The sequence below is a fragment of the Acetobacter sicerae genome, assembly GCF_011516765.1.
GTDB lineage: Bacteria > Pseudomonadota > Alphaproteobacteria > Acetobacterales > Acetobacteraceae > Acetobacter > Acetobacter sicerae.
On sequence record NZ_JAAABN010000002.1, the window covers coordinates 230686 to 288356 of the forward strand.

The following is a 57671-nucleotide window of genomic DNA, read 5'->3' on the forward strand; positions in this document are numbered from 1 at the left end:
GCCAGTTCTTCGGCCTGCTTCATCGGACCGGTAAAGACAGTCTTTTTCAGCATGTCTTCCGGATTGGCCGGGAGTTCCAGTTCCTTCAGCTTCTCTGGTGTCTCGGCTGCGAACGCGGTTGAAGTTGATGATCCATAGCCGTTGTTTTCAATCAGGTGTTTCCCTGAAGAGGCTTCAAGACGACTGTTGATGAAGTCATAAGCAAGGTCTTTGTTCTTCATGCCCTTGATGAACACAAAGCCACAGGCCCATGTCAGCATACCTTCCTTGGGGTGCATGAATGCGACCGGCACGCCCTGTTTCTTCAGCGTCACGGCGGATGCATTCCATGTCATGGCGGCCACGAAAGCGCCGCTGGCCAATGACTGCTCGACAGACGTCATATCCGTTGTGTAGGCCGCCATCAGAGGACGCTGTTCACGCAGTTTGTCGGCGACCTTGTCGAGATCGGCAGGGCTGAGGTCGAATGGATTGACCCCTGCCACAAGCGCTGCGACGACGGGTGTGTCATGGACAGCGTCGATCGTGGCCATGCGACCTGCGTAGCGTTTATCCCACAGCAGATTCCAGCTCTGTTCAGCGTCAGGTAGCAGATCGGTGCGATAGAGAATGGACGTGTTGCCCCAGTCCCACGGGACCATCCAGACTTTTCCATCTCCGGCCTGAATGTCGGGAAGATTTCGGAAAATGGGAAAGATATTGTCCCAGTTTTTGATTTTTGTCGTATCGATCGGCTCGATCATTCCGGCTTTCTGCCAGCGGGCGATCTTGTCATAACAGGGGTGAGCCAGATCAGGCCGGAAGCCCGCTTTCAGTTTTGTAAAAGCATCGTCATCATCACCAAAGACTGAAATAGTGACCGCGTCCGGATGCGCTTTCAGATAGGCTTCATCATATTCCGGCAGTTCATATCCCGACCATGTCAGGTAACTCAGCTTTCCATCCTCAGCCTGCGCGAGAGAAGGAAGCGCAAGGGAAAGTGCGAGAGCAGAACAGGCAAGAGTCTTTGCAACCATGGAAAAACGGTCAGTCTTCATGATGTCTTCTCCCTTTTGATACCTTTGGATGATTACGCGTTCTGCCCTCTTCGCCGTATCAGCTCGGAAAGGGCGGCTACAACAACACTCACCGCCAGAATGACGCTGCCCAGTGCCATGACGATTGGAAGCGACCTCGGGAAACGGAGCTGCCCCCAGATATAGACTGGCAGTGTGGGCTGTGATCCGGTGAGGAAAAAAGCGATGATGAATTCATCAAAGCTGGTCAGAAAGGCCAGCATGAACGCAGATCCCATAGCGGGCGCCGCCATGGGCAGCAGAATACGCCGCATCAACGTCCATTCCCGCGCGCCGAGATCTTCCGCCGCTTCAGGGATCGAGCGGGAAATACCGGCGAATCTCGCATGCATGACCATGACGGTTGCGGGCATGGCCAGCAGAATATGGCCGCAGATGATGGCGCCTGCGGAAGGGCCGATCCCGACAAGATTAGCCACGATCAGCATGGCGATACCGATAATGACGCCCGGTATCAGAATGGGAAGTTTGACCAGAAACGAAAGGAGTCTGGAAAATCTGTTTCGGACGAATACATCGGCATAGGCGATCGTGATCCCACAAACCGTGGCGAGAGCGGCCGATGTCAGTCCGACTTTCAGGCTTGTGAAAAGAGCATTTCTTACGCCCTCATTGTGCAGAAGGGTACGATACCAGGCAAAAGTGAACCCCTTCAGCGGAAAAGCCGCCTGAATGGAATCATTGAAAGAAAACAGTGGTATCAGACAGATCGGCAGGTAAAGAAAGACAAGATAGCAGAACACATACGCCCACAGGAGCATCCCGGAAGACGAGGACTGACGGACGGGAATAACAGGCAATCTCATAACCTGCTCTCTTTTCCGGCTTCGGTTTTTCTGAGAAGAGCGATCAGGCCTGCAATGACCAGCATGACAGCGACGGACAGTGCGGCTCCGAACGGCCAGTCATTCGCCCGACCGAACTGCATTTCGATCAGAGAGCCGATCATCACACTCTGTGGTCCACCCACGAGAGCCGGTGTCACGTAATCGCCCACTGTAGGGATGAAAACCACCATGATGGCGGTCAGAACGCCCGGAAATGAATACGGCAGAACGATACGTCGGAAGGCCGTCAGTGGGCGGGCTCCGAGATCGGCAGCCGCTTCCAGCAGAGAACCGGGCATGCTTTCCAGCGCGGTGTAGATCGGCAGGATGGCGAAGGGCGCATAGGCGTGCGCCAGCGTCACGACAACGGCCGCTGGTGTATTCAGAAAGGCCAGCGAGGGTTCGTGGAGCAGCCCTGTTCCGACCAGAAACGAATTCAGAACGCCGTTATAAGCAAGCACGATCTTCCATGCGAAAACACGCAGGAGATAACTGGTCCAGAATGGAAGAGTGACAAGAAACAGAACTAGTTTTCGGTAACGTCCGCCATGAACTGCAATGCAGTAAGCCACCGGGTAAGCGGCGATGACCGTCGCCAGCGTTGCAAGCCCCGCCAGAATCACAGACCGCAGAGCAATCCTGACATAGAGCGGATCTGTAAGGATGGTCAGAAAGTTCGAACCCGTCCAACCTCTCCCAAGCAACGACCCATCATTGTGTCGAAATGCAAAGAACGTGACGAGGCTCAATGAAAAGACAACCAGCCCGAGCCCGAGCACTGTGCCGGGAAGGAAAATGCCACAACGGAAAAGAACGCTTCCCGCTCCGGACGTTTTATCGGGCTTGGTGAATATCACTCAGGCGATCTCTCAAATATGAAATCATGACGCAGAGTTTCATATAAGAAGAAATGCGGTCAATATGTTTTTATATCAAAACGAAAAATAAACAGTGAAAATAAAAAATATCTTTTTAAATCATAGCGTTAATATGTATTCTGCCTTATATAAACAGGTTCTGACCATACAATCGTTTGTTTTTATATCCGAATTCACAACTCCACTCCCAAGAGCCAAAAACACTCACCTTGAACGGATGGCTGACCATCGTAATAACCAGTCGCCGTAACTCCCATCGCCTGATTTACTGCAAAGAGTTGGTTTAACACCCCCCTGTTCGCTGAAATGCTTTTTCTGCACAGTCTGAGAGTGCCCGAGTGTCATTTGGCAAAAAGCCATCATGGCTCCTTGGCATAGAAGACAACAGGTCCAGAGGCAGAAGCCGGATAGCAGTAAATAGAAATGCCAGCACTCATGACCAAAGGACAATTCCGCTGTAGGAAAACCTAAGATCAAGGCTTTCCTACAACGAAATCTTAAAATCAGAAATCGGCTTTGATAGAACCGAAAGTGGTCCTTGGCATACCAAGGATCATGGACTGAAAGCTGTAGCCACTTGCTGAATCGAGTGGGTTTCCATTTTCACCCATCGTGGCCACGTAATACTGATTGGTAATGTTGTTGAGATTGAACGCCACGGTCAGACCTTTAACAAAACCGCCCAGGCGCGACCCATCACCCGACGGCTTCTTGACGTGCCATTGCAGTCCGAGATTGGCGAGCCAGTAACTGGGAGCGTGAATCTGCCCGGAATAATCGTAATTTCTACGGCCGATATAGTTGCCCTCGATATAAAAGCTCAGGCTACGCCAGTCATAGGCGAGGTTGGCCTTGTACATGAAACGCGGATAATTCACGACCTGCTGATTCTTGGTGTGATAGGCCACACCCTGCTGTATGATATTCTGATCGTAAACTGCGTGATTGTAACTGACACTGTTGGATATAGAAAGATTGCGGATTGGCCGGATGACAAATTGCGCGTCCACGCCGTTCATGGTTATGCCGCCGACATTCTCGACCGCTGACACCGGGTTAAGCAGCGATCCAGAAGTAATCTGCTGAAGGCGGTTGAAATAATTGGTCCGATAAGCATAGACCGAAGCATCCATCAGACGATCCGAGTAACGATAACCGATGGCATATGTCCAGTCTTTTTCAGGACGTATTGAATTACGGCTCAAATCGTACGCCGCTTGCGTGACCGCGAAAGGCGAAGCTGAAAGCTTGAATCCCGATTCCATGTAGGTTCGGGCATTCTCAGAAATATCTATGAATATCTCGTTATTTTTCAAAAATCTATAATCGACGCCAATATGTGGAAGAAAGGCCTTCGCCGTGGTCAGACTTTCGCCGGAAGTAATGCCTCCGCTCGAAGCGCCGTAATAAGCGCTACTCAGATATCCATCGCCGACCCTTTGTGTCGAGAGGATGGATTTGAAACCAAAATGCAGGGCAAGATTCTGTATCGGCCGGTAAGTATCGTTTACAAATGCCGTGAAGGTGTTGGAATTATAGTTCTGGTTAAATATTTCTGCAAAAGGCTTGCCATAGTGCCCGAGATTGTTCGGAAGCCCGCCGACGATCTGACCATTGACGACATTGGGCTGCTCATATGCCCACATTGAGGACTGGTAGGCATTGTTCTCATACCAGACGCCAAGACCAATATGGTTTCGCGCAATGTCATAGGACATCTTGGACAGGATACCGAACCGCCGGAAAGAAGGCTCCTTGACAATTTCACTGAGCGGCGAACCGTTAGGCGAAGCGAAATAGGGAGAATTCCAGCCGGTCTTCTGCATATCAGCGTGACCATAGGCCGTGGTCACCCATTTCAGTTGATCAGTCAGTGTCAGATCCGATTTCAGGTATCCCATGAAGCCGTGTTCGTTGGTCGGCCCGTCATAATAGGACGCGTCCAGAGGGTCGGACAGCTTCTCAAATCCCTTGGGATAGATCCCCTTGCTGGCATTCACCGCCGCCAGATATCCACTGGCCTTGCCGTTATAATAGTTATCCACCTTGTAACCCAGTTTCTGGATAACTTCCGGTGACAAGTCCTGATACTCGTATGAATGCATATCATAATAATTGAAATAGGCTGACAAGGCGCTCTGCTGTGCGATCGGCTGGATCAGCTTGGCGGTAGCCTGCTGCGAAAACTGTTCACCAGCGCCTTTCCATTTCTGCTGGTCATTCCGCAGGTAAGAAACGTAGAACCGCGTTCCCGTCGGGTTCAGGTCACCGCTGTCTATCCGGGTGTAGGTATGGTACATCGAATAGCTGCCAAAGCCCTGCTGAAGGGATGCCCCCAGCTTGTGGGCAGGATCAATGGACCGATAGGCAAGTGAACCGCCCAGATTGTTGCTCGCCGCGACCTCTTCCGCGCCCGCCGACTGAGACACATCGATTCCGGCTACATTTTCCGGTGCGATCGCAAGAGTTGGATTGACACCATTGTAGTTACGATAAGTCATTTCCCCGAGAGGCATGTCATCCAGAGTGACGCCAACATCCTTCTGGGCAAAGCCATGCATGTAGATCTGTGTCCCCCATGTGGACGACCCCAGCGCATCAGCGGACTGGAAATTGATCCCCGGTGACTGGTTCAGGGCCGCCATCGGGTTCATGCCCGGAGACAGACGTGCGATTGCGGCCCGGGAGACCAGAACATGCCCAGCGGCCGCACGGCGACGGATGGAAACCTTGATCGCCTCTCCTTCGCCAGAAGCCTCCATGGAGGTTGGCGTCTTGTGTTTCCGGCCTGCCACCACTGGTTTTGACGCGACTTTGGGCGAACCGGGCGACTGATGGCCATGCGTGCTGGCGGCAAGGGCGTCATCATGGAACAAGGGATAAGAGGACAAAATCGTTGTCATACAGAGTGCAGATAAAAAGACCGTTTTTCTTTGTATCGTGAACAATCTCTTCACAGACATGACGCTCCTCTCATTGAGCTCACAGGCTCGTTAGGATGCGTATTCGATAGCTTTTACGTTTCGATATCGGAATAAAAAAACCGACGGTTTTCATGCGCATTGCGACACGATTGTTTCTTTTAAAGAATGACTTTTCTGATCAATGGCAAGCCTGCTCAATGCGACTAACGACGCTTTCGACCGATAACCCAGCCTGTCTATCCAGCGTGATCCCGACACTCCCGTAGAGCATTTATTCAGACCGGATCACGGATACCATTCTAACTCATTGTTTATTGATACACTTGATCCGGGCACTCCATCTGGAGTTGCCTCAATGATCCTGAACTGATAGCCGGCAGTCATACCAACCAGCCACCAGAAATCACCCGATATTATTTGCTATACAGTTGATCGAACACTCCGTTTTCACTGAAATGCTTTTTCTGTACAGCCTGCCAGCCACCAAGACTTGCGATATCAAACGTCTCGATCGTCTGGAAAACGCCTTTGGTTTCGGCAAGGACCGCAGGATCAACCGGCCGATAATAATGCTTTGCTCCCAGTTTCTGGGCCTCTGGAGCGAAGAGGAACTCTGCATAAGCTGTTGTGACAGCCTCCGTGCCATGCGCCTTGACGTTTTTGTCAACGACGGCGACAGGGGGTTCGGCAAGAACGCTGACAGACGGCACAACGATATCAAACTGGTCCGGTCCGACATCACGCGCAGCAAGGAGCGCTTCATTTTCCCATGCAATCAGCACGTCACCCAGATGACGCTGCACGAACGAATTTGTTGCTCCTCTTGCTCCCGTATCGAGAACGGGCACGTGCTTGAAGAGAGCTTTCAGGTAGTCCTTTGCGGCATCTTCTGACTGACCGTGCGTGCGGAGCGCCCAGCCCCAAGCGGCAAGATAGTTCCAGCGTGCCCCGCCCGATGTCTTCGGGTTGGGCGTGATCACCGACACATCGTCACGGATCAGGTCGGGCCAATCATGAATATTCTTCGGATTGCCCTTGCGCACCAGAAACACGATTGTGCTGGTAAAGGGCGTGGAATTGTGCGGCAGACGCTTCTGCCAGTCGGTCGCAAGCAATCCGTGCTGCGCCAGAATGTCGATATCGTAGGCCAGTCCCAGAGTGACGATATCGGCAGGAGCGCCTTCCAGAACCGAGCGTGACTGCGCCCCGGAACCTCCATGGGATGTCTTGACCAGAACACGGTCGTCCGGATGGTCCTTTGACCAGAATGCCGAAAACGCCTTGTTGATATCGGCGTAAAGTTCGCGGGTCGGATCGTAGGAAACATTCAGAAGCGACCAGCTTGCCGCCTGTGCTGAATGCATACCCCCGACAAGACCGGCCACACCAGCAGCAACGCCTCCCTTGAGAAGAGAACGGCGGCTGAAAGCAAGAGTATTCTTCATCACGTGTATTTCCAGTCTTTCTGCTCAGAATGCCGCTTGCGCTCTGGCGACGATGGCATTGCCATCACGTCCAAGAACATTGACACCGCCGCTGACACCTTTCGAGCGGGATACGATATAGTGTGCATAATCCAGCATGAATTTTATATGCTGGTTGGGATACCAGTTGAATCCTGCCTGCCAGACGGTCTGCTGGTTTCCGTTGACCCCAGTCCCTCCCTGGCTGGGAACATCGCCAAGGTCGGTTACGCTCCAGCGACCGCTGAACTCCAGCGCTCCCCAGTGATTGTGAGCCGGATCGAAATCATATTCGATACCGGGCGTCGTGAACGCTGCAATCTTCGGATTGTAGGCGCGTGGATGGCCAAAGATCGTGTAGTTGGCCGCCACGTACCAGCCGTCAAAACCCAGAGAAGGCAGGTTGGTGCCGGCAGGCTGATTCCCGCGGGAAACGCCGATATGGTAATATTCGCTTTTCAGCAGAAGGTTTTTCCAGCGGAAGGCCAGCTGCGGTCCTGCCGCCCATATCTGCGACACATCCTTGAGCGCACCGGATGTCAGCAGAGAGGTCTCCCCAAGAGGAACTTCCATGTTATCGCTGAACGTATAGTTGCGACCAGAAGAATTTTCATTGAGTTTGAAGGCCGCAGTCGCGCCTGCGCCGACATGGACGTCAATGTCCTTGCTCACATAAGGACGACCGGCGATACGGGCGACACCACCGGTCTGACTGTCGGTGATGGTCGTATCCTTGTTCCGGTCACCAAATTTCTGCCCCGTGAAATAGGCTGCCGCCAGCCAGCGTTTTTCCCAATGCTCGCCACCCACGCTGAAGCGCGCCACGCCACCCGCAATGTTACGGACCAGATCGACGATGGTCGGACGTTCAAGGAATTCAAATGCGCTGGATCGCTCCGCGCTTTCCTCTTCCATACGCGGTTGAAAATAGCCCACTGTCAAAATGGTGTTTCTCAGATCAGTGTAATTTAGATTCGCTTCAAACAGACCAACGGTGCCGTCAACGGAACTAGAACCAAAGTTAGGTGTCACTTTGACGACCCAATCCTTGTAACGCCAGAGAAAATAAAGCCACAAACGACGGGCATTCTGGGTGAAATTGTTAAAATTTCCCTTGGCTTCGTTGCCCCTCGGACCTGCGTCGAGAAAGCCACCGAAATCTTCCTGAGCGAGCAGGCCAACTGAAAAGGCGTATGAACCATCTTCAGAAGCAATGGTTGGTCGTCCGTTCGGGAAGCCGATCTGCATGCCGCCAATCTGCAGGATTTCGCTTTTGGCGCTAGCGGCCTTGAAATCGGCCCAGGACTGCACGGGTCCTTCCGGCAGGGCGATCCGGCTTTCAGACGGAGATCGTGGACCAGTGGGACGCGCCGCAGCCTGGGAAAAAACCGGCTTTACTTCCTCGGAATCGGCAGTCGCCAGATGCGAGTCATGATGTCGGAATTTTGCCGCAGCATCATGGACTGCGTTGGTGCGACTGTGATTGGTCTGCACCCTGAAATCATGACGCATTTCCGCCATTTCCTGCCGCATGGCGGCGAGTTCACGGCGCAGTTCCAGCACTTCAGGGTCGGTGGAGCGTGCATTGGCGTTATGTGGGAGCGTTGACGCGAGAAAAGGTGAAGCCAGAAGCAATGTCCGGCGGAAGGTCGTGTTCATTGAAAGCCCGGTCACTTGAGAAAAACAGTCGCTTTTGCGGAAAGGGGTCAGGAAAAGCAGATCATCCGATCATTCAGATCACATAATCCATAACGGGTAGAGACTGATCCATTGTCAGAGAAGGTAATTCGGTATGCCTCTTCCCCACGGGACGGGCTGGATTACCGACAACAGTCGTATAGGGTTCAACAGATTTTAAAACGATTGCTCCCGCGCCTATTTTTGCGCCTTCACCAATCTCGATATTGCCCAGCACTTTTGCGCCGGTTCCAATCAGTGCGCCACGACGCACTTTCGGATGTCGATCTCCTCCTTCCTTACCTGTTCCGCCCAGCGTGACATTCTGCAGAAGGGCGACATCATCCTCCACCACAGCACTTTCACCCACCACAATGCCAGTACCATGATCGAACATGATTCTTTTTCCCAGTTTCGCCGCGGGATGGATATCGACAGCAAAGAGTTCTGACGCCCTGCCCTGAATATAGCGCGCGAGAAACTTCCGGTTCTCCTGCCATAGCCAGTGCGCGACACGATGCGCCTGAACGGCCTGAAAACCTTTAAAAAAGAGGAAAGGCGTAATGTGGTCGACAGCAGCAGGGTCTCTTTCCCGAATGGAGCGCAGATCTGCCGCCGCTGTTTCAACGGCGTCCGGCCATGTCAGGAAGAAGTCTCGCATCAGGGCTTCAAGGACCTGCGCAGGCACCATCTCCCCCACGAACTTGGAGGAGAGGAGACGCGCCAGCCCTCCCGCCAGATCCTGCTGATCCAGAATGCAGCTTCGGATCAGCCCTATCAGAACCATATCGGCGTTGAGGCGCGCTTCCTTGCGCATCATCTGCCAGAGTTCGGCCGAGTTCTCTTTCGGTGTGTGAGCAAACAGACTGTGGGCGCTGTCCGGAAGTGGCGGCTCATGCTCCCCCTGAACCGGAGCCTCAACGTCGAGGCCCTCAGACCGGGCGATAAGCATGAGGGCCTCCATCTCGTGCGGAGCCCCGGAACTGTGCGGCGGCGCGACGCACCAGTTCTCTTCTTTCGTTCAGAATCTGATTGTGCAGAACGCGGACGCTATCGTGTGTCGCGTAGAAGCGATGCGACGTCCGGTTGGTATCCAGAATGATGGTGCCTAGAAAAACGCCATCGATTTCAACAGTATGAGACTCATACATGGCAATCTGCCTTCCTGACCAAAATGGCTGGCCGACAGATCGCTGTCGGCTATCGGGGGTAAGTGACGCCCTGCATGGCGTCGACGCAGTCGACCCGACATCGGGCCGTGCGACACATTCGATCTGACATCGCGTGCATGACTCTCATCTTTCTCAAAACACCCTTTGTGGTGTGGAAGCATTAGAGACACACTCACATCACAGGGTCAACAAACAACGAATACGAAAACGGGTATAACAATACGACAAAATCATATAACTATTTTAAATAGTTTAAATGTTATATATTTATATCAATAACTTAAATTAATTCAGCCTCTGGGAATCTTTTCATCAAAAAACTTTCTCATCCGTGATTTTCTTTCCCGAACAGAATCGAAAAAGCTGAGAAAAGCTGACGCAACCATATTACAATTTAAATTAGTGCATTGTGCGCGCCGTTGTCACAAATATTTTTCACAACCGCTTCCAGGACAGGATGCTCTGCGAAAAACCAGCGACACAGTCTCATCAGGCGAAATTTTCCAGAGGCTTCAGGACTGCTGCTTTTGGCAGGTTTCCTTACAAGAAGCGTTTGCCCTCTGATAAAACCGTCAGTAAGTCAGAGACCGGAAAAACATCGACAGCATCGGAAGCGGGAAACTTTCACCATAGTTTACCGTAATTTCATGTTGGGCGTGGGTACGTACGAACACAGAACGCACCCTAAAAAGTAATTTACTGGCACCCTGCCGTGCCTGCTGTCACAGAGGACCGTATGAACATTACATCCAGCTCAGAGCAGACCGGAAACGGATCGGCATGAATGAGATCGTTCTGGTCGCGCTGAAGCGCCCTTATACTTTCGTCGTTCTGTCGATCCTGATTCTGGTTTTTGGTCTTCGTGCTATTGTATCGACGCCGACAGACGTCTTTCCAAGCATTCGCATTCCTGTAGTCGCCGTCGTCTGGACCTATACGGGGCTTATGCCGGAAGATATGTCCGGCCGTGTCATTTATTACTATGAACGCGCCCTGACCGCTACGGTCAATAACATCGAACACATCGAAAGCCAGTCCTATTACGGACGTGGGATCGTCAAGGTGTTCTTCCAGCCCGGCACGGACCCCTCCGCCGCGCAGACGCAGATCACCGCCGTTTCCCAGACCGTTCTGAAACAGATGCCGACGGGGTCCACCCCCCCACTGGTCCTCACCTACAACGCTTCTTCCGTTCCGGTTCTGACGCTTCAGGTGTCTTCAACACATCTGACGGCCTCCGAAATCTACGACATGTCGTCGAACCTGATCCGACCGGCTCTGGTGTCGGTGGCAGGAGCGGCCATTCCCAATCCGTATGGTGGCCAGCCGGGCAACGTCATGGTGGATCTTGATCCGACCAAGCTGCTTGCGCACGGGCTGTCGCCAGTAGATGTGTCCACGGCGCTCGGAAAGCAGAACATCGTGCTTCCCGCCGGTGACCAGAAGATCGGCACCTTTGACTGGATGGTGCAGACCAATGCTTCACCACGGGAAATCGACTCACTGAATGAGTTGCCGATCAAACAGGTCGGGAACTCCGTCGTCTATATGCGTGACGTCGCCTGGGTGCATCAGGGCGGCCCTCCACAGACCAATCTTGTGCTGGTCAAAGGGCAGCAGGGTGTTCTGATCGTCATCATGAAGAGTGGTGACGCCTCGACACTGGATGTCGTGGCGGGAGTCAAGAAACTCCTGCCGGGCATTCAGAAAACCCTCCCTTCCGGCGTTGATATTCACGTCATCAACGACGCTTCCACGTTCGTGAAGGAATCCGTTCGGGACGTGGTGCAGGAGATGCTGACCGCCGCGTGTCTGACCGGGCTGGTCGTGCTGCTGTTCCTCGGCTCGTGGCGATCGACCGTCATCATCGCGACCTCCATCCCGCTCGCCATGCTGTGTTCGATCATCGCTCTGGGCTGGGCCGGTCAGACCATCAACGTCATGACGCTGGGCGGTCTGGCGCTGGCCGTGGGTATTCTGGTCGATGACGCGACGGTCATGATCGAAAATATCGACGCGCATCTGGCCATGGACAAGGATCTGGAAACAGCCATCATTGACGCCGCCAACCAGATCGTCATCGCCACCTTCGTCTCCACGCTCTGCATCTGCATCGTCTGGATGCCGCTCTTCCAGCTCAGCGGTGTGGCCGGATGGCTGTTCATGCCGATGGCCGAAGCCATCATCTTCGCGATGATCGCCTCCTTCATCCTGTCCAGAACGCTCGTTCCGACCATGGCCAAATACATGCTGGCGGCGCAGGTCGCCGCCGGACACGGACATGGCGCAGGGGAGCCGAAATCCTTCTTCGGCCGGTTCCAGCGCGGGTTTGAAGCGAAGTTCGAACGGTTCCGCCACGCCTATCGTGACATGCTGGCGGGCCTCCAGAACATTCGCGGCTCCTTTATCGGCGGCTTCCTCGTCGCTGCGCTCTCATCACTCGGTCTGCTGTTTTTCGTGGGGCAGGATTTCTTCCCCGAGATCAAATCGAACTCGCTCGCCATGCATATGCGAGCCCCCCTCGGCACGCGCATTGAAGAAGCCGGCAAGATCTCGCAGCTCATCAATGACGAGATCAGCCGTCTGCTGCCGGGACAGGTTGAGACGATTGTCGATAACTGCGGCCTGCCGTTCAGCGCCCTCAATCAGGCCTTCATTCCTACGCCAACCGTCGGGACGCAGGATTGCGATCTAACGATCACGCTCAGGAATGAGGAATCACCGGTCGCGGAATACCGTCATATTCTACGCAACGGACTTGCGCGCACCTTCCCGGGCACGCAGATCACGTTCCAGCCTGCCGACCTGACCGCAAAGATCCTTAACTTTGGCGCGCCTGCTCCGCTGGATGTGCAGATTGTGGGTCGAAACCTGAAAGACAATTTCGCCTTCGCCAACCGGCTTGCCGCCCGTCTGAGACATGTGCCGGGCCTGACGGACATTTCCGTTCAGCAGCCGATGACCACGCCGACATTGCTGGTCAACGCACGACGCAGCTTCGCGCTGGGAACCGGTATTACGGAAGCGAATGTCACCAACAACATGCTGGTCTCACTGTCGGGCAGTTCACAGGTCGGACAGGTCTACTGGCTCGACCCGAAGACCGGCGTCTCCCATCTGATCGACATCCAGACCCCGGCTCACTTCCTTCAGACCCTGAATGATCTGGAACTGACCCCGATCGACAAGGGCGATGGCAATCCGACAGGCGTGCCTCCACAGATTCTGGGGGGTCTGAGTGAAATTGCCCCGACCGGCACGCCCGGCGAAATCGCGCACTACAACATCATGCCGGTCTTTGACATCTACGCCTCCAATGAGGGGCTTGATCTCGGTCGCGTGGCGAAACAGGTGGACCGCATTGTCGAGCAGGAGCAGGAACGTCTTCCGCATGGCTCCTCCATGACCGTGAACGGTCAGGGCGTGACAATGAACGCGGCCTATATCCAGCTGATCGGCGGTCTCGCCATGTCGATCCTGCTGGTCTATCTGGTGATTGTCGTCAACTTCCAGTCCTGGCTTGATCCGTTCATCATCATCACCGCCCTCCCCGGCGCGCTGGCCGGTATCGCCTGGTCACTGTTCCTGACCCACACGGCTCTGTCCGTTCCGGCTCTGACGGGTGCGATCATGTGCATGGGCACGGCGACGGCGAACTCCATTCTGGTGGTGTCCTTTGCCCGTGACGAGTTGATGCGCCACGGCGACGCCGTGAAAGCGGCGGTCGACGCCGGGTTCGAGCGTATCCGCCCCGTGCTGATGACGGCATCCGCCATGATCGTGGGCATGCTGCCCATGGCCATGAGCAACTCCCAGAATGCTCCACTCGGACGGGCTGTCATGGGAGGGCTGATTGTCGCGACAATCTCGACGCTGATCTTCGTACCGTGTGTCTTCGCCGCCATTCATTCACGCCGTCATGGAAAACAGATGCCACACCCGGAAGGAGAAACCGCATGAGCGCCCAGACTTCACGCGGACGCCTCGTGCTGATCCTTGTCGTCATTCTCGCCATCGTTCTGGCGGCATGGGGCATTTTCCAGCGCAACATGAACTATGGCCATCTCGCACGGGAGACGACGGAAAACGCTCTCCCGCAGGTGCAGGTCATCACGGCCCAGCCAGGGCCGGATCATATGAACCTTGATCTACCCGCCAATATCTCGGCCTGGTATCTGGCTCCGATCTACGCACAGGTCTCCGGCTACGTGAAGATGTGGTACAAGGACATCGGCGCGCATGTGAAGACCGGTGACGTGCTGGCGGAAATCGACACACCGGGCCTCGATGCCCAGTATGCTGCGGCCAAGGCCAATCTGGACGTGGCGGTCGCCCGCTACAAGCTCGCCCAGATCACCTCCAGACGGTGGAAGGCGCTGGAAGGCACGCAGGCTGTTTCCCAGCAGGAAGTCGATGTGCAGGCCGCCAATGCTGAAGCTGAAAAGGCTCAGGTTGAAGCCGCCCGTCATGAGATGGAGCGCTATCAGGCCCTCGAAGGGTTCAAGAAGATCGTGGCGCCTTTCGACGGTGTTGTGACAGCGCGTCTGGCGGATGTCGGTGACTATGTGAATGCCGGACGGGGCGATGTCGGCGCACGCGGCAATGCGACGGAACTGTTCAGTGTGGCCGATATCCACGCCATGCGTATCTTCGTCTCCGTGCCGCAGGATTACGCCTACATCATCAGCCCTGCCCTTACCGCCACGCTGAGTGTTCCGCAGTTTCCCGGCCGGACCTTCAAGGCGCGTTATGTCGCCACGGCCGCCGCCTTCAACCCCAACACCCGTACAGTCAACACGGAGCTGATGGTTGATAATCCTCTGGGCGAACTGTGGCCTGACTCATTCGCCACAGCGCACTTCGAAGCGCCGGGTGACGCAAACATTCTGATCCTGCCGCAGGGCGCTCTGATTTTCCGAGCCGAAGGCATGCAGGTGGCCGTGGTTGATCCGACAGACCATGTGCATCTGGTCCCGGTGAAGGTCGGCACCGTACTCGGCACCACCGTGCAGGTTCTGGCTGGTGTCAATCGCTCCGATCGGATCATAAACAATCCGTCCGCAGGGCTGCTGGACGGCGACAAGGTCCGTATTGTGCCAGGAACACGCGGATACAACATGCCGTCCACACCACCTAAAAAACCTGCCGCGCCGTCTCAGAATGACGATGTACGGGCCATGCCGATGGACAATTCCGCTCCGGCGGCAGAGACAAGCGACCACGAATGAGACGTTCTTTTTCCCGTCACTTCGCTCTCGTTTTTTTGGCGTCTTCGGCTCTTGCGGGCTGTGACATGGCGCCACGCTACGCCCCCACAAAACTGGTATATCCGGCCCAATGGGAAGGTCAGGGCGTGATGCGTTACGGGCAGCCGGATGACGGCGCGCCCCGGTCAGACTGGTGGCGTGATTTCGGCGACCCGGAACTCGATCGACTGGAAGAGCGGATGCTGGCCGCCAATCCGGACCTTCAGGCCGCAGCCGAAAACTTCACCCAGTCCCGTGACGTGGCAGCGCAGGTGGCCTCTCATCTGTATCCGCAACTCATAGGCGGGGCGAGCGGCGACAAAAACAAGAGCTCGCGTAAAAGGCTATGGCGTGGTGGCGGTGCGACCGGTCCGGTCTACATGTCCTCCGAGCAGTATCAGGCGGCGGCGACCTGGGAGCCGGACTTCTGGAACGCCATCAGAAACCGGACGCTGATCGCCAAGCAGTCGGCACAGGAAAATGCCGCCGAATATGCTGTCGCACGTCTCAGTCTGACGACGGAACTGGCCTCCGATTACATCGCATTGCGTGGTCTTGATGCGCAGGACGCCGTGTATCAGGATTCCATCCGCTATTATCAGCTGGCTGTGCAGATCACCCACATGCGTCTGGCAGGCGCCATCGCGGCCGGTCTGGATGTATCACGTGCTGAAGCCCAACTGGCTTCCACTCAGGCAGAAGAGACGGACATCAGGGCGCGCCGGGACGTGATGGAACATGCCATCGCCGTTCTGGTGAACATGGCTCCGGCCTCCTTTCATATAGCGCCACGTGACACCATCGCCCTCGCCGATGTCCATCCGGCGGCGGGCCTGCCCTCGACACTGCTTGAGCGCCGCCCTGACATCGCCGCCTCCGAGCGGGCCATGGCGCAGGCCAATCGCGCCATCGGTGTATCGCGCGCCGCTTTTTACCCACACGTCACGTTCAACGCGATGACCGGCTTCATGGATAACGGCTTCGACCTCGCGTCGCTGTCGAACTCCATGTACCAGTTCGGTGCACAGGCCATCCTGCCCCTGTTTCAGGGTGGTGTGCGCCGTGCCGAATTACAGCGTTCCTGGTCGCAATATCGCCAGTCCGAAGAAAACTATCGCTCGACGGTCCTGTCCGCCTTTCAGGAGGTGGAAGATGGTCTGACCAACACGAATCGTCTCCGCACGGAAACTGACCAGCAGACCAGGGCAGTGGATGCGGCTCTCCGCACCCAGACGATGACCATGCAGCTTTATACTGGCGGTCTGACCAATTATCTTGATGTCGTCGTGGCGCAGCAGGCTGCACTGGTCGCCCGTGTCAGCCTCGTTGGTGTGCAGACACGGCAACGGCAGTCGGTCGTGGCTCTGGTCGGCGCTCTTGGCGGCGGCTGGTCGGCGAAGGATCTCCCTGCACTCAAGCAGATCCGGCCTTTCAAGCCTTTGCAGTATGAAGGTCTGCATACGCCGAAGCCGGTTGGCGACGTTCCCGTGGCGACACACAGCAGCGATGCTGATCTGACAAGCCCGGTTCAGGCTTCAGTTCCGGCAGGAACAGCACCGTAAGAACCTGCTCGGAGCCAATACTGTCATGGCCCGGTCGAAAGGGAGATGTTCTGCATCCCTTTCGATGGCATGACTTTTTCTGAATATGCAGTGGCTTTAAAGCTACCCCGGTTTATCAGGAAAACTCCAATAAGAAGCAGAGAATATCGCCTTTATGAAAAAAGGTGACGATCAGAGGCCTTTACGGCTGTTATCAGATACAGCCTTCTGATCCGGTCAATACTGCTTCCCAGCCCTGCATTTCACAGCATTCATCACTTTCAAATACTTCCTGTATAGAAAGGAAATTCTCTGTCGATGCTGGTCGGCATTATCTGACACCCTGCCCTTTTTCGCGAATGAACAGGACAGGCTCAACAAGGGCGTATCCTCATGCATCGCTGTGCCGTTTCATGTCTTGCCATCATGGCCACCGCGATGTCATTCGTCCCTTCCTCCCTGCACGCCGCCTCCATTGCTCCCATATCCGAAACGCAGACAACACTTGCTGGACATCACACAGCTTTTTCGGAACAACTCTTCCACCTTCCGACAAGAGACGGCACAATTCTTGAAGCAACCCTGCTGTTGCCTCACACAGCCGGCCCCCTTCCTCTCGCCATCGTCAGTGGCGGCGCTTCGCATATTTCCAGTTCCAATCATGGAGCACGCGACCGCTACACCTATCTCTCGGGATATTTTCTTGCTCGCGGCTATGCCGTTTTACGTCCCATGCCAAGGGGATTTGCCGGTTCGGAAGGCAAGCTGATTTCTGACGGGTGCGAACTCGCCACGACAGCCAGACGCAACGCTGACGACATACGGGATATCTCTGCTGCTATCGCACAGCTTCCAGACATCGACGCCACGCGGATCGTCACGGCGGGCCTCAGTTTCGGCGGCTGGGTGCAGATGGCCATGGGAACGATGCCTCTTCCCGGAACACGCGCCCAGTTTCTGTTCTTTCCTCTGATGCATGTTTCAAGCTGCCACGATGATGCTGACCGGCTGCTGGCAGGAGCGAGTGAGTTTGGCGCCGAAACCCACCTGCCGACCTTATGGGTACAGGGCGAGAATGATTCTCTGGCTCCGACAGAATCCTGGAAGGCGATGTATGCCGCCTACAAGGAAAAGAACCCCAGGGCAGAACTGATCGATGTTCCACCCTTTCTCAATGACTCCCATTCCCTCCTGAATGATCCCGACGGTCTCAGACCGTGGATGTCAGAGGCGGATGCGATGCTTGAGCGGGCGGGGCTCCCCCACAGGGTTGTCGTGGCTGATTATCTCCCAATCCTTCCTCCTCCGGCTTCCGGCTATGCGGACCTGAACGACTTCAGCAGACTTCCCGCTCAGAACGACATGATGCGCAAGGCCTACCAGACTTTTCTGGCGCAGGAGACACCGAGAGCCTTTGTCGTGGGTGATGATGCCGAAAGCGTGGGAAGCCACTCTTTCGACGCCATCACCTCCGCTCTGTCAGCCTGCAGCAAGGCCACGCAAAACTGCCATCTCTACGCATACGATAATCGTGTCGTCTGGCAGGGACACGCGGCTTCGCTGGTAAGGCAGCAGACTATCGCCGCTCCTGCGGGGAAAGTCGTCTCGGTGTTCTATTCGACCCTCAACACGGACTGCACTCCGCGCTATGTTCCCGTGATCAATCTGGTCAAAGGTCCTGTTCATGGCGCATTACGCATGAGCACGTCCGCGACCGGAGTGACTCACCACACCACTGGCCCTCTGACCAAGTGCAACACTGTTCCCGTCAAGGGATCTGTCCTGCAATATCGTTCCAATCCCGATTTCCATGGGACAGACAGTGTGACCATTACCAAACAGGTTAGCGCCGATCCCAGTGATCCGCGGGTTACCCTGACCTATCTGTTCACGATAAACTGAGAGTTCCGATTTTCCGATCAGTGCGGAAGCTTTTCCGTGCGCACCCGCAGTGGCTGCATAAATAACATTTTTATATCGTATATAATATCATTACCGCTCCAGCTTGCTTAAATGGACACAACCTCTTATGTGTAAAATCATATTACAACGATCCAGTGCCGTAATATAGAACGACCGAGTGCCTGCCATGCTGCCAGACGTCCATTCCGCTCTCTCCCGGCGCGCCCTTCTTCTGGGGGGACTGGCCTGTGCGGGATCAGCCACATTTCTGCGGGGAACGTCCGCTCTTGCAGCCACAACCCTGCTCAATGTTTCCTATGATCCCACACGTGAGCTTTATCGTGGGATCAACGCGGCTTTTTCTGAAAACTGGAAGGACAGCAGCGGGTCGTCTGTAACGGTCCGCACCTCCAACGGCGGTTCCGGCGCACAGGCCCGCTCCGTGCTGGAAGGTGCGCCCGCTGACGTCGTGTCACTCGGTCTGGCCCGCGATATCGACATGCTGGCGCAGAAGGGTCTCGTGGCGGCGGACTGGCAGAAACGCCTGCCTCACAATTCCACGCCATTCACCAGCACAATCGTGTTCCTTGTCAGAAAGGGAAACCCCAAAGCCATCCACGACTGGACGGATCTGGTGCGCGGCGATGTTCAGGTCGTCACGCCCAACCCGAAAACGTCCGGCGGCGCACGATGGAACTATCTCGCGGCATGGGGGTGGGCGCTCCACCAGAAAGGCGGCACGGACGCGTCGGCCCGCGCCTATCTTCAGGCGCTTTTCCAGCATGTGCCGGTGCTGGACGCCGGAGCGCGGGGCGCCACCAACAGCTTCGTGCAGCGTGGTCTGGGTGACGTTCTGATTGCATGGGAAAATGAAGCCCTGCTCGCCGCCCATGAACTGGGACCAGACCGCTTCGACATCATTGTGCCGTCTCTCTCGGTTCTGGCGGAACCTCCGGTCGCGCTGGTGGATCACAATGCCCGCACGCACGGCACAACCACCGTCGCGCAGAACTATCTCGAATTTCTCTACACACCCAGGGCACAGGACATCGCAGCGACACATTATTTCCGTCCAACCGACAGCACGGTGGCGCGTGTCCATGCCGCATTGTTCCCGAAGGTAAAAACATTCGACATCGCCAGTCTTGGCGGGTGGGCGGCGGTTCAGAAAAGACATTTCGCGGCGGGAGGGATCTTCGACCAGATCTATACGCAGCATGGCTGAGGCGATCCTGTCCGTGCGTCCCCGCACCAGCGACCCGCTGCCCGGCTTCCGTCTGGCGCTGTTTTCAACCCTGTTGTGGGTCGGACTGATTGTCGCCCTGCCGCTGACCGCGCTTGTCGTCCGCCCCTGGCAGGAAGGGCTCGGCGCGATGACGATGGCCCTGCATGATGGCCGCATGTTCGCGGCGTTGCGGGTCAGTTTTGTCACTGCCTTCATTGCAGCCCTGATCAATGTGCCAGTCGGCCTGCTGCTGACATGGACGCTCGTGCGGGTGCGCCTGCCCGGACGTCGGATTGTGGACGCGCTGATTGATCTGCCGTTCGCCATTCCGACGGCCGTGACAGGCATCACGCTGGCCACGCTGTATGGGCCGCAGGGGTGGCTCGGCAAGCCGCTGGCGCATCTCGGCATCAACATCGCCTACTCAACCGCAGGGATTGTCGTAGCGCTGATGTTTGTCGGCCTGCCGTTCATCGTCCGCAGCGTTGAGCCGGTCCTGCGCGGCCTGCCTCCGGAACAGGAAGAAGCGGCCGGACTGCTCGGCGCAAGCTCATGGCAGACGGTGTGGCGGGTGGTGCTGCCCTCGCTGCTTCCGGCCACAGTCAGCGGCTTCGGACTCGCCTTCGCACGAGGCATCGGTGAATATGGTTCCGTCATTTTCATCGCCGGCAATCAGCCTTTCAGAACCGAAATCGCTCCCCTGCTGGTGGTCGTTCGCCTTCAGGAGTTCGATTATGCGGGCGCGACTTCCATCGCTTTCCTCCTGCTTGTCGCCTCCATGCTTTGCCTTGCAGGCGTCGCCATGCTGCGTCGGCGCGTGGCGCGCGGCCTGATCTCGGGAGTGAACTGATGAGCGCTTTCACCCGATGGTCACTGGTCATCGCCACATGGCTCATTGTGGCTGTCGTTCTGATCCTGCCGCCGCTTCTGGTGCTGTCGGAAGCCCTGCGTGACGGACTTCCCACGGCGCTGCAATCGCTTGCAGATCCGGACGCCATCTCGGCGATCAGACTGACAGTGGAGATGACAGTCCTGTCGGTGGTCATCAACACCGTCTTTGGCGTTCTGGCGGCGTGGCTGATCTCGAAATACCGGTTTCCCTTCCGCGGCGTTCTGGTCGCTTTGATCGAAATCCCGATCAGCGTGTCTCCTGTCGTCGCCGGTCTGGTGTGGCTGCTGCTGTTCGGCTCACAGGGCTGGTGGGGCGCGGCGCTGGATCATTACAATATCCACATCGCGTTCGCTCCAGCCGGTATCCTGCTGGCCACGCTGTTCGTCACATTCCCTTATGTCACGCGCACGATCCTGCCCCTGATGGAGCAGCAGGGCCGTGATGCGGAAGACGCGGCCACGCTGCTGGGCGCGTCATTCTGGCAGATCCTCTGGCGCGTCACCCTGCCGGATGCACGCTGGGCGTTGCTCTCGGGCATCCTGCTCACCACAGCCCGCGCCATGGGCGAGTTCGGCGCGGTGTCCGTCGTGTCCGGTCATATTCCGGGCATGACAGAAACAATGCCCCTGCACATCGAAACACTCTATAATGGCTATCAGTCGGTCGCGGCATTCTCCATGGCGGCCCTTCTGGCGATAATGGCCATGACGACGGTGGGATTCAGAGCCTTTTTTGAAAACCGGGCACGACGTGCCACCCTGGCTGGAGATGCCGGATCATGAGCGTACACATCGAAAAACTCATCCGCCGCGCACCGGGCAACCCGGACCGTCTTCTGCTTGACCGGGTTTCCGTTGATATTCCCGATGGTTCGTTTGTAGCGCTGGTCGGGCCATCTGGCGCTGGCAAGACCACTCTGCTGCGCTCCATCGCCGGACTGGACCCGCACTCATCGGGGCTGCTGACGATTGACGGACGGGACTCCTCGGAATTGACGCCTCGTGAGCGCAATGTCGGATTTGTGTTCCAGAACTACGCCCTGTTCCAGCACATGACCGTGGCGAAGAACATCTCATTCGGTCTCGACGTCCTGCCGGGCCGCGAGCGCCCGAGCAAAGCCGAGATTGATGGCCGGGTGAAAGAGCTGCTGGAGTTGATCCAGCTCCCCAATCTCGGCAACGCTTACCCGCAGCGCCTGTCTGGGGGGCAGCGTCAGCGTGTGGCGCTCGCCCGCGCTCTGGCGACAAACCCGAAGCATCTGTTGCTCGACGAGCCGTTCGGCGCGCTCGATCCGGTCGTACGCCGGACGGTAAGAGAATGGCTCCGCTCCTTGCATGATCGCCTTGGGCTCACCACTATCCTTGTGACACACGATCAGGAAGAGGCGCTGGACGTCGCTGACAGGCTGGTCGTAATGCAGGATGGACGGATCGTGCAGGACGCGGATGCCGGAGAACTTGAGGCTCATCCGGCTACACCCTTCGTCATGGAGTTTCTGGGAGAGACTCTGACGTTCCAGGGCACCGTTTCCGGCGGTCTCTTTCTGCCGGAAATTTCGCACGTCGTGCCGTTTCCGGTAGCGATCGACGAAGACGGACCGGCGGTTGCGCTGATCAGGCCCCACGAAGTGCGGCTGGCTGCGGACGCGGGTGGCGCGCCGGTTCGCCGTATCGGTTCACGCTACGGACTTTCCCGTCTGGCGGTTGATCTGAACGGACGGATTGTGGAAGTTCTGGGCTCGAGCAATGAGCAGATTTTTCCGTCCGGAGCCAAACTGCACATTGATGCAGCGCGTTTGTTTCGTGACGGGATGCTGCTGAGCGCGAAAGATGGTCGGCACGCCGCTGCCGCGTGATATTCAACAGACGGAAAGCGTGATTTCAAGCTTTCCTGTTGTCATGAGGGACGCAAAAGCGTAGTTGATTGGCCCCGGCACCAGCCGGAACGCCTGTTCAGGGGATTTATTTCGACGTGGTGGACATCAGAAGTAACAGACGTGATGCAGACGGGCAGAGCGTCATCACCGCCAACCGGTTGCTGGACGGTATTACTGTCTGGCGGGCCGCCGATGGCTCGTGGAAAGAACGCATCGCTGAGTCCGCTCCCGTTTCCAATACTGAAATCGAAGACCTGCTCTCTTCATTGAAGGGCAAGGCGCAGGAACTGGGACTGGTCGGTATCTATGGCGTTCAGGTGCAGGACGACACGGACGGCAGGATCATTCCCGTGACAGCCCGCGAGCGTATCCGCGCCTTCGGTCCTTCCGTTCATCCCGAATTCTCCCCACTCTGAGAGGTGCGCCATGTCAACCGAAACCATGACACGCGCTGAAGCTGCTCCCGCCGTGCTGCCAGTCGGCCGCTACGGCTACGATCAGGTCGATCGCACCTTCCTGCGTGAGCGGATCGAGCAGTTCCGTGATCAGGTCAATCGCCGCATTGCCGGTGATCTGACCGAAGAAGAATTCAAGCCGCTGCGCCTGATGAACGGGCTGTATCTCCAGCTTCACGCCTACATGCTGCGTGTGGCCGTGCCTTATGGCACGCTGGGCAGTAAGCAGGTCCGTGCCCTCGCCCGTATCGCCCGTGAGTTCGACAAGGGTTACGGGCACTTCACCACGCGCCAGAACATCCAGTTCAACTGGATCAGGCTGGAAGACACCGTGGCGGCGCTGGAAGTGCTGGCGGAAGCCGACATGCACGCCATCCAGACCAGCGGCAACTGCATCCGTAACATCACTTCGGACGAGTTCGCTGGTGCCGCGAAGGACGAGCTGCTCGACCCGCGCGTGCATGCGGAAATCCTGCGTCAGTGGTCCACGCTGCATCCGGAATTCACCTTCCTGCCCCGTAAGTTCAAGTTCGCCATCTCCGGCAGCCCGCATGATCGCGTCGTCGCACGCTTCCACGATATCGGCCTGATCGCCCGCCCCGGTCCGCATGGACGGCCAGTGTTCGAGGTATTCGTCGGTGGTGGACTTGGCCGCACACCGATCGTGGGTGTCAGCCTGCGCGACGATCTGCCGGAAGAGGATCTGCTCGCCTATATGGAGGCGATCCTGCGCGTCTATAACGAGTTCGGACGCCGCGATAACATCTACAAGGCGCGTATCAAGATCCTCGTGCAGGCGCTGGGCGCTGACGAATTCCGTCGTCGTGTCGAAGAAGAATTCGTGGCCATGGACCGGGCCCGGTATCGTCTGGAACCTGCCCTTGTAGCAGCCATCAAGGCCCGCTTCGGCGCGCCGGACTTCGCTCCCGAAGGAGACGCCGCCACCGTGCTGGCCGAGGACCGTCGCCGCGATGTCGCGTTCGATGCCTGGGTTCGCACCAACACGCATGAGCACAAGGCCCCGGGCTATATCTCGGTTGTCGTCTCGCTGAAACCGGCAGGCGGCATTCCGGGTGATGCAACAGCGGAACAGCTTGATCTGCTGGCGGATCTTGCTGACGAATTCAGCTTTGGCGAACTGCGCGTTACCCACCTCCAGAACGTGGTTCTGGGCCATGTTCGGCAGGATCAGCTTCACACGGTCTGGCAGCGTCTGTCGCAGGCCGGTCTCGGCACGGCGAACGTGAACTTCATCACCGACATCGTCGCCTGCCCCGGCCTTGATTACTGCGCTCTGGCCAATGCCCGCTCGATCCCCATCGCGCAGAAACTGAGTTCCCGTTTCGCCGATCTGGAACTTCAGCGCGAAATTGGCGATCTGCGGATCAATATCTCGGGCTGCATCAATGCCTGCGGTCATCACCATGCCGCGCATCTGGGCATTCTGGGCGTGGACAAGCGCGGACAGGAAGCGTTCCAGATCACGCTCGGCGGATCGGGCGAGGAAGATGCGTCCATCGGCCAGATCCTTGGCCCGGCCATGGCTGAGGATGAAACGGTCGATGCCGTTTCCAGACTGATCGATCTCTACCTCGTGCGTCGTGAAAATGGCGAACGGTTTCTTGATACCTATCGCCGCGTCGGCACGGCTGTCTTCAAGGATGTTGTTTATGCCCCTGCTTGAGAACTGCCATCCGGTCGAGGATACGTGGCGCTACGCTGTCGAGGGTGAAACACTTGGCGCGGGGGATGTCATTGTCCCTCTCGATCGACTGAGCGAGGGTCTTGGTCGCTCCGATGGTCGGCTTGGCGTCGTGCTTCCGAACAGTGAGACGGTCTCTGTTCTGAAAGAGGCGCTGCCGAAGCTGGCCCTTGTCGTTGTCACCTTCCCGATTTTCCGGGATGGACGTGCGTTCAGTCAGGCGCGCGCCCTTCGGGAGCATCTGCATTTCACGGGAAAAATCCGGGCTTCCGGCCATATTCTTCCCGATCAGTATGAATTTCTGATCCGCTGTGGTGTGGATAGCGTGGAGGTTTCCGGTAACGCCGATATGGCGACATGGGAACAGGCTCTGCGTCGTTTCACGATCGCCACCCAGCCTTCTCCAGTTCTGGATGAGAAGCCAACCGGCTTCGGACTACGTCGCTTTCTCGCGACACCCTGAACCATAAGGCGGACGTCTGAACGCGACAAGGGCTGTGATCTGATGGATATCAGGTCACAGCCTTTTTGTTTGTGATCATATTTTTTGAATATATAACTTGTTCATCTCACAGTGAATATAAACTCGCAGGATCAAATATGACTGATGCAAATTATAATTTGAGTATTGTGCGTCATGGTGTCGAAGCCGTTAAAGTATATCGCAGCATCTCTGGCATCCCGCGGGACAATGAAATGCCAGAAATTTTTTTAGGTGGACAAATTGCAATCGGGCTGAACCGCGATCTTGGTCTTCAAGCTCATGTCGAAAGACCATATCTTAGAATAATGAATGAACTAGGGCTCACAATCAATGACCAGATCATTGAGGATATGGGCGGTTTGCGTGCAGATATTGCATTATATCGCGAAGAACAGCCTCTTGCGATCATTGAACTTAAAATTTGTGACGAAAGAGATCGTCGCGGGGGAAAATTACTCGCAGATCTTGAGAAAATGAAACTGCTATCGAGGCAGACAGGAATTTCTACCTATCTTGGTGTCTTCCTGACAGACACTGCAAACGCAACGTGCAAAGATCGCAGAGCAGTTTTGGAGACTGTTCTAGAACAGAAGTTTGAGCAAGCATCAAATCTCGAATCTGCTGGCAATAATGCAGAATGGTGCTGGCAATTTATAGCTGGCAGATTTAATTAAACCTGATACTCCGTTTAATCAGCACGTTCCTACACAACAGGAGCGTGTATAAATGACTCCCCTGCAAAATAAAAAAAATACTATATTTACAAAACAAATTTCAAGATTTCACTCGAACTCCAGATCAGAAAAAATGTCCTGATTTTTGTCACCTCATGAAAAAGTTAGCTGCCTTTACTCAAAGAGTGCTGTGCAGTCAGGCACATTTATCCCTATGGTGTGAGAACCAAAAATAACAATATCGAATCAAGAACATGCCTGCAAAAGACCTGTTTTCCCTTCATGGACGTCGCGCCCTTGTGACCGGTTCTTCACGAGGCATCGGGTTCGCACTCGCCCAAGGGCTGGGCGATTATGGAGCTGAAATTGTCCTGAATGGACGTGATCAGGTGACTCTTGAACAGTCCCGTTCCATACTGGAAAAATCAGGAATAAAATCCTGCATTTCCTGCTTCGATGTAACTGATCAGCCCGCTGTTCTTGCTGCCGTCGAAAGCATCGAGCAGACCCACGGCCCTATCGACATCCTCATCAATAATGCTGGCATCCAGAGACGCGCGCCGCTGGAAGATTTCTCCCGCCCCGATTGGGATGCGCTTATGGCGACCAATCTGAACGCCGTCTTTTTTGTCGGACAGGCAGTCGCACGCCACATGATCTCTCGTCAGCGAGGCAAGATCGTGAATATCTGTTCCGTACAGAGCGAACTGGCGCGACCGGGGATTGCGCCCTACACGGCCGCCAAAGGCGCTGTGAAGAACCTGACAAAAGGCATGGCGACGGACTGGGCAAAACACGGTCTGCAGATCAACGGGCTTGCCCCCGGTTACTTTGAAACGGAGATGAATGCGGCGCTCGTGAAAGATCAGGCGTTCACTGAGTGGCTATGCAAACGCACACCAGCCGCACGCTGGGGCAAGGTGGAAGAACTGATCGGCGCAGCGGTGTTCCTGTCTTCGGATGCTTCCAGCTTTGTGAACGGACATATCCTCACGGTGGACGGTGGAATCACCGCCTCTCTGTAAGAACCCCATGCCGCGTTGTCCTGCGCGGTTTTGCAACACAGAACAGGAATGGTATCCAAAAGATAAACCCGTGAAGACCAACAGTCTCATAATCGGAAATAATAAGAATAATGAGTCCACTGTTCGCTGTTTCCCTGACCACAGGTGCGATTTTCAGTATCATCCTGCTGATTGCACGCTTTCGTCTGAACCCTTTCATCGTCCTGTTCGTCACCTCCATTGTCATTGCCCTGATCGCGGGCATGCCGGCGGACAAGGTGGTCGGATCGTTCGAGAACGGAGCGGGCCATGTGCTCGGCCATGTGGGGACCGTCATCGCTCTCGGGACCATGCTGGGCAAAATGCTGACCGAGTCAGGAGGGGCGGATCAGATCGCCCTGACGATTTCCCGCAAGGCGGGGCGCGGGCATGCGGACTGGGCCATGATGGTCATCGGCCTGCTGGTGGGACTGCCTGTTTTCTTTGAAATCGGCTTTGTGTTGCTGATCCCGATCGCCTTCGTTCTCGCAGCGCGGACCAATACCTCGCTTCTGCGTATCGCGCTGCCGATGGGAGCGGCCCTGTCAGTAACGCACGCCCTGATCCCGCCTCATCCAGCGGCCCTGCTCGCCGTCAGCGCCTATCACGCCAATATCGGCAAGACCATTTTCTATGGGCTGTTTGTCGGCATTCCCACCGCCATCATTGCCGGACCTGTCTTCGGTCGTTTCGCAGCACGCCGTGTGCCACTGATGGAAGAGAACCCGCTGGCGGCACAGTTTGTCAGCGCCGAGCCTCCTGAAAACATGCCGGGCTTCGCAGTGACGCTACTGACCATTCTCTCACCGGTCATACTGATGCTGCTGGGCTCCAGCGCGGATTTCATCTCCATGCCGCACACGCCCCTGAATACCAGCCTGCATTTCCTCGGCAACACTGTCATCGCCCTGACGCTGGCGACCATCCTCTCCTTTTATGTTCTCGGTCTGGCTCGCGGTTTTTCACGAGAAACGATTCTTCGCTTTTCCACGGAATGTCTTGGTCCCACGGCCCTGATCATGATTCTTGTTGGTGCAGGCGGCGGCTTTGGCAAGGTTCTCATCGATAGCGGCATATCTGACGCAATTACACACGCGGCTTTGGGCGCTCACATGCCTCTGCTGGTTCTGGCGTGGCTGCTGGCGGTCATCGTCCGTGTCGCCTGCGGTTCCGCAACCGTCGCCATGGCTACGGCTTCGGGGATCGTTGCGCCCATTCTCAGTCATGCGCCGACCATCTCACCGGAACTCATGGTTCTGGTCACAGGCGCCGGTTCTGTGGCGCTTGGTCCCATGAACGATGCCGGATTCTGGCAGATCAAGGAATATCTCGGTCTGACAGTGCCTCAGACACTCAAGACATGGTCCGTTCTGGAAACCCTGATTGCTGTGTGCGGACTGGTTTTCTGTCTGATTGGCTCGGTGTTTCTGCCCTGAGTCTCTGATCCGGAAGTTCGGTCGCCCTGCCCCGTTCTTAAAAGACGATTTCAGATTCAGAGAAGCCGGACGCATCCATCGTCAGACCATGCTGCACGCTCTGTGCACCGCAACAGAGCCTCCTCCCTGTCTTCCGATCTTTCCATTCAGGACCGCAACGATCCTGTATTCCTTAAAAATACGATCAAGAAATATTTCCACGCGGCGCAGCATTTTCCGAACGCCCGCTCCACACAAAACAAGACCATTTCATTACAATTGACGCACGTCAAAGACGATACTTCTTTACGTCATTAAATAATCATCAATAGTGAGTGGGTCCGGCGCATGCCCCTCCCTCCCACGGGAGGTCTACAAATCCAGAATACCAATTCCAGAAAATGGATACTGATCAATGAGCCTTAATATCGCGGCGATCAGGGAAAGAGAACAGGGTGAGCGACGCGTTGCGCTTATCCCGCTGGTGGCCCAGCGCCTTCAGCATCTCGGCTGCACCACAGCACTCGAAACCGAGGCTGGTTCAGATTCCTTCTATCCCGACACATTATACAAGAACACGACGATACAGAGCGATGTCGGAACCCTGCTCGCCAGCGCCGATATTGTCCTTGCCGTCAATCCTCCCACACCGGACATGATCGCCAGAATGAGGGCAGGTTCTATCCTGATTTCCTTCATTTACGGGCGCACGCACCCGGATGTGGTCAAGGCGTTACTGGCGCAGAAAATCACCTGTTTCGCCATGGAACAGATCCCCCGTATCAGCCGTGCGCAGGCCATGGACGCCCTGTCCAGTCAGGCCACACTGGCCGGTTATTACGCCGTTCTGCTCGGCACCGTTCACATGCCGAAAATTCTTCCCATGATGACCACGGCTGTCGGCTCGCTGAGGGCCGCGCAGGTGCTGGTGATGGGGCTCGGTGTCGCGGGCCTGCAGGCGCTGGCGACGGCGGGCCGTCTGGGCGCTGTGACCGAAGGCTATGACGTCCGGCCTGAGACGAAAGAGGAAGCGCATTCACTCGGGGCGAAGTTTGTCGAAACCGGCGTGGACGCCACTGGTCAGGGCGGCTACGCCCGCGAACTGACGGCGGAAGAAAAGGTCAAGGTCAAAGGCGTACTGTCGGATCACATCGCCCGTGCCGATCTGATCGTGACGACCGCCGCCGTGCCGGGCCGGAAAGCCCCCCGCCTGATTGACGCCGAACAGATTTCAAAAATGAAGCCTGGTTCCGTCATCATCGATATGGGCGCGGAAGGCGGTGGCAACTGTGAAGGCACCGTCGCCGGTCAGAGCGTTCAGGTCGGCCCCACCCTTCTTGTGGGCCCGGTCAACCTGCCGTCGTGTCTCTCCGAGCAGGCCAGCGAGCTTTATTCGAAAAACATCCTGAATCTGCTTCAGCAGATCATCAAGGATGGGAAACTGTCGCTCGACATGACGGACGAGGTGATCGCCAAGACGCTCGTCACTCATGACGGGAAGATCACCAACGACGGCGTGCGTGAAGCTGTCGAGGGGCCGGCCCCAACGTCAGCACCGGCTCCAGCAGCCGGCGCGACACCGACCACGGGATCGAAAGGGTAATCCAATGCCAGTGACATCCATGACTTTCATCATAGCGCTTTATATTTTCATGCTGGCGGCTTTCACCGGCTACGTCGTCATCAGTCGCGTTCCGTCGATCCTGCACACCCCGCTGATGTCAGGCTCCAACTTCATTCACGGCATCGTCGTTGTGGGTGCTCTCAGCGTGCTGCTGTCCGCCACCAATATTCCTGAGCAGGTCATCGGTTTCATCGGCGTGCTGTTCGGCGCGGGCAACGTGATGGGCGGTTACGTCGTCACGGATCGCATGCTGGCCATGTTCAAGCCCAGCACGCAGAAACCCGCGCAGAAAGCGCAGGATGGGAAGGCCTGATCCAATGACCGCTGTTGATTACGTCATCGGTCTGAGCGGGCTCGTCGCCTCCGGACTGTTCATTTATGGCCTCAAGGGGATGTCCTCTCCTGTGACGGCGGTGCGCGGCATCGTCATCGCCGGCTGGGGCATGGCCTTTGTTGTCGCGGTCGCCTTCCTGCAGGCGTTCAATGTTTCTGACGAAGTGCTGCCTCACCTGCCCGTGAATCTGGGGCTGGCGGTTGTCGCCCTGCTCCTCGGTGGCGCCTGGGCCGGCTGGAAAGGCAGGACGGTCGCCATGACGGCGATGCCGCAGATGGTCGCCCTGTTCAATGGCATGGGCGGCGGTTCCGCTGCCGCCATCTCCGCTGTCGCGCTTCTGCGCCATAACGAGACGGATGCGCTGCATCTGGGCGTGACGGTGCTGGGCGGCCTGATCGGCAGCATCTCTCTGACAGGCTCTCTCATCGCCTGGGCCAAGCTCGATGGACGCCTGAAAAACCCCATGCGGTTCAAGGGTCAGCAGATCTTCAATCTTCTGGTCTTTCTCGGAACCGTTGTTCTGGGCGGAATGGCTGTCGTGACGCAGATGCAGGGTGCGCCGGAAGCCGGTCTGTTCTCGCTGCTGTTCTTCCTCGGCGCTCTGTTCTTCGGCCTCTGCATGACCGTACCGATTGGCGGCGCGGATATGCCGGTGGTGATCTCTCTCTATAACGCCTTCACGGGTCTGGCGGTTGGTCTTGAAGGCTATGTCATGGCTGATCCGGCCCTGATGATCGCCGGTATGGTCGTCGGCTCCGCCGGCACCCTTCTGACGATGCTCATGGCCAAGGCGATGAACCGTTCGATCGCCAACGTGCTGTTCAGCAACTTCGGCGCGTCTTCCGGTGAGGCTGCCGGTGGTCCACAGGGCAAGATGAAGTCCACGGATCCGGCGGATGCTGCTTCCACGATGCGTTACGCGTCCAGCGTGATCATCATTCCGGGTTACGGCCTGGCCGTGGCGCAGGCGCAGCAGAAGCTGTACGAGATGGTGAAAATGCTTCAGACCGCTGGCGTGGACGTGAAGTTCGCGATCCATCCGGTTGCTGGCCGTATGCCGGGCCACATGAACGTGCTGCTCGCGGAAGCCGGCGTGCCGTATGACATGATCTACGACATGGACGACATCAACGACAGCTTCAAGACAACCGACGTCGCCCTCGTCATTGGCGCGAACGACGTGGTCAACCCCTCCGCCCGTACCGACAAGTCCTCGCCCATCTACGGCATGCCGATCCTCAACGCCGATCAGGCGAAGCAGGTGTTCGTCATCAAACGTGGTCAGGGCACCGGCTACTCGGGCGTGCAGAACCCGCTGTTCTTCCTGCCGAACACCACGATGGTCTTCGGCGACGCGCAGGCAGTGCTGGGCAAGATGGTCGAGGCCCTCAAGGCTCTCGGAACCAACTGAAGATTGATGAAAAGGAGACCGGATCCATGGCAGGCAAGATGAAGGCGGCAGTCGCCCACGAATTCAACAAGCCGCTGACGATCGAGGAACTCGACATCCCGACGATCAACGAGAACCAGATTCTGGTGAAGATGGACGCCTGCGGCGTCTGTCACACCGATCTGCACGCCGTGCGCGGTGACTGGCCCACCAAGCCGACCCTACCGTTCATTCCCGGACATGAAGGCGTGGGGCATGTGGTTCAGGTTGGCAGCAATGTGAACTGGATCAGGGAAGGCGACTATGTCGGTGTGCCGTTCCTTTATTCCGCCTGCGGTCACTGTGTGCATTGCCTCGGCGGCTGGGAGACCCTGTGCGAAAAGCAGGAAGACACCGGCTATACCGTCAATGGCTGCTTCGCCGAGTATGTCGTGGCGGACCCGAGCTATGTCGCCCATATCCCCAAGGGCGCAGACCCGCTGCAGATCGCCCCGGTTCTCTGCGCCGGTCTGACAGTCTATAAAGCACTGAAGATGACGGACACGAAGCCCGGCGACTGGGTGGCTGTCTCCGGCGTCGGCGGTCTGGGCCAGATGGCGATGCAATATGGTGTCGCCATGGGCAAGAACATGATCGCCGTGGACATTGACGACGAAAAACTGGCGACAGCCAAGAAACTGGGGGCGGCGCTCACCGTTAACGCAAGGGACACCGACCCTGCCGCATTCGTGCAGAAAGAAGTGGGCGGCGCTCAGGGTGTGGTGGTCACCGCAGTTTCCCGTATCGCCTTTTCCCAGGCGATGGGCTATGCACGTCGGGGCGGAACAATCGTTCTCAATGGCCTGCCGCCGGGAGATTTCCCGGTGTCGATCTTCGACATGGTCATGAACGGAACGACGGTCCGAGGGTCAATCGTGGGTACACGGCTCGACATGATCGAGGCGCTGTCATTCTTTGCAGACGGAAAGGTGCACTCGGTTGTGAAGCCGGACAAGCTGGAAAACATCAACCGTATCTTTGATGATCTGGAAAACGGTCGCATTGATGGCCGTGTCGTTCTGGATTTCCGGAACTGAGCCCGGTCGCGTCCTGAGCAGGAACACGGCATCCTCAACTGCACCGCAACAAGAAAGGAATTGGGCACATGGCCTACGCAACGACAAATCCATTCACCAATGAACAGATCAAGGTGTTCCCGAACGCGACGGATGCCGAAATTGATACAGCACTTGATTCTGCTCACAATGCGTTCCTGTCATGGCGCACCACTTCCTTCGCGGAGCGTGCGAAGGTGATGCAGAAGGCCGCTGACATTCTGCGCGCCAATATCGACGAATACTCGAAGCTGCTGACCCTCGAGATGGGCAAGGTTTTCGGTGAAGCCAAAGCCGAGACAGAGCTGTCCGCCGCCATCTTCGAATATTACGCGAAGAACGCCGAGAAGCTGCTGGCCCCTGAAGAGCTACCCGTCGCCAACAAGGACGAAGGTCGCGCGAAGATCATCCACCAGCCGCTCGGCATTCTGCTCGCTGTCGAGCCGTGGAACTTCCCGTTCTATCAGGTCGCCCGCATCATTGCGCCGCAGCTTTCAGCCGGTAACACGGTTGTTCTGAAGCACGCTTCCAACGTGCCGCAGTGTGCTGCAGCCATGGACAAGCTGATGATTGAGGCTGGTCTGCCGAAGGGCGCTTTCCAGAACCTCTATCCGTCGCACGATCAGGTTTCCCGCATCATTGCCGATCACCGTGTACGCGGTCTGGCCCTGACGGGTTCTGAGGGTGCAGGTGCCCGTCTGGCGGCTGAAGCCGGTCAGGCCCTGAAGAAGTGCACCATGGAACTGGGCGGCGCAGACGCCTTCATCGTGCTGGAAGACGCCGATCTCGAGAAGACCGTGAAGTGGGCCGTGTTCGGTCGTCACTGGAATGCCGGTCAGGTCTGCGTTTCTTCCAAGCGCATGATCGTTGTGGACGCGGTTTATGACCAGTTCATGAATCAGTATCGTGAAGGCGTTGCGAAGCTGAAGATGGGCGACCCGATGGATCCGACCACCACGCTGGCTCCGCTGTCTTCCCAGAAGGCCGCTGACGATCTCAAAAAGCAGGTTGAAGGCGCTGTTGCAGCCGGTGCGAAAGCGGAAGAAATCCCGCTGGAAATGCCGAACGCAGGCGCATTCTTCCGTCCGGTCATCCTGACGGACGTGAAGGACGGCAACCCCGCCATGCGCGAGGAGTTCTTTGGCCCGGTTTCCATGATCTTCCGCGTGAAGGACGAAGCCGAAGCCATCCGTATGGCCAATGACAGCCCGTATGGCCTTGGCGGTTCCGTCTTCACCAAGGACGAAGCCCGTGGCGTTCGCGTTGCAGAGCAGATCGAAACCGGCATGGTGTTCGTCAATCACCCGACGATGGTGAAGGCTGATCTGCCGTTCGGTGGCGTGCTGCGCTCCGGCTTCGGTCGTGAACTGATCGGCCTCGGCATCAAGGAATTCGTCAACCACAAGCTGGTCGACGTTGTTGATATCGACGCACCGTTCTGAAAATTGACTCTGGAGGCGGGAGAGAAATCCCCTGCCTCTACTCTATTGGAATCCGGTTTCTCTGATAGGGAAACCGGATTTTTTATTGGCGCGACAGAAAACCTTCTACCGGCCAGACTGACAGACCTGAAAGACATTTCAGAAGATCGTCTATTTCATAAGGTTTTTTCAGGACGGGTACATTCGGAAACCGTGCGATGACCGCACTTTCCTCTTCGCATCCTGTCGTAAAGACAAACGGTATGTGTTTTTCGGACAGACTTTCCGCAATGGAGAGCGAAGTCTCACCGGCGATGTTGACATCAAGAATGGCCATATCGATGGCAAACCTTCTGATCAGATCAACTGCTTCTGTAATGGATGCCGCCGGGTGCACCTCCATGTCGGTCTTTTCCTGAAGAGCCTGTTCGACATCAAGCGCGATGAGAAATTCGTCTTCAAGAAGCAGTAAGCTCCTGCCTGACAGATCACTCGCAAGGACCGGGTCAGCCATTTCATTGCGCTGCCGCTCGGGTTTCGAAAAACCGCTGAATTTTTCTTCCAGATTCTCTCCGGGAATACTGATCTCGACCTGAATGCCTTCCGGCAGGAACTTTCGGACCGCCCTGCCCCCCAGATTGTAATGGATCGCCCTTTCCAGCAGCAGACTGCCGAATCCCGACTGCTCTGGCTCGGAAATCTCCGGTCCTCCTGTTTCAGACCACAGGATTTTCCAGAAATCGTTTGCCGTATCGTGATGCCACGATACGGTCAGTCTGCCGGTTCCTGTTGAAAATGCTCCATACTTGGCGGCATTTGTCGCCAGTTCATGCAGCAGCAGCGCCAGAAATGTCGGTGTCTGACCGGTAAGAACCAGAGAAGGTCCTTCGAGAAAGATGGTCTTTCCGCCAGTATCGTAAGGAGCAAGCTCAGCCTCGAGCAGATCACGGAGTGTGGTGCCAGCTTTCGCCGCCAGCGCCTGATCGTGGGCATTCGCAAGCGACCGGATACGGCCTTTCAAGGCGTCACTATAATCAACGACGCTGTCCGTATCCTTGGGCTGACGCGCAACAATCGACTGTACGATCGTCAGGATATTCTTCACCCGATGGTTGAGTTCATCGTTCAATGTGCGCTGCAGGGCTTCGGACTGTATCCGCTCCTGCAATTTATGCTGATGCGACAGAGCCATGATCTCCATCAGCGTCGTCCGCAGCAGGGACGCCAGTTCCATATCCTCGGCTGTCCACTCAAGGCAGTGGGCGCGGACCTCTTCCTTCCATAATTCAAAACTGCGTCGTGGCGTCAGACGCGCTCCGTGCGGACCTGTGGTGTAGGTCTTTTTCGGATCGCCCCCCCATAAAACGGTCTGAATGATTTCTCGACGAAAAATGACCAGATAATCGTCACCCTCCGGCCAGACGGGAATGACCATGGCTCCCGCGATCTCCGACACTCTCCCTTCAAGTGACGGACAATCACGGACAAGATGATCACTGACCCATATTTCATGACCTCCCTTCTGCTTCACCAGCGTGAGCAGGTCTCCAATGCAGGCTTCGTCAAGCGTAAGCCTCCTCGATGTCCAGACTCCATCAAGCCAGATACCGCCACCATCGCACTCGATGATTTCCAGAAGTTCGTGGATACGATTCTGGATATAATCCGAAAAGCTACCGGATTCCGTTGCCTTCCGCAGAAAACCGGAAAGGAACAGATGTGTATTTTCCGTCAGCGTCAGCCTGCGCGTTCTGATCAGCGCCACCATCTGGAGCGAGATCAGTTCACCCACCATTTTTGCCGTTATACGCTCCGCCATGGTGAGCTGGCGGACTTCATAATGATGGAAAGCGATCAGCCCCCACAGCACGCCATCCACAATCAGCGACAGGGACATGGACGCTCTCACGCCCATATTGCCCAGATACTCACAATGAATGGGTGATACGGCCCGAAGGTGCATGTAAGTCATGTCAAGTGGAGGCAGCCCGGTCTCCTGCACCAGAGGCACAGGCTCAAAAGCCGCATCCGATATTACCCGGATCAGAGAGCGCTCATAAAGTTCGCGGGCCTGACGTGGAATGTCACCACTGGGAAAATGCTGTCCGAGAAAACTTTCAAGTCCTTCCCTGCGATCTTCGGCGATGACCTTGCCCGACCAGTCCGGAGCAAAACGGTAGACCATCACCCGGTCGTAGCCGAAATTCCGACGCAGAAACGGCACAACATTCTGAAGAAGACTGGAAACATCTTTCGGGTTACGAACACTTTCAGCAATACGCCGCTGGCGGGTCAGCAGGTCCGCCTGCAACCAGGTGGGCGTAGCCTCTTCACACTCCAGCACAAGCTCGTCGCCAGAATAATGCACCACAATATCCTTGCGAACATGCTTGAACAGTTTCGCATCAAATCGTATGGCTGGCTTCCCGGATGCGCTCTGACGAGCCAGATCGAGGATATCCGAGGCAACAGTTGCATCAAAACATGCAGCCAGTGACATGCCCAGCCGAACATTGGACAGGCCAAGATAATGACTGACATTCTCTGAATAGCGTGTCAGACGCTCTCCATTTTCAGAGAACACCATGACGCAGCCTTTGGGCTGGATACTGGCTGGAATATGAATGGGCTCACGTTCGCAGGTGGTCAGGTCAGCCTGTCCGAACGCAACATTGTCCAGATCAATATCCATTATGTCACGCCGGGTTTCTGTCAGGGAACGCTAAGTTCATCGCGGTCACAGCTTCATCAAAAGTTTCGCAGGCGGCAGACGCCGTGACCTCTCGGTCCAGTGCGGCTTCTTTTTCAAGACAGGTCAGAAACTGTTTCCAGCCAGCAAGGGCTGACGTCTGAACCGAAAGGTGACGGGCGCCGGACCTGTCATTGAAACCGAGTGAAGCCGCCTGCCTGATCACAGAGTGCGCCCCGAGGATCGAACCTTCCAGAACATAAAGCACTCCCATGACACGGGAGTCGCTCGACAGATCGAGACCGGATACTCCGGACGGAACGTCCAGTTGCAGCGCGGTCAGGTCAAGGCTCAGCCACCGGGCAAGAAACGTCGGACGCCACGAACCCAGCCTGTCCGGCCAGGCGGCCAAAGTCGCAAGACGCTGTTCAACAGGTATACGGAAGGCTGCGATACCGCACAGATAACCGACATAGGTTTCACGGGAATTGACAGGGCCTATCATCCGATCAAGCGTTGCGTGACGGGACTGCGTCGCAGCCCGAAGATGCGCCCGCAAGGACTTATCGGTCTGCATGGATGGCCTGTATCATTATCCCGCTCCTGAATCTGGCCATTTTCAGGCGTCAAATTACGATAATGGAATTAGCGTGATCCCCGCAATTGAATGTTCCGACAAAAGATGAAAAAAACATATATGTTATTAAGCTGACAGGTCTGTGTGGGTACGTTCTTCCCGCCTCTTCCGCCTCGTGCTAACCGCGCAGGATGCAGCCCGGATCCGCATCCCCTCCTTTTTCCAGAGCCGACGGAACCACTCTGAGCCGACACCTTCTTGAGAAAGCCATTCATGGCTGGCTCGGCTTCGCCCTGCGCACGACACGCTGGCGCTTCGAGGCGACGCCGGAAGCCAGAGCCCTTCTGCTGCATGAGCGCGGCGACGGGACGCAACCGGGGCTGCTCGTCGCTTTCTGGCATGAGGCGCTGGCTCTTTCCCCCGCGCTGTGGTGGTGGACCGAACCACGCAATCCTTCCATGCGGCTGCATGTCCTGATCAGCCGCAACAATGACGGACGCCTGATCGCCCGGATTGTCACCCCGTGGAGAATTCCGCCGATCCACGGCTCTTCGGACAAAAAGGGCAAGAACAAGGGGGGTGCTGCGGCCCTCCACCAGATTCGTCAGGCTCTGGCGCAGGGACATACCGTCGCCGTCATGCCCGATGGTCCCAAGGGACCGCGTCGTGTCATACAACCGGGCATTATCGCGCTGGCGGAAAAGACCGGCATCCCCATCCTGCCCGTCGGCGTGCAGTGCACCTGCCTGCATGCGCCTTCGTGGGACCGGATGATCGTGCCGCTGCCGTTTGGTCGCGGACGCATTGTCTGTGGCACACCCGTTTCCGTGGAACCGGGAAACCGAGACGCAGCCAGCCAGACTCTGACCCAGCGCCTGATCGCCGTGCAGGAAGAAGCCGGAACGCAGGCAGCAATCTATCCCGACATGCTCGCCACCATGCCGTCGCGGGCCGTCGTGGACGGACCTGTTCATGCGCCAGTCTCGCCGCACAGACCGAAGCCTGTCGGCACTCCCATCATCTGGTCGATGCTGACCTCCCTGCTCGCCCCCGGTCTGATCGCGATGCTTCGGGTGCGGGTACGACGAGGCAAGGAAATCCGTGAGCGCACCAGAGAGCGCCTTGGCTTTGCCACGATGCGCCGTCCCGACGGCCCGCTCATCTGGATGCATGCGGCCAGTGTTGGCGAAACCCTCTCCATCATTCCGGTCATCCGGGCCATTCTGGAAAAAACCTCATTACCGACGGTTCTTGTCACAACCGGCACCGTCACCGCCGCCGCAACACTGGCACGAGAACTACCGGAGGCCATGCAGGCAGGACGGGTTCTGCACAGTTTCGTCCCGCTCGATGTGCCGCGATGGATCAGGCGCTTTCTGCGTCACTGGCGACCGGACGGACTGGTCCTGACCGAAAGCGAGCTATGGCCGAACATGGTCGCGGCCTGTAACGTGGCGGGATTACCTGTCATGCTGGTGAACGGTCGTCTGTCCCGTTCGGCGCTGACGGGATGGCGGAAGCTGCCCCGGATGGGCGAGGATATGATGAGTGCGCTGTCATGGATCGCCGCCCGTTCGCCGGAAGATGCCGCCCGTTTCCGGATGCTCGGCGCATCGAACGTGTTCTGTGACGGCGATCTGAAAACAGCCGCCCCGCCCCTCGCCGCGGACGCACATGTGCTAGAGGCGGCTCGCAGAGCCATCGGCGCGCGTCCGGTATGGATTGCGGCTTCCACGCATCCCGGTGAAGAAAAGCAGGTCCTCGAGGCCGCGAAAATTCTGAGAGCTTCCTACCCTGATCTTCTGACCATCATCGCACCACGCCACCCCGAACGCGGCGCGGCCATTGCCAATGAGGTAAAGGCAGCTTTTCCTTCCGACGGACAGCCTCCCCGTCGTTCACAGGGCGAATGGCCTGACGCCTCGGCTCCCGTCTGGATTGTCGATACGCTTGGTGAACTCGGCGTTCTGTTCCGCCTGTCACAGATCGTTTTCATGGGAAACAGCCTGATCGCCCCGGACAGTCCGATGGAAGGCGGCGGACATAATCCGCTTGAACCGGCCCGGCTGGGATGCGCGATCATGACGGGACCGGCGATCGACAATTTCGAAGAGACCTTCGCTGCTCTTGGCAAGGTCGTCATCGTTGTCCGCTCTGCTCAGGATCTAGCGAGCAAGGTCAAAGCCCTGCTCGACGATCCCACGCGGGTAGCAGCGCTCGGTCAGGCCGGAGAGCGGGTCGCGACACGTGACCAGAACCTGCCATCCCGGCTGGCGGACCTCATCTGCCGAACCTGCGACTGCTCATGACCGGCTTTCTCCGCCTGAATGCGCCGTCTTTCTGGTTTCGCCCTCCCGGCCTCATCAGCACGCTTCTGCAACCCATTGCCGCCATTGTCGGTCTGGTGGCGAAAAAACGCAGGCAACGCCTTGGCTGGCGTGCGTCCGTTCCGGTGCTGTGCGTGGGGAACCTCACGGTGGGCGGGACCGGGAAAACCACAGCCGTGCTTGATCTTATCCGACGTCTGCACCAACGCGGCGCCGTGGTGCATTGTCTGACACGCGGTTATCGGGGACGGGCAGTGAACGGACAGGCTCCGCTGCGGGTCGATCCTGCCCATCACACAGCAGCGGATGTCGGCGACGAGCCCCTGCTTCTCGCCGCTACGGCTCCCTGCTGGGTCAGTCCGGACCGTGCCGCGTCAGCCCGCGCCGCCATTGCAGCTGGAGCCACCTTTCTGATCATGGATGACGGTTTCCAGAATCCGGGTCTGCACAAGGACTTTTCGCTTATTCTGGTGGATGGTGCTGTCGGGTTCGGCAATCAGTGCGTGCTGCCAGCCGGACCGTTACGCGAGCCGCTGAACACAGGACTGGCCGCCGCGAACGCTATTGTCATCACAGGACAGGACACCTGTGGTGTTCAGAAAAGCCTTGCAGCCAAAGTCCATTATCCAATCCTGAAGGCGGCATTACGGATGGAATCGTCCATCGCCACCCTCCGTCAGCAGAAGGTGATCGCCTTTGCGGGGCTTGCCCGTCCTGACAAATTCTTTGCCTGCCTCAGGGAAAATGACGTCATCCCGACGAAATGCGTTTCTTTTCCCGATCACCATGCTTTTACCCCCTCTGACCTTTCCCACCTGACCAGCCTCGCCGCACAGCATTCCGCCCTTCTGGTCACCACACCCAAGGATGCCGTACGACTTCCGGAAGCTTTTCGTCAGAAAGTCAGGGTGGTGGATGTGGGGCTGGAATGGGCGGAAACAGCCCAACTGGATCATATTCTCGACAGTCTGACGGAACGGATGCCACGGCCATGACTTCAGCTTCCTCCCCTCTCACGACGGATAAAGGTCAGTCCGTGCCGTTTCTCATGAGGCTGGAGGCCCTGACCGCCCGCTGCGCCTTACGGTTGCTGAGACAGATCCGCCCTGAGACGGCCTCCAATATCGGCGGAAAGCTGTGTTCCAGCATCGGGCCACTTCTGCCTGTCTCGAAAGTGGCCGACACCAATCTCCGTCTCGCCATGCCTGAACTGAACAAGGTTGAACGGAAACGCATCGTCAGAGGAGTCTGGGACAATCTTGGCCGCACCGTGGGGGAATTTCCACACATCGCGTCTCTGAAGGAAGACACCCCGGAGGGACCGGGCTTTGAAGTGACCGGCAAGGAGCATTTGCTGGCCGTAGCCAAGAGTGGTGGTCCGGTCCTGTTCGTCTCAGGTCATATCGGCAACTGGGAAATGCTGCCCCCCGGTGTCGCCAAATACGGCGCCGGGTTTGCCTCTTTCTATCGTGCGGCGGGCAATCCACTGGTGGACCGGATGATCCGCGACCTGCGCGACGCCGCGATGCAGGAACCTCTTCCCCTGTTTGCAAAGGGCGCGAAGGGAGCCAGAGACGCGCTGCGGTGGGTGGCGACAGGGCATCGGCTTGGCATGCTGGTCGATCAGAAAATGAATGACGGGATTGAAGCACGTTTCTTCAACCGGCCCGCCATGACCGCACCCGCTCTGGCGGCCATGGCCCTGAAATTCCGCTGCCCGGTTATTCCGGGACACGTTCAGCGTCTCGGGCCGGCACGCCTGCGGATCGTGGTGGAACCACCAATGACCCTGCCGGACACCGGCAACCGGCAGAAGGATGTCGCCACCTTCACCCAGGCTATCAATGACAGGCTGGAAGCATGGATCCGGGCGCGACCCGAGAGCTGGCTATGGCTGCACCGACGCTGGCCCAAAGAACTGTACAGGATGTCGAATCAGTTCAAATGACAGGACGATTCTGAACGGAAAACATGTCTTTCCGCCTACAAAACGATCTATTTTTGCGCGATGTGCATATTTTATGTGCATATATTATCCAAAATTGATCAATTTTTATGCTTAATTTTTGTCACACCTTATATTTCTGTATCTTTTTGATCACAGTTTTTTCGACCTGCCTCTTCTGGAAGCGCTTACCCCTCTTTCGCACTGGCGAGGCGGGAAAGAAGCCCATACCGTTTGCTCAGAACGTAGAGGAGAGATCAGGGATGTCCCAGGCAATGCAGACCGAACAGTCAGTGTTCCCTTCGAATGTTATCCCATTCCGGATGGCCGTCATTCTGCCGCGCCATCGGGAATACCTCGCCCGCTGGCTTGAAGCTGGAAAGCGTATGGGCCTGTGTGATGCAGAGATCTGTATCGACGATGAAGCGACCTTCGCTGACTCTGAGCAGGCGCTGATCTGGGTTCGTGAAAACGCCAGCCCCGCCTATGTCGTTCATCCGGAAGGCACGCACTGGGTTGTCGTTGACGCTCTGCGCGGCAATGTCCTCAGCCACGAAAGCTCTTTTGAGATGGCGCTCGACTTTGTCCGTCCGGCCCTTCCCCTGCAGGGATCTGTCGCAGCAGCCTGATCCCCGCTTTCTGCTGTATCTTGTAATAATGTCACTCTGATGATGACTGGCCCAGGAAAATAATGGGCCGGCACTGATCAATCATCGGAGACTAAAAGCCTCTTCAGGCTGACGGCCATCAGAAAACTGACGCCAGTTCCTTCATCTGAAGACCAAGTTCTGCACTGCCACAACAGAACAGTCTGTTCGAATCTCATATGATCGACAAACAGCCTTACGAGGCGGAACTGAACTGTCGTCAGCCTGAAATCGACAGCCTACTGTCTTCGTGAAATCAGGTCATCAAAGCACAGGGCCATATCGGCTTCAGGAAATTCCATTCCAGCATATCCGCATCTGAACAAAACCGGATCACCACGCAAAACGTGATGATCCGGCCGGAAAATAGCCTCCCAGATCAGTAATTGGCGGACACGGAAAACAGGAAGGTCCGGCCAACGGCAGGCACAGCCCGGTTGCTGAACAGGTTAGCGTAGTTCAGACGATTGGCGAGGTTGTAGCCGTTCATGGCCACACGCCAGTGATTGTTCAGGAACGAATGAGATATCACTGCGCTCCAGTCAAGATTGGCAGGCACGCGCGCTGTATTCGCTGCGTTCAGCCAGACGCCTTCACGCCAGGTCGGCCCGCCACCAAACATCAGGTTCCAGGGCTTTCCGGGAGCAACTGTGTAAGTCGTCCAGAGCGTCGCCGAGTTTTTCGGAACATAGAGAACGCGCTTACCCACATTGCTCGCCGTCGTGGACCATGTGGTCGTCGCGTCATAGTAGGCATATGTCGCGATGAGCTGCCAGTTTTTCATGATTTCACCAGAAGCGCCGAGTTCCACGCCCTGATTGCGCTGACGATCACTGGAGGCGATGACAGAACTGGTCCCGTCACTTCCAAGAATTGCATTCGACTTTTCAAGCCGGAAAGCCGAAATGGTGAAACCCACGCGCCCCTTGAAGGCATTATATTTAGCGCCAACTTCGTAAAGGCGGCTGCGCTCAGGGTGCATTTTTGAACCGTTTGACGTCAGCGGCTCGCTGCTGTTCGTCACGTACAGCCCCAGCGGCGTCGTGGACTCTGACCAGTTGAAATAGACCATGGCGTTGTCAGTCGGCGTATACATCAGGCTGACATTGGGGTTGAAGGTATCCTGCGACTGATGAAGCCGTGTATCAGCCAACGTCGCCCCATCGGTCGCGGCGTAATGACTGTTCCAGTGATCCCAGCGGAAACCGGCCTTGACCGAGAACCACGGCGCAAGCCAGACCTGATCGGAGAAGAACGCACCGACGTCCGTTGCATCGCCTGTCTTGTAAAGCTTGTTACCCACGCCATTGGAAATCTTGACCAGGTTCTGCTGGTACTGCCCCAGCCCTCCAAGCAGCAGACCGGGCTGTACCATGGAAGGGTTGATCAGGCTTGTCGTATCCGCAGGCGTGCCGTTCTGACCATTGAAATTGTAGGCGTAATTCTTGCGACGATCGTAAACATGCATCACGTCAATACCAGCAATAATCTGATGCCGGACAGAACCCGTATTGAATTTGGCCAGAGTGGACAGCACGTTCTGCACAGACCAGTCATCCTGCTGATAGGGTTCAGGCCCACCAAGAGGTCCACGCCTGTCGATCATGGCTGCTGACGGGTTGGTAAAGAAGTTCGACTGGCAGGTTGCATCGCATCCCGGCTGGGAGGCTGAGAAATAACGACTGTAAAGACCGCCCTTGAGATCATTGAAGATTGTGATGTGATCGTTGAACTGATGCTTCAACCGCGCCGTCAGCATATCAGTCGATGAATCGTCCTGATCGTAGGTCGTGCCATACCAGTTCTTGCGATTCAGACCGTATTCAGTTGCGGGTTTTCCAACTGTAGCACCCGGACGCGTAACAACAGGGACACCATAATCAGGCATCCGGTTATCGCTCTGGTGGAAGTATTCAAGCGTAAAGGTTGTTTTGGTGCCAAGACCAAACCCGATGGACGGCGCAAGCCCCCAGCGATGCGAATACACATTGTTCCGGCCGACAGTATCGTTTTCGTTGCCCATGCCGGTAATACGGATGGCCGTATGCTCGCCGATCTGCTGGTTCAGATCGAGGGTGCCACGATAATACGCTCCGGAACCGCCGGAGAAGTTGCCGCCGTAATTATTCCCCAGATGCGCAACCTTGGTGGTGACGTTGATGGCGCCGCCTGTTGTCCCGTTACCAAAGACTTCAGAAGATGGTCCCTTGATGACCGTCACATGGTCATAATCGAAACTGTCACGGCTATAGACGCCAAAATCACGCAGACCATTCTGGTAAATGTCGTTCTGGGCCTGAAATCCGCGGATCAGAAACTGATCGCCGCTCATGCCGCCCTCACCTTCACCAACCGATGCGGTGATGCCGGGGACGTTCCGAAGCGCTTCTTCAAGGGATTTGACGTTCTGCTGCTCCATCAGGACTTTCGGCACGACATTCACTGTCTGCGGCGTGTGCAGAACATCCTGCGGCATACGGCCAAAACCCATATCCTGGGTCAGAACGTTCATGCCGTGGCCACGCACCAGAATACTTTCAGAATTCGGTCCAGATTCCAGAACCTTTGCACCCGTATTCACGGCGTGGGCGCTCGTGTTTGGGGTGGTCGCTGCTCCGGCGGCAGACGTCGGAGCAGCGACCTGCACCGGCGCATCCGGTTTTGAAACTGGTTTGTGTATCGCCGCTCGGGAGTGAGCATGACGTGTTTTCACTGTTCCGGCATCAGCAGTTTGAGGATGAAGAGCGGAACAGGCCAGAGTCAGTCCGGCAGTGAGTGGTGTGGGCCGTAATGTATGGCGGATGAAACGATTCGTCATGTTTTCTACATCTCGTGGCATAAGCTGAAATGGCTATGTCGCAAATGCGACTAGCTCGCAATATCACCACACAGAATTGTTACATTTTGTTATGATCGAGAACTATTCCGGACGACATGATGAAAGCAGCCAGAGTTTGGGAGAGGCTGCGTTAACGTTTTGTAAGAAAAGACAAATCTCGCCTTCTCCGGGATCGCGGCACAAAAAAACCGTCTCTGCAAAAAAGCAGAGACGGTTTGAAATATATTCGAGAAATCAGGGACGGACTGCGTCAGGACGCTCCAGGCACAGGAACGACAGGCTTAGGAGAGGGAAGAATACGGGCGCCCCCTCCCGGCTGGATTTCAAAAATCCCCAGCTTGCGTAGGGTCTGCCCGTTTTCCGTCAGAGTGAAAGCGCCATCAACACCGGAAAATCCCTGAGGCTGTGTCAGCAGATCAACCGGATACCCTTTTCCGCCTGTTGCCGAATAGACCGAATTCGCAAGACTGCCCGCATCGTAAGGCAGATCAGCCAGCGGCTTGGGAACGCGGTGATTCTGAATCGAAAACTGCTGCACGAAAAGCGTGCGGGCCGCAGGATCGGGCGCGGCATACCAGGCCCCGGCTACTGATCCCAGTTTTCCAGCAAAGGCACCCCACAGACCTGGCCCCATGAGACGGACATCGCTGGAACGGACCTGATTGGCCTTGAGCGCATCGAGCACATTCTTCAGCGCCAGTCCCGTATCGGCCAGAAGCAGCGCGTCAAACGGAGGCGAGGATAATGTAGGAGAAGAAGCATCCGAAGACGTTGCGCCTGCCGTCTGTGCCGGAGGAGCAGCCTTTGGATCACCCGGAGACTGGGCATCAGCCTTCACGCTTGCCTTGGAAGCTGACGACAGAGCCGCCGCCAGATCATCAGGGAGATCCTGTGCTGGTCCCGTCGTTTGACCGGATGCTGTTGCAACCCGGCTGTCATAGGCGCTCAGAGTAGCAAGTCCACTTCGGATCGCCTCAGCTGTGCCTGCATGATAGACGACCTGCGGATCCGCAAGGCCTCCTTCACGACAGGAGCGCACAAGAGCGTCCCCCATGGCGTGGCCCAGCGGTGTGTCAGGCAGAAAAGCCGCAAAATGCTGCCGGCCTTCCGTTTTTGCAGCGTCCACAAGCCGTGAGACCTGCTGCTGTGGCGTAATGCCGAACACCCAGACACCGGGACGTGCCTGCACCAGATCACTGGTGAAAGCGATCACAGGAATACCGGCGCGTATGGCCATTGGGCCAATGGACGCTGTATCGGCGCTGGTCAGCGGTCCCAGAACAATACCATCTCCGGAAGCGATAGCCGCCTGCATGGCCCCCGCTGCGCCGCCCACTCCTGCTGTATCATGAATGTCGAGCTTCGGAGGCGCCAGAGCGCCGGTCTGCTTTGACAGCGCCAGTTTTGCGGCGGCCAGCATTTCATTGCCGAGAACGCCGTTCGCTCCGGTCAGAGGCAGCAGCACCCCGACATTGGGAGCCGAGGCTGCTGCATCGCTTCCGGCAAGACCTCCCGGTCCGCTGGTGCCACCGGAGCTACAGGCCGCAAGCGCCAGAAGCGCGACCCCGGAAAGGTGACGCGCAAGGTTTCGGCTGGTATGCCGCAGAATACTGCGCGTTATGTCGCTCTTGGCGACTGGACGCGCGGTAGCGCCGTAGCCGTGTGTTTTAGTGTCAGCCGCCTCTCGCGACAGGAACCTGCATGTCCGATTCATCGTCCGCCTCTTCATATGAACGGTTGCCTGTCGGGCCACAGGCGGAGGGTTACCCTGATGATGCTTCTTCCCATAGCGAAGGAATGCCGCCACGTCATGCCCGGTCTGATGAAGAAGCCGATGCAGCGGAGCCTTTGCCTCCTCGCGAAGGCGGTCTTCTGACCCTTGTGGCCACACCGATCGGCAATCTCGGCGATCTTTCTCCCCGCGCCGTGCAGGCCATGCGATCAGCCGACCTTGTGCTTTGCGAAGACACCCGTGTGACGGCGCGTCTGTTCATAGAGCACAATATCAGCACGCACGCTGAACCTCTCCACGAACACAATGAACGACAGAGAGTTCCGGGACTGATCGACCGCCTTCTGGGAGGACAGCAGATCGCGCTTGTCTCGGATGCGGGAATGCCTCTCCTGTCCGATCCCGGATATCGGCTGGTCCGCGCAGCGATAGAAGCGGATATCGCCATCACCGCCGTTCCGGGACCGAACGCCGCGCTGACAGGCCTCGTTCTCTCAGGGCTCCCTCCTCATCCCTTTCTTTTTGTGGGCTTCGCACCACCCCGAAGCGCCGCCCGAAAGGAAAGTTTCGCCACCCTGCATGCAGCGGAAAGAGCAGGCCTGAAAGCGACGCTGATATGGCATGAAGCGCCGCATCGCCTGGCTGAAATGCTGAATGATCTGGGAGAAATTTTCGGAGCAGATCGCCCTGCCGTGGTCGCCCGGGAACTCACAAAGCGCTTTGAGGAAGCAAAACGAGGCACATTGGGCACGCTGGCCGCCTTCTACGCCGAAACAGCGGCCAGAGGCGAAATCACCGTTCTTGTTGGACCTTTCGATGACACCGAGCAGGATGCCGACACTCTGGACAGGCAGCTTGCAACGGCGCTGGCCAGCCAGTCAGTCAAAGACGCAGCCGCTCTTGTGGCGAAGGCAAACGGCCTACCGAAAAAGACCGTTTACGCCCGGGCACTCGAACTCATGGCCCGGCAGCAGAAAGACTCAGATTAATTCCATTCAGCTTCGGAACAGGCTTCCTCAGCCTCATTGAACAGCTTGCGCACTTTGAAATTTGTGACCAGCGCCAGCAGTTGCGACGAACTTACTTCAAGCTGCCGCCCTATCTTGATCGTATTGTGCAGAACAGCAGCATTCCGCTTTGTATCCTGAGCGAGCCGCAGGGTGTCCCTGTTGATCTCATCAACACGCGCCGCCTGCGTGGCTGACGCCTCAGCGATCTGCCCGATCAGACCGCCAACACTTTCGACTGAACTTCTCGTATTGCTGATGGCGCTTCCAGCAGCGCCGGCCAGTTTCACGCCTTCTTCGACATCTTTCACACTCAGGGAGACGAGTGATTTGATCTGCTTGGCGGCATCAGCAGACCGACCAGCCAGAGCACGCACTTCCTGAGCGACAACGCCGAAGCCCTTCCCTGCATCGCCAGCACGCGCCGCCTCTACTCCCGCGTTCAGGGCCAGCAGGTTGGTTTGGAGAGCCAGTTCATCAATCATCCCGATAATCTGGCTGATCTGGCCTGATGAATCGGAAATCTTTGTAATGGCTGCGGAGGCATCGGAGACAATCTCCTGCCCTCTTTCGGCTTCCTTGCAGCAGTCCTTGACCGCCGTGTCCGCATCCACGGTCTGATCGGCTACGCCTTTTACCGAAACCGTCACATCCTCGATCGTGTGCACAATGGTATCAAGTCCGGTGACCTGCATATTCATCTGCTGGGCTACCTTGCGGCTGGCTTCTCCAACAGCACGCCCGTCAGATTCGACCTTTTCGGCTGTTTCACGCACGGAAGAAATCAATCCTCCAAGACCGTTAAGCAGCTTCTCGAAAGCGCTTCCCAGTCGCGGAGATTTTTCCTTCAGCCTGTCGTCCACTGACAGAACGAGATTGCCCTCCGCGACCCGCTCAAGAGCCATCGCCAGCATTTCAAGAGCCTCTTCCTGCTCCTGCTTCGCCATTTTGCGCTGTTTCTCAAGTTCATTGAGAGCCGACGTCACAGCCAGTTCCATGTCCAGCATGGTCGCCTTGATCAGCAGACCAAGATCCTTGGCAAGCTTCTCTTCGTTTCCTGTGATCCTGGGCTTTCGCCCAAATCCGCCTTTCACCACAGAGGGCCAGTTCTCACGGACTACCGCTTCAACGATATGCTCAATAAGCAGGGAGTTGCCTGCAATATACCATCTGGGATCAAGCCCGATACGGGCGTGTGTGACCCCTATCCGCTCCACATCACGAAAATAATCGGCCCCGAACCGTCCGCTGACAATCTTCTTCCAGTGCTCATACTGCTTTGAGCTTGCATTCGCCTTCTGCTCATCACTTGTGAAAAAGTGGGCGACTTCGGGCGTTTCGCTGATCTTGAGGTAGAAATCATTCAGGGCCTGAGGGAGCACCCGGGAAATGGCTCCGACAAGCCCTTCCATCTGGTCGAGTTCAGCTTTTCCAAGTCCAAGAAAGCGAAGTCTGCTGTCAATATCAAGGACTGTATGATCGCTGGTCATGTAGCCTGTTCTTTCGGTTGCATAATCGGCGAAACACCCACGATAGCAATGGGAAATGAGTAATAGGATTGAACCGAAATTCGTGGATAAACCTTTAATTTCTCCATAAAATTCTTTCGATATGGCTTTTCAAAACAAAGACCGTAACAAAGCGGCAAATCATCCATGAAGACATTGAAAAAATTATATAAATGTCACGGTTTCGCGAGACCTTACCCCGAAGGGTTCATACATCGTTACTCTGCGTAAAACCTTTACCGGAGTCAGATATGAGCGACACATTTACAATGCACGATACCCCCATAGGCATTAACGCCACGGGCACCCGCGTCGAGACTGATTCGATGGGCAAGATAGAGGTTCCCGCTCAGCATTACTGGGGAGCCCAGACACAGCGGAGCCTCGTTCATTTTTCGATCGGCAGGGATGTCATGCCGATCGAACTCTGCAGAGCCTATGGTATCGTCAAAAAGGCTGCGGCTCTCGTCAATCTTGCTGATGGCAGGCTGCCTCAGTGGAAAGCGGACGCCATCGTACGTGCGTCTGACGAAGTCACTGAAGGCAAGCTCGATAGCGAGTTCCCGCTTTTCGTCTGGCAGACCGGGTCCGGCACACAGACCAACATGAACGCCAATGAAGTCATCGCGAACCGGGCGATCCAGCTTCTTGGGGGCGAAATCGGCTCCAAAAAACCGGTACACCCCAACGACGACGTCAATATGGGGCAGTCGAGCAATGACTCCTTCCCCACAACCATGCATGTCGTGACGCTGCTGGAAATCGAGAATACCCTTGTTCCGCAGATTGAAGCGCTGATTGCCGCGATCCGCAGCAAATCCGATCAGTGGATGGATGTCGTCAAGATCGGTCGCACCCATCTTCAGGATGCCGTACCGCTGACCGTCGGACAGGAATGGTCCGGCTGGGCTCAGCAGCTTGAGGATGCTCTCGACGCCCTGAAAGCCTCCATTCCGGGACTGGCGCAGCTTGCAGCCGGAGGGACCGCTGTCGGCACAGGCCTGAATGCTCCGCCGGGATTCAGCAAGGCCATCGCTGCTAAAATCGCTGAACTGACCGATAAGCCCTTTATCACCGCTCCCAATAAATTCGCTGCACTGGGCGGTCTGGACGCCATGGTGAGAGCCTCCGCCGGTCTCCGCGGGCTTGCCGTGGCGCTGATGAAGATCGCCAACGACATGCGCTGGCTGGGTTCCGGTCCCCGTTGCGGTCTGGGAGAACTCCATCTTCCGGAAAATGAACCCGGCTCCTCCATCATGCCCGGCAAGGTCAACCCGACCCAGTGCGAAGCAATGGTGATGATTGCGACGCAGGTCATGGGCAACGACACGGCAGTCGCCTTTGCCGGTGCGCAGGGCAACCTCGAGCTCAATGTCATGCGGCCGGTCATTGTGGCGAACGTGCTCCACGCCATTCGAATTCTGGCTGACGGATGCCATAATTTCCGCGTCTTCTCCGTTGAAGGCACAACGCTCGACAAGAAAAATCTTCAGAAATACATTGAAGACTCGGTCATGCTGGTGACAGCTCTCAGCCCCGCTGTCGGTTACGACAAGGCGGCCGCCATCGCCCACCGCGCCATGGAAAAGGGCGAAACCTTACGCGAGGCGGCGCTTGCTTCCGGTGTGGATGAAGAGACATTCAACACATATGTCGATCCCAGGAAAATGGTCGGCAAAGGACTGGCAGGAGCCTGAACGGTCCCCCTCACCAAACCTGCAGAAAACAATCTCAAAATTAAGAAAAATCTGATTCAGTCCATGAATGCACATTCATGGACTGAATGTGGGTTTTATTTTTTAAATTGAGACGTATAAAAAATGATATTTTATATTTAAATTTGAACTTATTTTTTATGCATCAGATTGTTCAATCTTATTAACCCTTATATTTACTCAAAAAATTTCAATTTATATCCGGGACTCAATTTTATATATTCAGACTAATTTCAAAAATTACAAATCTGTAATATCTCATTAACAAGGTAAATGCTGTATTAGTTGCACCAGATTACTGGAGGAAAAATTCCTTCAGATAATCCAACGGTAACAAAACAAGCAAAAGGCTGAGAGTTATCATGGTGCAAAATGCCACTGACTACTTCACGGGACAGACATCAACTGATTTTCTGGACCCGACAAACTGGGAATCAGGCCAACTGCCGACAGATTATCATGAAGTCAACATAACCGGGACAGAATCAGCGCCTGTTACAGCGGTCATTGGAAGCGCTTACACCACTGAAGTTCCCAGCCTCACTATTGGCGACTACGGAACACTCAAGATTACTGCCTGCGACACCTCGTCTGCTACAGCTGCTCCTGTCTTTACAGCAGCCGCACTGCAGATTTTCGACACAGGCAGCCTTATTGTCGACACATCTTCACCGGTTCAACTGGGAATCAACCAGATCTCCGGAACCCTGACGATCGACGACAGCTCCAACGTCACGCTTACAACCCAGAGCCTTTCGGGTGACGGCACGATCAACCTGAATCATTCCACTCTGGGCACGGAAAGCGCTGGCGTCGTTCTGGACAACCTCATGACCGTCAACCTGACGGGTGGAAGCACAGTCTATACCCAGGGGAACGGAACGGGCGGCGTTGTCAATTTCGATCCGTCAACGCAGAACATGATTGTCTTCGATCAGAGCTATTCAACCGTAAACACTGTTTTCAACAATGTTTCCGAGAACTCTGAATTCGCCATCAATGGTTCCAGCGGCATTGTTCCTGTTTCCGCCAGCTATTCGGAAAACAGCAATGGCAGCTATACGCTGACAATTGACACAAGCAACAACCAGACCATTACGCTTGGCAATATCAACGTAGAAAGCGGCTACACGCCTGGTTCCCTGACGGTCACTGAAGACAAGGCCGGGGATTATGTGATCGCCGACAGCAACCTGTCTTCCTCGACCGTCAGCGGCTGGCCGCCGGGACATGACCACAGCAGCTCCTGTGATGACAACACCAACACTGGCGGTGGCGGTGGCGGTGGCGGCTGCAATAATGGCGGCGGCGATCACCATCATCACCATGACGGCTGCACAACGCCGACATGGTGGGATCGGCTTTGTTGCACAAATCGGGAATTGGACGCGGCAAGCTCTTTGATGGGTCGTTGTTTACCGAACGGTCTGTGTGATTGGGGTTCCGAGCGCGGTGAAGCGATTGAGTATGGCGATACGGACGTGAACTTCGGAGATCTGACGGCGAAAGTCTCGTGCCATGAGGCGCTGGCCGAGCAGTTTGATGCAGTGCATTTTCGTCTCGACGCGGCTTCGGCGGTGATACCCGCTCCAGCGTCGCCAGATTGCCCGCCCGAAGCGTTCTGAAGCCCGTATGGCCTCATTTCTGGCCCGGGCGCCAGGCGTTGTCGGGCGCCACAGTTTTGCATTCCGCCGGGGTGGAATGATCGCATCGGCACCTCGTTCCGCAATGGTCTCGTGGCAGCTTCGGGTGTCATAGGCGCCATCAGCCGTCACGCTGCCAATCTCTTCATCGTGCGGGATCTGCGCCAGCAATCCCGGCAGAACCGGTGCGTCACCAACGTCGTTACCGGTGATTTCGACAGCCCGGATTTCCAACGTTCGCTCGTCGATGCCGATATGAAGCTTGCGCCAGATCCTGCGTTTCGAGCCGCCATGCTTGCGCGTGTGCCACTCGCCTTCTCCTTCGATCTTGATCCCTGTGCTGTCGATCAGAAGATGCAAAGGCTCATTCGAGCCACGATAGGGAATGTCGACCGTCAGAAATTTCTGGCGACGACAGAGCGTGCTGAAATCCGGGACAGACCACGCCAACCCGGCCAGACGAAGCAGACTTTCGACAAAACCGGTCGTCTGCCTCAGGGCCATACCAAACAAAACCTTCAGCGTCAGACAGGTCTGGATGGCGACATCGCTATAGTCTGGTCTGCGGCCGCGCCGTCCCGTCGGGAACCCATTCCAGGCCATGGTCGGGTCAAACCACACCGTCAGGGAGCCTCGTTGCTTCAGTGCGGCATTATACGAACGCCAGTTCGTCGTCCGGTATCGAATGGGAGGTGGTTTGCTCATGCCCATCCATTACCAGAATGGGTTGGCTCGGTGAATCCTTCCCGTTTGTGCAACAAAGCCGGTGGGATCATCACAGCGGGTCCTGCCACACCCCTTCAACGCTGCCCTGGAAGGGTCACGGAGACTGCTCCGGACATCAGACTTCCTGCGACACCCACAACGACAACAACTTCTGGGACTGTGTCGCCAAGGATCACTATAGCGGCTGCAAATCAGACTGGAGCAACTGGGCTAACACCACCACTTCCAAGGGTGGCTGTGGCACTCAGATCGAGCATTGGCATGCGGGCGGCTGTGCAACGGCAGCCCTGCCTTCGGATTGCAACCAGCAGATCCACTGGACGGGCGCATTCACCCATTCCTGTGGCTGATAAAAAAAGGGCGAGGAATAATCCTCGCCCCCATCTGGTGCTTTCCTGCCCGGATAAGAAACGTCACACCGCAAGGTGTGACGTTTTTTTAGGTCGGATCATCTGTAGACGACCCGACTTTCTCATTTCCTCAGGGAGCTTTGGCTTCATCAGGCAGAGCATAGGCGATGACATAATCGCCGAGCTTCGTGCCAAATGATCCATGTCCGCCCGCAGCCGTCACAATGAACTGACGTCCGTTCTGCTCGTAGGTCATCGGTGTAGACTGACCGCCAGCCGGCAGACGGTCCTCCCACAGCTGCTGACCGGTCGTCATGTCATACGCCCGGATATAATAGTCAGCCGTCGAGGTCAGGAACGCCACGCCACCTGCGGTCGCGATCGGTCCACCGAGCGACGGAATGCCAACCTTGAAGCCGAACGGCAGAGGCGAACTGTCACGCGTGGTGCCGTTGCGGTGCATCCAGACAATCTTGTTCGTCTTGAGATCGATACCGGCGACATAACCCCAGCCCGGCTGTTTGCAGGGCACGCCGAACGGCGACAGGAACGGGTTCAGCTCCACGCCGAACGGTGTGCCATACTGCGGCTGAATGCCAAGCTCCGAACCGGATGCAGCACCGCTCTCGGCCGGTTTTGCCGGATTGTTGGGACCGCGGGGGATCAGGCGGGAGACAAACGGAATGGCGATCGGGTTGGCGAAAGCGATCTGCCGAACAGGATCGACCGCAAGACCACCCCACTCGAACATGCCCAGATTGCCCGGGAAAACGAGCGTACCCTGTGTGGAAGGCGGCGTGAACGGTCCTTCATAACGCAGCGACTTGAACATGATGCGGCAGACGAGCTGATCCACCATGGTTGCGCCCCACATGTCCGCATCCGTCAGATTGTTTTTCGGACGGAATGTCAGCTCGGAGTAAGGCTGCGTAGGAGAAAGATGATCGCCCGGCGCAGCGCCCTGCGGAACCTTCGTCTCCGGAGCCGGCACCACAGGTACACCCGTGCGACGGTCGAGAACAAAGATGTTGCCGGTCTTGGCCGGAGCATAGATCGCCGGAACGACCGTGCCGTCGGCCTGATGAATATCGACAAGGCTCGGCTGGGACGGAATGTCCATGTCCCACAGATCGTGATGCACGGTCTGGTAGAACCAGGCTTTCTCGCCAGTGTCGGCGTTGAGAGCCAGCAGACCGGAAGCATAACGCTCCTGATCCGGCGTGCGGTGACCACCCCAGATGTCCGGTGTGGCGACACCCGTGGGAATATAGATCAGGTTCAGCTTCGCGTCGTAGGACGAGGTGATCCACGAGTTGGGTGAATTCGCCACATACTGATGAGTGTCGGACGGCAGTTCGTTCGGGTTGGGATTGCCCGCGTCAAACGCCCAGACAAGCTGACCCGTGCGCAGATCGAATCCACGCGTCACACCGGACGGCTCATGCGTTGAGTAGTTATCGGTCACAGCGCCTGAGATGATCACAACCTTGCTGGTCACGACCGGCGGCGATGTCGGCTCATAGAAGCCAAGCTGCTTCATCGGCATGCCGTCGGTCAGGTCGATCTCGCCGTCCTTGCCGAACGCGGAGCACCGGGCGCCCGTCTTCGCATTGATCGCGAACAGACGGCCATCGTTGGTCGGCAGGAAGATGCGGCTGGCGCAGTCATCCGTAGCGTCTGCCGTTTCGGCGTAGGACACGCCACGGCAGGTCATGTGCTGAAAGGTAGGATTGTATTTGAGCTGGGGATCGAACATCCAGCGCTGCTTTCCGGTCTCGGCATCCAGAGCGAAAAGCTTCTGGTGCGGAGAGCAGAGATAGACCGTGTCGTTGATCTTGATCGGTGTGACTTCGTCCGTAATTTCTCCCGGATCGTTCGGACCTTTCAGATCATGGGTCCGGAAGGTCCACGCCACTTTCAGATTCCTGACGTTCTGTGCGTTGACCTGCCTGAGCGGCGAATAACGGTCACCGAACTGGGTACGGCCATATGCCTCCCAATCAGAATCCGCTACCTGCCCCGCATCGCCGGGAACAACTTCCCCTGCCGCCTGAGGCAGGGCACCTGCGATATCCTGCGGGTCCTGCGTCAGGGCGTAACCGAAGATCACAACACCGGTGACAATGCCTGCGGCCAGAGGCGCGCGCGCTGCCTGCGCGCTACGACCCAGCTGACGGGTGACGAACGGCAGAAGCAGCCACACGCCCAGAGGAAGGATCAGATCGCCGCGCGGGGCTAGCGTCCAGAAATCAAAGCCAGCTTCAACCACAGCCCAGATGAGTGTAGCGAAGACAATGAGAGTATAAAGCCACAACGCGGCTGCGTTACGCTTCCACAAAAGAAAGGCGGTCAGAAGCACCGCCACGCCACACGGCGCATAAAACAGCGACCCGCCCAGAGTGGCCAGCCACAATCCGCCACCGGCAAGAACCAGCCCGAGCAGGGCGGTCACGAGCACAGTGACAACGAGTATCACTCCGGGCCTGTCAGCACGCGTTGTCATAAATTCAGGGCCTTTTCGACGTCCATCACACATTACGTTCATGCACAAACAGATGAGACGGCCCCCGGTTGTCAACGGGAAGTTGAAAAAACCTCGACGGTGGGATTTGTCGGAACTTTCCCTTATAAGCGCCGCCTCACCCGTTCAGCGCTGCCTTTCCTGCCGCCTGGCCTCACACGGATTTCGGTTCATGTCTTCGTCTTCAGTCTTCTCTCCGGCAGCGACAGCGTCGTCCAGAGTCCTGTCCTTTTCCCAGATTCGCATTCTGGTTCTGGCGTCACTGGGCGGCGCTCTCGAATTTTATGACTTCGTGATCTTCGCATTTCTGGCCAAGCTCATCGCCCTCCATTTCTTCCCGGCCAGTCAGGCGGCATGGCTCAGACAGACAGAAGCGTTCGGACTGTTCGGCGCCGGTTATCTGGCGCGTCCGCTTGGCGGGATCATCATGGCGCATTTTGGCGATATCGCCGGACGCAAGAAGGTCTTCACCTTCAGCGTGCTGCTGATGGCGCTTCCCACGCTCATGATGGGTCTTCTGCCCGGCTATGAAACGCTTGGACCGGGCGCGCCTCTGATCCTGCTGCTCCTGCGCATGGCTCAGGGAGCGGCCATCGGCGGCGAAGCTCCGGGCGGATGGGTGTTCGTTGCCGAACATGCTCCGCCGGGACGCGTGGGACTGGCGACCGGCCTGCTCACCGGCGGGCTGACCGGCGGCATCCTTCTCGGGTCGCTGGTGATCCTGGCGTTGAACGCGGTGCTTTCTCCGACCGCCGTGAGCGACTGGGGCTGGCGTCTCCCGTTCATTATCGGCGGAATTTTCGGAATTGGCGCGATGATCCTGCGGCGCTGGCTGGACGAGACACCCGTGTTCCGTGAAATGCACCAGCGTGCTGAAACAGCTTCGTCCCTGCCTGCCGCCATCCTGCTGCGGGATCACCGCTTTTCCATTCTGTGCTCGGTTCTGACGACATGGACCCTGACGGCGGCCATTGTCGTGCTGATCCTGATGATGCCACCGCTGATGCAGTCCCTGCACCATATCCCTCCGTCAGAAACCATGCTGGCGAGCCTTGTCGCCACCCTTTGTCTTACGGTCTCGGTCGTTTCCGTGAGCGCCCTGACCGACAG

At 56.7% G+C, this 57671-nt stretch carries 42 protein-coding genes (2 of these 42 only partly in view); 27 read left to right on the forward strand and 15 right to left on the reverse strand.

Annotation, left to right across the window (positions count from 1 at the left end; genetic code table 11):
• The 8 genes from GVI59_RS03615 to GVI59_RS03650 all read right to left on the reverse strand — a co-directional run.
• Positions 1 to 1037: the 5' portion of an ABC transporter substrate-binding protein gene (locus GVI59_RS03615; RefSeq protein ID WP_173572932.1), read on the reverse strand. The gene continues 34 nt to the left of window position 1, outside the view; only the first 1037 of its 1071 coding nucleotides appear in the window; its start codon is at positions 1035 to 1037; its stop codon lies off the left edge, out of view.
• 32 nt (positions 1038 to 1069) lie between these two features.
• Positions 1070 to 1882 (reverse strand): ABC transporter permease, encoded by an 813-nt coding sequence (locus tag GVI59_RS03620; protein WP_173572933.1) that lies wholly within the window; start codon positions 1880 to 1882, stop codon positions 1070 to 1072.
• The gene (locus tag GVI59_RS03625; RefSeq protein ID WP_173572934.1) at positions 1879 to 2760 is read right to left on the reverse strand and encodes an ABC transporter permease subunit; all 882 of its coding nucleotides are present in this window, start codon (positions 2758 to 2760) and stop codon (positions 1879 to 1881) included. Before GVI59_RS03625 ends, GVI59_RS03620 begins: the two co-directional genes overlap by 4 nt.
• A 524-nt stretch (positions 2761 to 3284) precedes the next feature.
• The gene (locus GVI59_RS03630) at positions 3285 to 5684 is read right to left on the reverse strand and encodes a TonB-dependent receptor domain-containing protein (protein ID WP_173572935.1); all 2400 of its coding nucleotides are present in this window, start codon (positions 5682 to 5684) and stop codon (positions 3285 to 3287) included.
• 434 nt (positions 5685 to 6118) lie between these two features.
• Complete coding sequence (locus tag GVI59_RS03635; protein WP_173572936.1) at positions 6119 to 7150, reverse strand: sulfate ABC transporter substrate-binding protein; 1032 nt, start codon at positions 7148 to 7150, stop codon at positions 6119 to 6121.
• A 24-nt stretch (positions 7151 to 7174) separates the two neighbouring features.
• Positions 7175 to 8827: an OprO/OprP family phosphate-selective porin gene (locus tag GVI59_RS03640; protein WP_173572937.1), complete on the reverse strand. Its 1653-nt coding sequence runs from the start codon at positions 8825 to 8827 to the stop codon at positions 7175 to 7177.
• A gap of 73 nt (positions 8828 to 8900) precedes the next feature.
• The gene (gene cysE, locus GVI59_RS03645) at positions 8901 to 9797 is read right to left on the reverse strand and encodes a serine O-acetyltransferase (RefSeq protein WP_173572938.1); all 897 of its coding nucleotides are present in this window, start codon (positions 9795 to 9797) and stop codon (positions 8901 to 8903) included.
• Positions 9778 to 9996 carry a hypothetical protein gene (locus GVI59_RS03650; RefSeq protein WP_173572939.1) on the reverse strand — a complete coding sequence of 73 codons (219 nt, stop codon included), beginning with the start codon at positions 9994 to 9996 and terminating at the stop codon, positions 9778 to 9780. Before GVI59_RS03650 ends, cysE begins: the two co-directional genes overlap by 20 nt.
• Positions 9997 to 10797: 801 nt before the next feature.
• Between GVI59_RS03650 and GVI59_RS03655 the strand changes: the two genes are divergently transcribed.
• The 19 genes from GVI59_RS03655 to GVI59_RS03745 all read left to right on the forward strand — a co-directional run bounded on the left by GVI59_RS03655 (position 10798) and on the right by GVI59_RS03745 (position 34356).
• Positions 10798 to 13977, forward strand: coding sequence for an efflux RND transporter permease subunit (locus GVI59_RS03655; RefSeq protein ID WP_173572940.1), 3180 nt, complete (start codon positions 10798 to 10800; stop codon positions 13975 to 13977).
• The gene (locus GVI59_RS03660) at positions 13974 to 15245 is read left to right on the forward strand and encodes an efflux RND transporter periplasmic adaptor subunit (protein WP_173572941.1); all 1272 of its coding nucleotides are present in this window, start codon (positions 13974 to 13976) and stop codon (positions 15243 to 15245) included. Before GVI59_RS03655 ends, GVI59_RS03660 begins: the two co-directional genes overlap by 4 nt.
• Entirely contained in the window at positions 15242 to 16825 is a 1584-nt protein-coding gene (locus tag GVI59_RS03665; RefSeq protein WP_173572942.1) for an efflux transporter outer membrane subunit, read from the forward strand. Before GVI59_RS03660 ends, GVI59_RS03665 begins: the two co-directional genes overlap by 4 nt.
• A 405-nt stretch (positions 16826 to 17230) precedes the next feature.
• Positions 17231 to 18706: an alpha/beta hydrolase family protein gene (locus GVI59_RS03670; RefSeq protein WP_242012923.1), complete on the forward strand. Its 1476-nt coding sequence runs from the start codon at positions 17231 to 17233 to the stop codon at positions 18704 to 18706.
• A 190-nt stretch (positions 18707 to 18896) separates the two neighbouring features.
• The gene (locus tag GVI59_RS03675; protein WP_408736598.1) at positions 18897 to 19931 is read left to right on the forward strand and encodes a sulfate ABC transporter substrate-binding protein; all 1035 of its coding nucleotides are present in this window, start codon (positions 18897 to 18899) and stop codon (positions 19929 to 19931) included.
• A complete protein-coding gene (cysT, locus tag GVI59_RS03680; RefSeq protein WP_173572945.1) occupies positions 19924 to 20781 on the forward strand; it encodes a sulfate ABC transporter permease subunit CysT in 858 nt (285 codons plus the stop codon). The genes GVI59_RS03675 and cysT overlap by 8 nt, the downstream gene beginning before the upstream one ends.
• Entirely contained in the window at positions 20781 to 21605 is an 825-nt protein-coding gene (locus GVI59_RS03685) for a sulfate ABC transporter permease (protein WP_173572946.1), read from the forward strand. The genes cysT and GVI59_RS03685 overlap by 1 nt, the downstream gene beginning before the upstream one ends.
• A complete protein-coding gene (locus tag GVI59_RS03690) occupies positions 21602 to 22678 on the forward strand; it encodes a sulfate/molybdate ABC transporter ATP-binding protein (protein WP_173572947.1) in 1077 nt (358 codons plus the stop codon). Before GVI59_RS03685 ends, GVI59_RS03690 begins: the two co-directional genes overlap by 4 nt.
• Positions 22679 to 22746: 68 nt before the next feature.
• Positions 22747 to 23115 (forward strand): DUF2849 domain-containing protein, encoded by a 369-nt coding sequence (locus tag GVI59_RS03695; RefSeq protein ID WP_194299007.1) that lies wholly within the window; start codon positions 22747 to 22749, stop codon positions 23113 to 23115.
• 10 nt (positions 23116 to 23125) lie between these two features.
• On the forward strand, positions 23126 to 24838 hold the full coding sequence (locus GVI59_RS03700) for a nitrite/sulfite reductase (RefSeq protein ID WP_173572948.1): 1713 nt from the start codon (positions 23126 to 23128) through the stop codon (positions 24836 to 24838).
• Positions 24825 to 25319 (forward strand): DUF934 domain-containing protein, encoded by a 495-nt coding sequence (locus tag GVI59_RS03705; RefSeq protein ID WP_173572949.1) that lies wholly within the window; start codon positions 24825 to 24827, stop codon positions 25317 to 25319. The genes GVI59_RS03700 and GVI59_RS03705 overlap by 14 nt, the downstream gene beginning before the upstream one ends.
• 137 nt (positions 25320 to 25456) lie before the next feature.
• Positions 25457 to 26014, forward strand: a complete 558-nt coding sequence (locus GVI59_RS03710) for a hypothetical protein (RefSeq protein ID WP_173572950.1) — start codon at positions 25457 to 25459, stop codon at positions 26012 to 26014.
• 254 nt (positions 26015 to 26268) lie between these two features.
• Positions 26269 to 27039: an SDR family oxidoreductase gene (locus tag GVI59_RS03715; RefSeq protein WP_173572951.1), complete on the forward strand. Its 771-nt coding sequence runs from the start codon at positions 26269 to 26271 to the stop codon at positions 27037 to 27039.
• Positions 27040 to 27149: 110 nt separating this feature from the next.
• Positions 27150 to 28493: a GntT/GntP/DsdX family permease gene (locus GVI59_RS03720; protein ID WP_173572952.1), complete on the forward strand. Its 1344-nt coding sequence runs from the start codon at positions 27150 to 27152 to the stop codon at positions 28491 to 28493.
• A gap of 394 nt (positions 28494 to 28887) precedes the next feature.
• Entirely contained in the window at positions 28888 to 30075 is a 1188-nt protein-coding gene (locus GVI59_RS03725; RefSeq protein ID WP_173572953.1) for an NAD(P) transhydrogenase subunit alpha, read from the forward strand.
• A gap of 4 nt (positions 30076 to 30079) precedes the next feature.
• Positions 30080 to 30409, forward strand: coding sequence for an NAD(P) transhydrogenase subunit alpha (locus tag GVI59_RS03730; protein ID WP_077812418.1), 330 nt, complete (start codon positions 30080 to 30082; stop codon positions 30407 to 30409).
• Positions 30410 to 30413: 4 nt separating this feature from the next.
• Positions 30414 to 31841, forward strand: a complete 1428-nt coding sequence (locus tag GVI59_RS03735) for an NAD(P)(+) transhydrogenase (Re/Si-specific) subunit beta (protein WP_173572954.1) — start codon at positions 30414 to 30416, stop codon at positions 31839 to 31841.
• A gap of 26 nt (positions 31842 to 31867) precedes the next feature.
• Entirely contained in the window at positions 31868 to 32896 is a 1029-nt protein-coding gene (gene adhP, locus GVI59_RS03740) for an alcohol dehydrogenase AdhP (RefSeq protein ID WP_173572955.1), read from the forward strand.
• Positions 32897 to 32964: 68 nt separating this feature from the next.
• Positions 32965 to 34356, forward strand: a complete 1392-nt coding sequence (locus GVI59_RS03745) for an NAD-dependent succinate-semialdehyde dehydrogenase (RefSeq protein WP_173572956.1) — start codon at positions 32965 to 32967, stop codon at positions 34354 to 34356.
• Positions 34357 to 34438: 82 nt separating this feature from the next.
• Here the strand turns inward: GVI59_RS03745 and GVI59_RS03750 are convergent, their stop codons facing one another.
• Together GVI59_RS03750 and GVI59_RS03755 are read right to left on the reverse strand one after the other, a co-directional pair.
• Entirely contained in the window at positions 34439 to 37027 is a 2589-nt protein-coding gene (locus GVI59_RS03750; protein WP_173572957.1) for an HWE histidine kinase domain-containing protein, read from the reverse strand.
• A 4-nt stretch (positions 37028 to 37031) separates the two neighbouring features.
• Positions 37032 to 37601, reverse strand: a complete 570-nt coding sequence (locus GVI59_RS03755) for a biliverdin-producing heme oxygenase (protein ID WP_173572958.1) — start codon at positions 37599 to 37601, stop codon at positions 37032 to 37034.
• 191 nt (positions 37602 to 37792) lie between these two features.
• Here GVI59_RS03755 and GVI59_RS03760 point away from each other — a divergent pair, with 191 nt between their 5' ends.
• From GVI59_RS03760 to GVI59_RS03775, 4 genes are all read left to right on the forward strand, one after another.
• Positions 37793 to 39910: a glycosyltransferase N-terminal domain-containing protein gene (locus GVI59_RS03760; RefSeq protein ID WP_173572959.1), complete on the forward strand. Its 2118-nt coding sequence runs from the start codon at positions 37793 to 37795 to the stop codon at positions 39908 to 39910.
• Between the two features lie 14 nt (positions 39911 to 39924).
• Entirely contained in the window at positions 39925 to 40923 is a 999-nt protein-coding gene (gene lpxK, locus GVI59_RS03765; protein ID WP_408736599.1) for a tetraacyldisaccharide 4'-kinase, read from the forward strand.
• The gene (locus tag GVI59_RS03770) at positions 40920 to 41876 is read left to right on the forward strand and encodes a lysophospholipid acyltransferase family protein (protein ID WP_173572961.1); all 957 of its coding nucleotides are present in this window, start codon (positions 40920 to 40922) and stop codon (positions 41874 to 41876) included. The genes lpxK and GVI59_RS03770 overlap by 4 nt, the downstream gene beginning before the upstream one ends.
• 260 nt (positions 41877 to 42136) lie before the next feature.
• On the forward strand, positions 42137 to 42502 hold the full coding sequence (locus GVI59_RS03775) for a hypothetical protein (protein ID WP_232878420.1): 366 nt from the start codon (positions 42137 to 42139) through the stop codon (positions 42500 to 42502).
• A 397-nt stretch (positions 42503 to 42899) separates the two neighbouring features.
• On the opposite strand, the gene GVI59_RS03780 is transcribed toward GVI59_RS03775, so the two are convergent.
• Together GVI59_RS03780 and GVI59_RS03785 are read right to left on the reverse strand one after the other, a co-directional pair.
• Positions 42900 to 45338, reverse strand: coding sequence for a TonB-dependent receptor (locus tag GVI59_RS03780; protein ID WP_173572962.1), 2439 nt, complete (start codon positions 45336 to 45338; stop codon positions 42900 to 42902).
• Positions 45339 to 45609: 271 nt separating this feature from the next.
• Positions 45610 to 47073 carry a penicillin-binding protein activator gene (locus tag GVI59_RS03785; RefSeq protein WP_173572963.1) on the reverse strand — a complete coding sequence of 488 codons (1464 nt, stop codon included), beginning with the start codon at positions 47071 to 47073 and terminating at the stop codon, positions 45610 to 45612.
• A gap of 83 nt (positions 47074 to 47156) precedes the next feature.
• On the opposite strand from GVI59_RS03785, the gene rsmI reads away from it, so the two are divergent.
• Positions 47157 to 48080 carry a 16S rRNA (cytidine(1402)-2'-O)-methyltransferase gene (gene rsmI / locus GVI59_RS03790; RefSeq protein ID WP_408736600.1) on the forward strand — a complete coding sequence of 308 codons (924 nt, stop codon included), beginning with the start codon at positions 47157 to 47159 and terminating at the stop codon, positions 48078 to 48080.
• Here the strand turns inward: rsmI and GVI59_RS03795 are convergent.
• A complete protein-coding gene (locus GVI59_RS03795) occupies positions 48077 to 49588 on the reverse strand; it encodes a globin-coupled sensor protein (RefSeq protein ID WP_173572965.1) in 1512 nt (503 codons plus the stop codon). The genes rsmI and GVI59_RS03795 overlap by 4 nt on opposite strands.
• Positions 49589 to 49857: 269 nt before the next feature.
• Here GVI59_RS03795 and fumC point away from each other — a divergent pair, with 269 nt between their 5' ends.
• Positions 49858 to 51303: a class II fumarate hydratase gene (fumC, locus tag GVI59_RS03800; RefSeq protein ID WP_173572966.1), complete on the forward strand. Its 1446-nt coding sequence runs from the start codon at positions 49858 to 49860 to the stop codon at positions 51301 to 51303.
• Between the two features lie 1433 nt (positions 51304 to 52736).
• On the opposite strand, the gene GVI59_RS03810 is transcribed toward fumC, so the two are convergent.
• The gene (locus GVI59_RS03810) at positions 52737 to 53669 is read right to left on the reverse strand and encodes an IS5 family transposase (RefSeq protein WP_173572967.1); all 933 of its coding nucleotides are present in this window, start codon (positions 53667 to 53669) and stop codon (positions 52737 to 52739) included.
• 17 nt (positions 53670 to 53686) lie between these two features.
• On the opposite strand from GVI59_RS03810, the gene GVI59_RS03815 reads away from it, so the two are divergent.
• Positions 53687 to 54040 (forward strand): hypothetical protein, encoded by a 354-nt coding sequence (locus GVI59_RS03815; protein WP_242012924.1) that lies wholly within the window; start codon positions 53687 to 53689, stop codon positions 54038 to 54040.
• Between the two features lie 130 nt (positions 54041 to 54170).
• Here the strand turns inward: GVI59_RS03815 and GVI59_RS03820 are convergent, their stop codons facing one another.
• A complete protein-coding gene (locus tag GVI59_RS03820; protein ID WP_173572968.1) occupies positions 54171 to 56543 on the reverse strand; it encodes a glucose/quinate/shikimate family membrane-bound PQQ-dependent dehydrogenase in 2373 nt (790 codons plus the stop codon).
• 190 nt (positions 56544 to 56733) lie between these two features.
• Here GVI59_RS03820 and GVI59_RS03825 point away from each other — a divergent pair, with 190 nt between their 5' ends.
• Positions 56734 to 57671, forward strand: the 5' portion of a protein-coding gene (locus tag GVI59_RS03825; protein ID WP_173572969.1) for an MFS transporter. It continues 391 nt past the right edge of the window; only the first 938 of its 1329 coding nucleotides appear in the window; its start codon is at positions 56734 to 56736; its stop codon lies off the right edge, out of view.

What these genes read in the sequence shown, in the direction of transcription:
- GVI59_RS03810 (WP_173572967.1), bottom strand. Translation starts at nt 53,669, where the DNA reads ATGAGCAAACCACCTCCCATTCGATACCGGACGACGAACTGGCGTTCG.
- GVI59_RS03635 (WP_173572936.1), bottom strand. Translation starts at nt 7,150, where the DNA reads ATGAAGAATACTCTTGCTTTCAGCCGCCGTTCTCTTCTCAAGGGAGGC.
- GVI59_RS03820 (WP_173572968.1), bottom strand. Translation starts at nt 56,543, where the DNA reads ATGACAACGCGTGCTGACAGGCCCGGAGTGATACTCGTTGTCACTGTG.
- GVI59_RS03725 (WP_173572953.1), top strand. Translation starts at nt 28,888, where the DNA reads ATGAGCCTTAATATCGCGGCGATCAGGGAAAGAGAACAGGGTGAGCGA.
- GVI59_RS03640 (WP_173572937.1), bottom strand. Translation starts at nt 8,827, where the DNA reads ATGAACACGACCTTCCGCCGGACATTGCTTCTGGCTTCACCTTTTCTC.
- GVI59_RS03700 (WP_173572948.1), top strand. Translation starts at nt 23,126, where the DNA reads ATGTCAACCGAAACCATGACACGCGCTGAAGCTGCTCCCGCCGTGCTG.
- GVI59_RS03750 (WP_173572957.1), bottom strand. Translation starts at nt 37,027, where the DNA reads ATGGATATTGATCTGGACAATGTTGCGTTCGGACAGGCTGACCTGACC.
- GVI59_RS03685 (WP_173572946.1), top strand. Translation starts at nt 20,781, where the DNA reads ATGAGCGCTTTCACCCGATGGTCACTGGTCATCGCCACATGGCTCATT.
- GVI59_RS03670 (WP_242012923.1), top strand. Translation starts at nt 17,231, where the DNA reads ATGGCCACCGCGATGTCATTCGTCCCTTCCTCCCTGCACGCCGCCTCC.
- GVI59_RS03730 (WP_077812418.1), top strand. Translation starts at nt 30,080, where the DNA reads ATGCCAGTGACATCCATGACTTTCATCATAGCGCTTTATATTTTCATG.
- fumC (WP_173572966.1), top strand. Translation starts at nt 49,858, where the DNA reads ATGAGCGACACATTTACAATGCACGATACCCCCATAGGCATTAACGCC.
- GVI59_RS03650 (WP_173572939.1), bottom strand. Translation starts at nt 9,996, where the DNA reads ATGTATGAGTCTCATACTGTTGAAATCGATGGCGTTTTTCTAGGCACC.
- GVI59_RS03745 (WP_173572956.1), top strand. Translation starts at nt 32,965, where the DNA reads ATGGCCTACGCAACGACAAATCCATTCACCAATGAACAGATCAAGGTG.
- GVI59_RS03755 (WP_173572958.1), bottom strand. Translation starts at nt 37,601, where the DNA reads ATGCAGACCGATAAGTCCTTGCGGGCGCATCTTCGGGCTGCGACGCAG.
- GVI59_RS03795 (WP_173572965.1), bottom strand. Translation starts at nt 49,588, where the DNA reads ATGACCAGCGATCATACAGTCCTTGATATTGACAGCAGACTTCGCTTT.
- GVI59_RS03780 (WP_173572962.1), bottom strand. Translation starts at nt 45,338, where the DNA reads ATGACGAATCGTTTCATCCGCCATACATTACGGCCCACACCACTCACT.
- GVI59_RS03705 (WP_173572949.1), top strand. Translation starts at nt 24,825, where the DNA reads ATGCCCCTGCTTGAGAACTGCCATCCGGTCGAGGATACGTGGCGCTAC.
- GVI59_RS03720 (WP_173572952.1), top strand. Translation starts at nt 27,150, where the DNA reads ATGAGTCCACTGTTCGCTGTTTCCCTGACCACAGGTGCGATTTTCAGT.
- cysT (WP_173572945.1), top strand. Translation starts at nt 19,924, where the DNA reads ATGGCTGAGGCGATCCTGTCCGTGCGTCCCCGCACCAGCGACCCGCTG.
- GVI59_RS03660 (WP_173572941.1), top strand. Translation starts at nt 13,974, where the DNA reads ATGAGCGCCCAGACTTCACGCGGACGCCTCGTGCTGATCCTTGTCGTC.
- GVI59_RS03785 (WP_173572963.1), bottom strand. Translation starts at nt 47,073, where the DNA reads ATGAATCGGACATGCAGGTTCCTGTCGCGAGAGGCGGCTGACACTAAA.
- GVI59_RS03815 (WP_242012924.1), top strand. Translation starts at nt 53,687, where the DNA reads ATGGGTTGGCTCGGTGAATCCTTCCCGTTTGTGCAACAAAGCCGGTGG.
- adhP (WP_173572955.1), top strand. Translation starts at nt 31,868, where the DNA reads ATGGCAGGCAAGATGAAGGCGGCAGTCGCCCACGAATTCAACAAGCCG.
- GVI59_RS03690 (WP_173572947.1), top strand. Translation starts at nt 21,602, where the DNA reads ATGAGCGTACACATCGAAAAACTCATCCGCCGCGCACCGGGCAACCCG.
- rsmI (WP_408736600.1), top strand. Translation starts at nt 47,157, where the DNA reads ATGCCGCCACGTCATGCCCGGTCTGATGAAGAAGCCGATGCAGCGGAG.
- GVI59_RS03770 (WP_173572961.1), top strand. Translation starts at nt 40,920, where the DNA reads ATGACTTCAGCTTCCTCCCCTCTCACGACGGATAAAGGTCAGTCCGTG.
- GVI59_RS03775 (WP_232878420.1), top strand. Translation starts at nt 42,137, where the DNA reads ATGTCCCAGGCAATGCAGACCGAACAGTCAGTGTTCCCTTCGAATGTT.
- GVI59_RS03655 (WP_173572940.1), top strand. Translation starts at nt 10,798, where the DNA reads ATGAATGAGATCGTTCTGGTCGCGCTGAAGCGCCCTTATACTTTCGTC.
- cysE (WP_173572938.1), bottom strand. Translation starts at nt 9,797, where the DNA reads ATGCTTATCGCCCGGTCTGAGGGCCTCGACGTTGAGGCTCCGGTTCAG.
- GVI59_RS03630 (WP_173572935.1), bottom strand. Translation starts at nt 5,684, where the DNA reads ATGACAACGATTTTGTCCTCTTATCCCTTGTTCCATGATGACGCCCTT.
- GVI59_RS03665 (WP_173572942.1), top strand. Translation starts at nt 15,242, where the DNA reads ATGAGACGTTCTTTTTCCCGTCACTTCGCTCTCGTTTTTTTGGCGTCT.
- GVI59_RS03760 (WP_173572959.1), top strand. Translation starts at nt 37,793, where the DNA reads ATGCAGCCCGGATCCGCATCCCCTCCTTTTTCCAGAGCCGACGGAACC.
- GVI59_RS03735 (WP_173572954.1), top strand. Translation starts at nt 30,414, where the DNA reads ATGACCGCTGTTGATTACGTCATCGGTCTGAGCGGGCTCGTCGCCTCC.
- GVI59_RS03715 (WP_173572951.1), top strand. Translation starts at nt 26,269, where the DNA reads ATGCCTGCAAAAGACCTGTTTTCCCTTCATGGACGTCGCGCCCTTGTG.
- GVI59_RS03710 (WP_173572950.1), top strand. Translation starts at nt 25,457, where the DNA reads ATGACTGATGCAAATTATAATTTGAGTATTGTGCGTCATGGTGTCGAA.
- GVI59_RS03620 (WP_173572933.1), bottom strand. Translation starts at nt 1,882, where the DNA reads ATGAGATTGCCTGTTATTCCCGTCCGTCAGTCCTCGTCTTCCGGGATG.